Genomic DNA, 56908 nt, shown 5'->3' with positions numbered 1-56908 from the left:
AAATTTCTCCATTAACTGCTGTAGCTGGATCGCCATGGCGGATAGGGATTGAGAAGCAGACGTTATTTCTTCCATAGACGCGAGCTGCTCCTCTGCTGAAGCAGCGACGTTTTGCGCATGGCCGGAGGTGTTTTGCGATGTATCTGACACGTCTGTGACAGTGGTCGTTACTTCTTGAATGCCGCTTGCCATATTGGTTGAAATACCAACAAAGGATTTCATTTGATTTTCTACTTGGTACATTGCACCAAGGATATGGCTAAAACCTTCCTCCGTATTCTTCACAAGGTGAAGACCCGCTTTTACATCTTCTTTTACCTGATCCACCGCGCTTGATGACTGTGTCATGTCGCCTTGAATTTCCTGGATCAGCGTGGAGATTTGTGTGGCCGAAGACTGCGATTGCTCGGCTAGTTTACGTACTTCGTCCGCCACAACCGCAAATCCTTTTCCGTGTTCACCGGCTCTAGCCGCCTCAATGGCTGCATTAAGTGCCAGCAGGTTCGTTTGGTCTGCGATCGCTGTAATAACCTTTGTGATTTCACCGATTCGCTTTGATTTTTCGCCTAATAGCTGAATCGTTTCTTCACTAATCGACACGGAGTGTTCAATTTCACTCATTTGCAGTGCAGTTTTTTTCATGTATTCTTCGCCTTTGTGTGCTTGTGCTAAAGACGTTGCTCCTACATGTAAAATTATCGATGCTGATTCCTCCATCGTTTCAATATGTGTAGAAAGCTTTCGTAACGATTCATTGCTTTCATGAATGCCAGAGGCTTGCTGTTCGGTATTGAGTGAAACTTCTTGGATCGCGGACGTAATTTGTTCAGTAACGTGACTACTTTGCTCTGCGCCAGCTGCAAGCTGCTCGGATGCTGCAGCAACATATTCAGACGCCTTACGGACTTCTTCAATCATAAATTGAGATTTTGTCCGCATTTCGTTGTAGCTTGTGACAAGATCATGAATTTCATCGCTTCCTCGGTCGTGAACAACTGCCGTAAAGTCACCTTTTCCAGCACGATCAAGCGCATGAGAGATGGCTTTTAATCTACGGCGTAATCCTCTCGTAAAGAAAAGAACAATCAAAAGGACAAGAATAATCACCCCAACTAACACGAGTAAAAAGACGCTCATGAAAGAAGATAAAATCTCATCAATAATGCTTTGTGGTGCACCCACATAAAAAATCCCGATCGTCTCGCCGTTTTCATCTGTCAGTGGCATGTAAGCCGTTTGATACGTATGACCTGCAACGTCAGCTTGTCCGTAATAGGGCTTTTGCTGTTTTAATACGGTGTCAATGACTTCAGGAGAAGCCTTAGTGCCAACTGCACGTTTCCCGTCGATCCTTACATTCGTTGCGATTCGCGTATCGTTTGAGAAGATGGTGACGGTATCATTTGTATTTTTACCGATACGATCAACGAGTTCAAACAGACCATTCATTTCTTGATCGCCTTTGTATAGTTTTCCATTTGAACTAGACCAATCACCAGGGTACTTTGTATCAACATAATCATAGGCCATATGCAAATCGCCTTTTGCTTTATCAGTGGCAAACTTCTCCACGCCGGATTCAATTTCTCTTCCTACTACAAGACTGATAATGACGGAAAGGATCAGCAGGATACTAATCGTCATCACATTAATCTTTGTAGCAATTCCTATGTTCACTCTTCGTGTTGACTCTGATTTGTCATCAGAGGTCGTACGTGCATACCTCAATGTTATTTCGCTCCTTTTTTCACATGATTGCAACTAGACTATTTTACTATGACAAAAAGCATAAAGTATACATTTTTTTCTTAAGAAGGATTAATTATGTAATAAAAAACCACACAAAAAATGAGCAGTAAATGAGCTGCCCATGGATGTGTGTTATGAATGGATTTCTTTAATGCCTGATAAGCGAATAGGCCAAACCTTTTCTCGATCATCCTTTAACGATAAGACTTGATCGCGTAAATTTAGTTGATGAACACGACCTTTTAACGTATGAACAGTGCCGTTTAAATCGTATAAAACCGTCACAAGCCCCTTACGAGATAGCTCTTTTAAAAACATGGATTGAAACACTCCTTGTATATGACGTCTTTCATTTTATAGGATAAAAGACGGATGTTAAGGAAAGATGGAGTGAATGTTAAAGAAACGTAAAAAAGTGTAAAGGATGATGAGTTAATGGATCGCTTAAAAGAAGGATTAGCTTTTCGTTAATTTTATGGTATAATTTACCTTCTTTTAAAAGGGGGATGATACGATGAACATCGGAACGACGGAAGCGGCAGCAAGGTGGGATCGCTTTGCGGATGAATATGCACGAAATCACGGAGAAATGGGCGATTTACATAAGGAAGCTTTGCTAAATCCAGTGCTTTTTTCACTAATAGGGGATGTGTCAAGGAAAAAGCTGTTGGATGCAGGGTGTGGAGAAGGGTATTTGAGTCGTTTACTCGCTCGACAGGGTGCTCTTGTTACCGGAGTCGACTATTCACCTCGTATGCTTGAACATGCTAAAAGCCGGACACCGAACGAGCTAGTGATTGGGTATCATCATGGCAACTTAGAAGAACTGGATTTCTTAGAGAATGACCAATTTCAACTCGTTGTTTCAAACATGGTCATTCAAGATTTAGCCAACTATGAGAAGGCATTTCAAGAAGTTTATCGTGTGTTAGAAAAGGACGGGTATTTTATCTTCTCCATTCTTCATCCGTGTTTTGTTACACCAAATAGCGGGTGGGTAAAGACAGAAGAGGGAGCAAAACTCTATTGGAAAACGGATCGTTATTTCTATGAGGGGGCGTATGAACAACGCATTGGAGAAGAGGAAAAAATGATCCTCTTTCATCGAACGCTTACTAGTTACATCAATGCACTTGTGCAAACAGGCTTCCTCATTGAAGAAGTGGTGGAGCCGAAACCATCGGAAGAAGTCTTAATGAAATACCCTTCGTTCGGTGAAGATTTACGCTGTGCGGATTTCCTTGTATTTAAGGTGAAAAAATAAATGGATGGGCTGTCTGAAACGAATGATTCTTTCGCTTTAGGCAGTCTTTTTGTGTGAGTGACGTGAAAAATACAATTGATGCTCATTGTGCATCAATGTTATGAAAAATCCTGATTAGAAGTTATTGATAAAGGAGCGTATGATAGAAGTAAGCATTCATTGAATTTGTGACACAAAGGAGTATCATAACCGTATGACGTATATTAAACGGGGAACCCCAGCTTTTACAAAAATGAACGTATCACTATTCGCGGGCGGCTTTAGCACATTTGCGATCTTATGGGGAACGCAACCGTTACTTGCTGAAATTTCCGAGGAGTTTCATATTTCTCCTGCTACTTCTAGTTTAAGTTTATCCTCCACAACGATTGCCCTTGCCATCAGCATGCTAGTGGCAGGATCACTATCTGAGGTGTTCGGCCGTAAAAAAGTAATGACCATTTCGCTTATTGTCTCATCTATTTTAGCGGTTCTTATCGCGTTTACACCTAGTTTCCACTTATTATTGGGAGGTCGTATTCTTCAAGGCGTTTCGCTTGCAGGACTTCCGGCTGTTGCGATGGCGTACCTAGGGGAAGAGGTGGACCCTAAAAGTCTCGGGATGGCAATGGGACTCTACATCAGCGGAAACTCCGTTGGAGGAATGGCCGGGCGAATTATTAGCGGTATCTTAACAGATTTCTTTAACTGGCACGTTGCGCTAATGGGCGTAGGAATCATTAGCCTGCTTTCAAGCTTTGTGTTTTGGCGCCTTCTCCCATCATCTCAAAACTTCAATGCTCAAGCCTTTAAACCGAAAAAGCTCACAGGCGCATTGGTTAGTCATTTAAAAGAGCCTGCGCTTTTGTATTTATTTGCGATTGGCTTTTTACTAATGGGAAGCTTTGTGGCGCTGTATAATTACATTGGTTTTCAACTGCTAAAACCACCTTATTCATTAAGTCAAACGGTGGTCGGATTTATTTTTATCGTCTATATGGTCGGTACATTTAGCTCAACGTGGATGGGGATGATGGCGGACAAATACGGAAAACGCATTGTTCTTCAGCTATCGCTCGGGCTGATGCTTGCGGGTGTATGTATTACTCTAAACACGCATCTATCGCTTAAAATTATTGGCATTGCCATTTTCACTTTTGGATTCTTTGCCGGTCATTCTATTGCAAGCGGCTGGGTGGGGAAAACGGCTACCCATGACAAAGCACAAGCATCCTCACTGTATTTGTTTTTTTACTACACCGGCTCTAGCATTGGCGGGACCGTCAGCGGCTTATTTTACCATGATTTCGGATGGAGCGGGGTCGTATCAATGATTATCGTTCTGAGCGCTGGATCGATTCTTGGTTCCCTTCAATTAGGAAAAGTAATTAAAAAACGTGAAAGAGCGGCTTATCAGCATTAAAAATGACGTGGATCTTATGAATGGATCCACGTCATTTTTTCTATTACATATCGGCTACGACGATTTTTCCGATCATGTCGCCAGCTTCTACTTTTTGATGCGCCTTCCGTAGATTAGCTGCATTAATGGGTGATAGCGTTTCTGTAACAGTTGACACAACGGAACCTGTTTCAACGAGCTGACTGACGTTTGTTAAAATATGATGTTGCTCAATCATATCACTTGTTTGGAACATCGCCCGGGTGAACATAAACTCCCACACGAACGTTGCGCTCTTTTGCTGAAGATCCGAAAGGGGAAGCGGATCTTTCGTTTCGGCAATCCCGCAAATTTTTCCTTGTGGTGCAATGACTTCAACCATTCCATCCCAGTGCTTGTCTGTTGCGTTTAAGCAAAAGATGTAATCAACCGTTTCAAATCCAATTTCTTTAAGCTGCGGAGCAAGCGGCTCGTAGTGATTAATAATGTGATCGGCACCGTGACGCTTTGCCCAATCACTTGTTTCAGTACGTGAAGCTGTTCCGATCACGTTTAGACCTGCTTTTTTCGCAAGCTGTGTGGCAATGGAGCCTACACCGCCCGCTGCGCTAATAATTAACATACTTTTGTCCTTGTTTTCAGGTGATTCAATCGGAATTTCTAAACGATCAAACAACGCTTCCCAAGCGGTTAATGTTGTAAGTGGAAGCGCCGCTGCTTCTGCAAATGACAAGTTTCCAGGCTTTTTCCCTACAATTCGCTCATCTACTAAATGAAACTCACTGTTTCCGCCTTGTCTTGTGATGCTTCCTGCGTAATATACTTCGTCACCAGGCTGAAATAGGGTTACATCAGGCCCAACGGCTTCCACAATTCCCGCTACGTCATAGCCTAAAATTTTCGGTTCATTCTCCACTTCATCTTTTGGTGCACGTACTTTCGTATCGACAGGGTTTACAGACACCGCTTGAACGCGTACAAGCAGATCATGACCTGTGGCGTGTGGTGTTTCCACCTCAACGTCTACTAAACTTTCTGGATGATCAATCGGTAAATAACGATAAAGTCCAACTGCTTTCATATTCTGACACTCCTTTAGCTGTTTTGTTATATCTTTAGGGTAACTTCTTCTACTCGTTGTATACCCGCCTTTTTAAATCAAAAACGAAGCGGTGCTTTTACTGTACCAGGGGATTTTTACACTCACAAGTAGGCACATTTTTGTGGGGCAGGCACAGGAAGGGTACTAAGGGTGAGGGATGTTGCGCATAGAAAAGGCTCAGAATGATGGATCATTCTGAGCCTTTTGCCGTTTTGAGTTACTCGTACTTAAACACGGGTTCATCATATTCTTTATTAAAATCAACCTCTAAATCATGGCCGTCAAAATACCATAGGTCTCCTTCTTCTACATAAAAAATAATGCCGTCTTCATCGATTTGTGAGCCGATTTGAATTGGTTTTTGTTTTTCTACGCCTAAAGAAAAGCCTTTTTGAACAGTGCTGCATCCTCCGTAGCGTACGAAGAAACGAACGTAATCACCTTTCTCTACGATCATATCATCTTTGAACCATGCAAGGGCTTCGGGTGTTAAGGTTATTTTCATTGTTAGCTCTCCTTTCCGCTTAGCATTCACCTCATTATATAAGAAGTTCACATATTGTGCCATCATTATGGAAAAACTACCGTTATTAGGAATACAACCACTTTCCGTGCACATGATAAAAAGAAACGGGTTTAATAATGAGGTATAATAGGATATGAATAGAAGTAGAAGGGAGGACGCAATATGCGTACATCGACTGCATTAAAATGGGTCTCGGGTGGACTTGAAGCATTCTTCGGCATTCCCTTTGTAGGAGGGGCGATTATCCTATCGACTGGCTGGGCGCCGCTCTTTCCGATGGCTATCTTACATATCATTACGCTAGTCTTTTGTGTGAGAGATCGTGATGGAAAAGTCGGGAGTATCTTAGGAATCATCACATCTTGTCTCGGGTGGATTCCGCTGCTTGGCATGTGCCTACATATCATTACAGCCGTTGTCTTGTTAGTTAGCGCTTATTTTGAAAGTAGAAGAAGCGCTCATAGATAGACAGACTTCCTGAGGAGGTCTGTCTTTTTAGTGACTACTTCTTGCAAACACAAACAGTAGTATGGCACCATTAGAAGTGACAGAGAGATAAAGGAGAGACCGCTATGAAAAACGGGGTAATTAGTCTAGGGGAAGCGTTAATTGATTTTATTCCAATGGATGCATCAAATACAACCTATCAAAAAAGTCCAGGAGGGGCACCAGCTAACGTAGCTGTCGGTGCTGCACGGTTAGGTGTGCCTGTTCATTTTCTTGGAAAAGTTGGCAACGACGTATTAGGAACCTTTTTAAAAGAAACGCTAACGGACTACGGCGTGCACACAGATGCGATGACGTTAACAGATGAGGCACGTACGGGGGCTGTTTTTGTAACCCTCGCCGATAACGGGGAACGAAGCTTTGACTTTTATATTCAGCCGAGCGCTGATACCTTTTTAAGTGAACAGGAACTGTCTGATGAACTGTTTCAAACGAATAAAATTCTCCACCTTGGCTCCATTTCCTTGATTCGCGAGCCGGCGAAATCAGCCACCATCGCTGCGGTAAAAAAAGCGAAAGAAAGCGGCATGATGATTTCGTATGATCCCAATCTTCGCTTAAATCTATGGGATAGCGAAAAACAAGCTCGTGAAGCGATTATATCAATGCTTCCTGAAGCGGATGTGCTAAAAATTTCGGAAGAAGAGCTCACGTTTTTGACGGGCGAAACCGATGTAGAAGCAGGCGTAAAAAAGCTAGCATCTTATCATATTCCACTGATCTTTATTACGCTTGGAGGTGAAGGAAGTTACGCCTTCGTCGGAAAAGAAACGATTCGCATTCCTGCGATGAAAGTACAAGCTGTTGACACTACAGGTGCGGGAGACGCGTTTGTGTCTGGTATTTTATATCATCTTAACGAATACAAAAAAGAGCTGTCTCATCTAACCATTCATGAAGCGGCTGAAATGGGACGTTTTGCAAGTGTATCTGGCGGCTTAGCTGCATCCGTAAAAGGAGCAATGACGGCACTTCCAACGCTTCAACAAGTGAAAAAACAACTGAGCTGACAATACCCCCCTCAGGAATTCCTGAGGGGGGTATTTTATTTATAAAAATAATAAGCAGTGGAAACCCTATGGATAAAAAGTAGCAAAAGGAGACGGTATGAACGATATTCTCATTAGTATTGGACGGACGTGTATCGCCTACGTGTTAATCATGATTATTATTACCATGATGGGAAAACAGATTAGTGCTCAGGCGACTTACCATAGCTTTGCGGTTTCCATCATGCTTGGCTCAATTGCCGCTAATATTGCCTTTGACCTCAAGCTGAACGTCTGGGCGATGATTGGCTCCTTCATTACCCTTAGTCTTATCGCTTATTTGCTGTTTTTCCTTGCGTCAAAGAGAAGAATCTTCAGAAGGTGGATTACTGGAAGACCTACTGTGGTTATTGAGCACGGAAGGATTTTAGAGCAAAATATGAAAAAGCTTCGGTACACGCTCGATATGCTGAGTCAGGCGCTTCGTCAGAAAGATATTTTTGATCTGCAGGAAGTTGATTATGCTCTTATTGAAAACGATGGTAAACTATCTGTGTTAAAAAAGAACACCTATCAAACCGTTAAGCGCCATGATCTCTCATTCCTTTCCCCAACATCACAGCAATTCCCCGTGGAATTAGTCATGAACGGAGAAATTATTAGTAAAAATACAGGGGAAACACCTTATACGGAGGCATGGCTTTACCAGGAGCTTCGAAAACGAGGATATGAGCTATCAGACGTTCACTATGCGGTCGTAAGTACAAGCGGGATGCTTTACATTGATACATACAACGATCACCTCTCGTCTCCACTTGACGTTGAATAGCTTTTCTTTCACCCAATTCCTATTGTATAATGGAGTACACTAAATATTTCTCAAAAAACCATTATATTGAAAGTGGGACAGTGATGAAAAAGTTTTTAATTACCATTGTTATTTTAGCAGCGATTGGATACGGCGGCTATCGCGTCGCGCTTAACTATGTATCGAATAAAGTGGTTGCAATTGCACAAAAAGAATGGCTCACAGATGAGCAAATTTCTAAAGCAAAGCAGTATGCCAATATTGATCAGCTCGCAAAAGAAGTTAGTCAAGTTGATAAAAGTAAATTGCCTTTTCATACAAAAGAAGATGCTGTAAAGACGGTCATGAAAAAGTTCTCGACTTCTGAATTAGCTGATGCCGCGAAAAAAGTAAAAGGAGGCGCTACACCGCAGGAAAAGCAAGAATTGATGCAGCTTGCAGAGCAACGGCTATCGCCTGATGAACTAGCGGCTTTAAAAGTGGTGGCACTTCAGGAGCTACAAAAACAGTCTAAATAATACATCAACCACATCGTACGAGCGATGTGGTTATTTTTTTGTCTACGTAAGAATCAGGCGTATTGTAGGAGCTTTTATTGGTGAGTAGCGCCTCGTTTTTTATAAGCTGAGCGAATTAATTGGATGACTTTCCAATTAAGGGTATACTTAACAAAAAATCAATGAGGTGATGAGGATGCAATATAAACAGCTAGGTCGTACAGGATTACAAGTATCAAATCTTTGCTTAGGAACAATGGCATTCGGACGTTGGATTGATGAAAAAGCGTCTGCGGATATTTTAGATACAGCCATTGATCAAGGCATTAACTTTATCGATACCGCCAACTATTATGGAAAAGGTCAGGACACGGAGGTTCCATACGGGACGGGTGAATCAGAGGAGATTATCGGTCGTGCACTGAAGGGGCGCCGTGATGACGTGGTACTGGCGACGAAGGTTGGTATCCGCATGGGCCACAAGAAAAATCAGTCCGGTCTCTCTCGTACGCACATTATGCGTGAGGCAGAGCAGTCCTTAAAACGGCTACAAACGGATTACATTGATTTATATCAGGTACATATTTTTGATCCGAACACTCCATTAGATGAGACGCTTCGAGCGTTAGATGATCTCGTTCGTCAAGGGAAGGTTCGTTATATCGGATGCTCAAACTATGCCGCATGGCAAATTGCAAAATCCCATGGCATTAGTGAACGGCTGAACCTAGAAAAATTCATTTCGGTTCAACCGCAATACAATCTTCTTTCACGTGAAATCGAGCAAGAGCTTCTGCCATTTTGTGAATCAGAAGGGGTTGGAGTGTTAACGTATAGCCCAATGGCCAGAGGCATGCTGTCAGGAAAGTACAAGCACATGGGCGATGTACCAGCAGATAGTCGTGCAGCTAGAGGAGAAAAGCTTATTCAAAACTATTTCACAGAGCGGAATTTTGAGCTTGTGAAGCAATATCAAAAAATAGCGGATCAGCAGGAAGTCAGTCTTTCTCAATTTGCGCTAAGCTGGGTACTGAATCAGCCAGCGGTCACATCAGCCATTATTGGTGCAAGCAAAGCTTATCATGTGACGGATGCAGCGGAGATTAGTGATTGGATTTGGACAGATGAATTAAAACAAGAAGTAGAGAATATTCAGCTGTAGTAATAAGCGAGCTAAATTCAAATACTAGGTTATGTTTCAGAATGCAACATGGCGGACTATAAAAAAGGATGCGAAATCTCAACGATTTTCGCATCCTTTTTCTTATGACCGTATGCTTAGCACATTTAAAGCAAAAATTTTTAGTTTATCCAGCAGTTTTTTGTTGAAAATCGTCCACTAATAGTGAAAATTTACACTATTAGTGGACTTTTTGAATAAGGAGAGAGACGATGCGAAAGTTTATAATAAATCTGTTAATTATTTGTTTATACTGTTTTCCATTCGGTTATGTGTCGATGTACCAAGATTGGGCGAACGCGTCTATGATCGGCTATTTGACTATGATTGTAGGTACGTCAATACTGGCCGTTTCAAGCCGAGTATTTAACAATATCATTCCGTTTATGGTTGGTAATCTAGCGTCAGCCATGATTTCGTTGTACTTTCTCTACAGAATGGATATAACGTTAGGAGATGGTTGGGACCACGGTTATTTCAAACCATTTGCTCCCCATCAAGTACTGCTATTGATTAGTTGTTTGAATTTGCTTCCTCAGCTTCTTGTTATGTGGCTAACGAACCGTAAAAAGGAGCCGGTTAGATGACTTCATGCGCCTCGTTCAGATAAAAGTGAATGAATAGCCATTCATATGATATAGTAGTAGCTAAGAGTAAGCAAATAAAGGGGGATCTATTATGTTTGTGAAACAACACTCATCAAGAGGAGAACAGTCCGATGTTCAGTATTGCGAAGGGCGAAATGAAGCGTTTGGCGTTCGTCTTAACTGTTTTGCTTTTTTTCAAGACGGAGTCTTAATTGATACGGGCTCACACTCCTTAAGGCAAGTGTTTCGTCCGTTCATTGATGATGTCCAGCCAGACATGACAATGATTACACACTATCACGAAGACCATACGGGAAATGCGCTGTATTGTGCAGAACAGAATATTCCGGTATATATGAATCCGCTTTACAAAAACGACTGCATGAAAAAAGCAAACTATCCATTTTATCGCCGTTTCTTTTGGGGAAAACGTCCCCCGTTTTCTTCACAAGATATGCCTGAAACCTTCTCATCTAGAAACGCTCACTGGAGGGTTCTCTCAACGCCTGGTCATGCGGCCGATCACGTTTCGTTTTTAAACGAATCCACAGGACAGCTCTTTTCAGGTGATTTGTACGTGTCACCAAAAACGAAGGTAGCGCTTCGAGAAGAAAGTATTCCGACCATTATTCGTTCAATTGAGCACGTGCTAGAACATGATTTTAGCGAAATGTTTTGCTGTCATGCGGGCTATATAAAAGACGGAAAAAAGAAGTTACACTATAAACTTGATTATTTAAGAGGCGTTCAAGAAAAAGTCATTCAATTAAACAAAGAGGGCTATAAAATAGAGGAAATCAAACAGTCTCTTTTTCCTAAAAAATACCCGATCATTACCTTTTCACGTGGGGAATGGGACTCGAAATACATCGTGTCATCCATTTTAAAGGAACGATAAGAAAAAAAAACTCTTTCGTAGCAGAAAGGGTCTTTTTTTATGACGATTGTAAAAATATTGACATAATTAGTACCTAGTACTAATATCTAAATATATTAACAGATCATAAAAAGGGGCGGATAAAAATGAAATCAACCGCAAGATTAACAGCAATGGGCACATACGTACCGGAACGACGGTTGACAAATGCCGATTTAGAAAAGCTGGTCGATACAAACGATGAATGGATTACACAGCGAACAGGAATGAAAGAGCGCAGAATAGCAGGAGAAATGGAATTCTCGTCAATGCTTGCCTGTAGAGCGATAGAAGACCTGCTTGCGCGATACGAAACGAATATACATGAGGTGGACTGTATTCTGGTGGCGACGACAACCGCTGACTACGCGTTTCCGAGCGTTGCTTGCCAAATTCAGCAGTATTTTAATATACCGCAAGCAAGTGCAATGGATCTGAACGCTACGTGCGCGGGCTTTACATATGCGCTTCACATGGCTAATGGATTTGTAACGTCAGGGTTGCATCGAAAGGTATTAGTAATCGCAGCTGAAACGTTATCAAAAGTAACCGATTATAGCGATCGTTCTACATGTGTACTGTTTGGCGACGGAGCGGCTGCTATGTTAGTAGAATATGATTCTTCACGGCCAAGTTTTTTAAGCTCGCATACGGGAACGTACGGACAGGGAGGTAAGCATATTTACCGAACAAACTTATCGACCACCATGCAGGGAGAAAACCTGATTTCCCACGGAAAAATGGTGCAAAATGGCCGTGAAGTATACAAGTGGGCTGTGAGAAATGTTCCTCAAGGAATGAACGAATTGCTTAAGAGGGCAAGCATGAAGCAAGAGGAGATCAGCTGGTTCGTCCCTCATAGCGCAAATCTTCGAATGATTGAATCGATTTGTGAAAAGTCAGGATTTCCGCTAGAGCGAACGCTCACAAGTGTTGAGAACCATGGTAATACCTCAGCGGTTTCCATTCCGCTCGCGCTCGATATCGCGTTAAAAGAAGGAAAACTTCAAAACGGGGATACGGTGTTGCTGTACGGATTTGGTGGGGGATTGACCTATGCAGGACACCTACTAACATGGCATTTAAAGGAGACAAAGTAGTTATGTATACATTTGCAGCAAAGACCGTGCAAGGATTTTTACGTATCGTAGGGGGGAAGCTTACGGTTCATCAGAAAGAAGCGGTTCCAACAGACACACCTTTTATCGTTGTATGTACGCATAAAAGCTGGTATGATGTCGTCTGTTTAGGCATTGCGCTTCATCCTGTACCGATTCATTTTATGGCCAAAAAAGAGCTGTTCCGACTGTCAGTGATTAATAAACTGCTAACGAGTCTTCATGTGTTTCCGGTAGATCGTGAAAATCCAGGGCCAAGTGCCGTTAAGATTCCACTTCAGCTTTTAAAAAAGCAAAAAGTCGTGGGCATCTTTCCGTCCGGAACACGATCTGCTGAAGATGATTCTCTGAAACAAGGAGCCGTTCGGATCGCTTCGCGAGCAGGCGTGCCGATTGTTCCCGCTGTTTATGTCGGCCCACATCGTTTTCGTGACGTGCTGAAGCGAAAGCGCCGAACCGTCATCTTCGGAGAACCGATTCCGGTATCAAAAGATAAAAGCGTTGAGGAGTGGAACGAAATTCTCTCCCAAACGTTCCGTACGCTTGAAAAGTAAAAAAGAGGTGGAAAGAAACGAAGCGCATTCGTCTCTTTCTCACCTCTTTTTGGGTTATCCTTTTACATCAATATGGTGACCTGATGTAGGGTGCGGAGCAGGAGCAGCCTGCATGAGAAGTTGATTCATGGCCTGTGCGTTGACTTGTGCAATATTCATCGTCTTTTTCATTAAGGCAATGCTAACATTTTGCTGTAATGAAGCTTGATTCATATTCACGGATAAAGCAGCAATATCCATATTCATTCCTCCTTCATTTACTAGTGTAACCTCTCTGATCATGCTGTGCCACGACTAAATGGCAAAAAAAAGAGATTGGAAGATATCCAATCTCTTAGGTTCGTTTTCGTTTATTAAAAAACGTCACTTTCGGCTCGGTTCCTTTCATGATCCGCTGAATGTTAGCACGGTGTTTGATAATGACAAATAAGGCGAGAAATACAGCGACAATAATGAGCACGAGATCTCCTAAAAACAACGTGTAAACAAACAAAAATACACCGGTAATCATGGACGATAAGGAAACGTATTTTGATATGTATAAGGCGATGAAAAAGCATAAAACCAAAAATAAAAACATCACTGGGTTATAAAATAATAGTACTCCACCAGACGTCGCAACGGCTTTTCCACCTTTAAATTTTGCAAAAATCGGATAAACATGACCAATGACCGCAAATAATCCAACAAATAACGGGTGAATATTTGCATCAAACAAGAAAGGAAGAGCGGTTGCAAGCGTACCCTTTAAAATGTCACCAATCGTAACCATGAGCCCTGCTTTGGCTCCTAATGTACGAAAGGTATTCGTTCCTCCTAAATTTCCGCTTCCGTGTTCGCGGATGTCAACGCCATATCCTAATTTCCCTACCACAAGGGCGAAAGGAACAGAACCGATTAAATAAGCAAGAATCGGTAAAATAAATTCCATAGTTCGTAAGCTCCTTTATATTCAATCCTTCTCATTTTACCATGCTACCGAGAAAAACGTAGCGTGGTTTATGTAAATAATTCGTGGTGATGCACGAATTTTCCTTTTTCTCCGGATAAACCGGCTCTAATCGTATCAAGAAAGTTGGAAAACCACAAGTTTTTTCGAAACGCCTTACAATCAGTGTATACTGACTTCGTTTCCCTTAAAACCTCGCGATCCAGAATTTTATTTACAAAAGAGAGAGGAAAATTATCATTTGTCGTGGAAACTAACTGTGATTGACCTACTTTGTTCCATGTTTTTTTAGCAAAAAAGAGGGGAATTTAGCAAAAGAAGACCTTTTCTATATAGGCTTCTGCTTGCTTCCTTTGATTTTTTGCGCTATACATAGAGAAGCAGGCATTCGTAAAGCGAGAGACGAAACGTGAAGGGAGTCATGAACATGACCATGTCTATTCCAAGTCGTGAGGAGCTAGGTGCGATACTCAAAAAAAGCAAACGGATTGCGGTTGTCGGGCTATCAGACAATCCATCGCGAACATCCTATATGGTTTCAGAAGCCATGCAAAAAGCGGGCTATGAGATTATCCCTGTTAACCCAACGATTGAAGCAGCGCTCGGTGTGAAAGCCGTCGCTTCGCTAAAAGAAGTTGAAGGTCACATTGACATTGTGAATGTATTTCGTCGTTCAGAACACTTACTGGACGTGGCGAACGAATTTTTAACAATTGATGCGGATATTTTTTGGTCACAGCTAGGATGTGTAAGCGAAGAAGCTTATAATTTGCTTACGGACAAAGGGTATACGGTCGTTATGGATCGTTGCATTAAAGTCGAACACGCCCTCACAAAGTAACACAAGTGATTAGAAAAGAATGGCTTTTGATGAGTCTATCATCACGCTCACGCTTGAAAATCCTTGATATTTCAAGGATTTTCTTCGTTTTTTCGTAAATAATGGTTTTAGAATTCATTATTTATCGCTACAATAATGCTTAGACTATCTTTTGAACAAAATATACAAAAAAAGAACAAAAAGCCTATCATATAGGCTTTTGAGGGACATAACTCATTTGACTTTTCCAATGGTTATGCTAAAATCGAAACATATGTTCTTATGTTCTAGAAATGAAAGGGGTATGTATGGTTGGCTAAGAAACAACAGTTTGACTACAATGAAGACGCGATTCAGGTCTTAGAAGGCTTGGATGCTGTTCGTAAACGTCCTGGTATGTATATCGGGAGTACGGATAGTCGCGGTTTGCACCATCTCGTATACGAAATCGTCGACAACTCAGTCGATGAAGCACTTGGAGGATTTGGTGACGAAATTATCGTAACAATACATAAAGATCTTTCCCTTTCCGTACAAGATAAAGGACGCGGAATGCCGACGGGAATGCATAAACTAGGAAAACCAACACCAGAAATTATTTTTACCGTTCTTCATGCCGGAGGAAAGTTTGGGCAAGGCGGCTACAAAACAAGTGGAGGACTTCACGGCGTTGGGGCATCGGTTGTAAATGCTCTGTCAGAGTGGCTAGAGGTAACGATTTACCGCGATGGGTTTATTCATCGCCAGCGCTTTGAAAACGGCGGAAAAGCGGTCACAACTCTTGAAAAGATCGGGAAAACACGAAAAACGGGCACCACGACCCACTTCAAACCAGACCCAACCATTTTTAGCACGGTTGCATTTAACTACGATACGTTAAGTGAACGTCTACGTGAGTCCGCGTTCCTGCTCAAAGGGTTAAAAATTGAGCTTATTGATGAACGCTATGATCAACGAGACGTTTTTCACTATGAAAATGGAATTCAAGCATTTGTTGAATATTTAAATGAAGAAAAAGACGTTCTTCATCCTGTTCTGTTCTTTGAAGGAGTGCAAAACGATATTGAAGTGGAGTTCTCATTTCAGTTTAATGATGGATTCTCTGAAAATATCTTATCGTTCGTCAACAACGTCCGCACAAAAGACGGCGGAACGCACGAAGCAGGAGCGAAGGCTGCTGTCACACGCGTCTTTAACGAATACGCACGAAAAGTGAACCTTTTGAGAGAGAAAGACAAAAACTTAGAAGGGAACGATATTCGAGAAGGCTTTGCGGCTATTGTTTCGGTTCGTATTCCTGAAGCATTGCTACAGTTTGAGGGACAAACAAAAGGAAAGCTTGGAACGAGTGAAGCTCGTTCATCTGTTGATGCGGTTATCTCTGAGAAACTGGCTTACTTTTTAGAGGAAAACCCTGATATTAGTACAGCGCTTGTTAAAAAAGCCATTAAGGCCGCCCAAGCACGTGAAGCAGCACGAAAAGCGCGTGAAGAAGCTCGATCTGGGAAAAAGAAAAATCGCAAAGAAACCGTGCTCAGCGGAAAGCTAACACCAGCGCAGTCACGAAATCCACAGCGAAATGAACTATACCTAGTTGAGGGTGACTCAGCGGGTGGTTCAGCAAAACAAGGTCGTGATCGTCGTTTCCAAGCGGTTCTGCCACTTCGCGGAAAGGTTATTAATACCGAAAAGGCGAAGCTTCAGGATATCTTTAAAAACGAAGAAATCAACACGATCATTCATGCGATCGGCGCAGGTGTCGGCTCTGATTTTGACTTAGATGATATTAACTATGACAAGGTAGTCATCATGACCGATGCCGATACGGACGGAGCGCACATTCAAGTGCTACTGCTTACGTTCTTCTATCGCTATATGAAACCACTTATTGAAGCGGGTCGTATATTTATTGCCCTACCACCTCTCTATAAAGTAAGCAGAGGAACAGGCAAAAAAGAAGTGATTGAATACGCATGGAACGATGATGAGCTAGACGGGGCAATCAAAAAAGTCGGAAAAGGCTATATGATTCAGCGCTACAAAGGACTTGGTGAGATGAATGCCGATCAGCTTTGGGAAACGACAATGAATCCAGATACTCGTACCCTCATTCGCGTTCGTATTGACGATGCAGCACGCGCAGAGCGCCGCGTAACAACATTAATGGGTGACAAAGTAGAGCCACGTCGTAAATGGATTGAAAACAACGTCGCCTTTGGTTTAGAGGACGATCCGAATATTTTAGACAACGAAAACGTAACGGTCGCAGAGGAGGAATAATACATGAGCCAACCAACAGAACGATTTTTAGATTTACCGCTTGAAGATGTACTTGGCGACCGCTTTGGACGATATAGTAAGTACATCATTCAAGAACGTGCCCTACCTGATGCACGTGATGGGCTAAAACCCGTACAGCGTCGTATTTTATACGCGATGCATGCGGAAGGAAATACGTCGGAAAAAGGATTCCGAAAATCAGCGAAAACCGTCGGGAACGTAATCGGGAACTATCATCCACATGGTGATAGTTCCGTTTATGACGCGATGGTTCGTATGAGTCAAGACTGGAAAGTACGAAACTATCTAGTAGAGATGCACGGAAATAACGGAAGCATTGACGGTGATCCACCTGCAGCGATGCGTTATACAGAAGCACGCTTGTCGTCGATTGCATCAGAACTGCTTCGTGATATCGATAAGCGCACGGTTGAATTTATCCCAAACTTTGATGATACAAGCAGTGAACCAACGGTCCTACCTGCTATGTTCCCGAACCTTCTTGTGAATGGGTCAACAGGGATTTCAGCAGGGTATGCAACAGAGCTTCCGCCTCACCAATTAGGGGAAGTAATTGATGCAGCGATCATGCGTATCGATAACCCGACAAGCACAGTCGATGAGCTTATGACAGTACTAAAAGGTCCTGATTTCCCAACAGGTGGGATCATTCAAGGTGTTGACGGTATTAAAAAGGCTTACGAAACAGGTAAAGGGAAAATCGTCATTCGCGGAAAGGCAAGCATTGAAGATCTTCGCGGTGGCAAACAGCAAATCGTGATTACGGAAATTCCATTTGAAGTAAACAAGGCAAACCTTGTGAAAAAAATGGATGAACTCCGTATTGACCGCAAAGTTGACGGTATTGCTGAAGTGCGCGATGAAACGGACCGTACAGGACTACGCATTGTCGTAGAACTAAAAAAAGAAACGGATGCAAACGGCGTCTTAAACTACTTGTACAAAAATACCGATCTACAAGTACCTTACAACTTCAATATGGTGGCCATTTACCATAAACGCCCGAAATTAATGAGCCTGTTAAATATTTTAGACGCCTACATTGAGCATCAGCGTGAGGTTGTCACTAATCGCTCAAAATACGAGCTGAAAAAAGCACAAGAGCGCGCTCATATCGTAGAAGGGCTTATGAAAGCTTTATCAATTTTAGATGAAGTGATCGCAACGATTCGCTCTTCAAAAGATAAGCGCGACGCGAAGCAAAACTTAATGAACGAGTATGGCTTTACAGAAGCACAGTCAGAAGCGATTGTATCCTTACAGCTTTACCGTTTAACCAATACGGATATTACAGCGCTTCGTGAAGAAGATGAAGCTCTACATGCGCGTATCGCAGAGCTTGAATCCATTTTACATAGCGAAAAGAAACTGTTTAACGTCATTAAAACCGATCTTCGAAAAGTGAAGAAAACGTACAATGATGAGCGCCGTACGGTCATTGAAGAAAAGATTGAAGAAATTAAAATTAATCTTGAAGTGATGATTCCGTCTGAAGACGTGATGGTGACGGTAACGAAAGATGGCTACGTAAAACGCACGAGCCTTCGATCATACGCTGCTTCAAACGGACAAGATTTTGGAATGAAGGATACGGACCGCTTCCTTCTAAAGCAAGGATTGAACACAACCGATACGATGCTACTCTTCACAAACAAAGGAAATTACTTATATATGCCAATTCATGAACTCCCAGATATTCGCTGGAAGGACATGGGGCAGCACGTGACGAACATTATTCCGATTGATAAAAAAGAAGAAGTCGTTAAAGCAATCCCGATTCATGATTTTGAAGAACCGAAGTTTTTATTGTTTGTGACGAAGAATGGTATGGTGAAGAAAACAGAATTAGCTCATTACAAAGCACAGCGCCGCTCGAGAGCGCTCGTTGGGGTTAATGTAAAAGGCGATGATGAAGTGGTTGACGTTCATTTAACCGATGGTCAGCAAGATGTGTTCCTTGCTACTCATGACGGGTACGGACTATGGTTCCCGGAAGAAGAAGTAAGTATTGTTGGGCCTCGTGCCTCAGGTGTAAAAGGAATTAACTTAAAAGATGATGATTACGTCGTAGCAGGTAAAGTCTTTGAAGAAGGCATGCAGCCGAAGCTCGTGATGGCTACACAACGAGGAGCGGTGAAAAAGCTTTCCATCACAGACTTTGAACGTTCCTCACGCGCAAGACGAGGTCTTGTCATGGTAAAAGAACTAAAAGCAAATCCTCATAAAGTCGTCGGATTTGAATTTATTACCGGTAACGAATGGTATTACCTTGTAACAGATAAGCATCACATTGAACAGATTGATCCGTCTTCAATGCGGGTAAACGACCGCTACGGAATCGGCTCGTATGTTGTTGATCAAAGCGATGCCGGAAGCGTTTCGGCCGTTTGGATTGAGCCGAAGGAAGACAGTAAATAGTACGTGAAAAAGCAGCGATCACTTGATGTGGTCGCTGTTTTTTGTATATGTATCAACAATCTTCTGAAAAGCGTAGTAAGTAACCGTCTGGGTCTTGAAGGATGAACTCCCTTTTAGTGTAGCCACTGTACGTATTGACCATCATATCCCGAAAAAGAGGAACATTATGCTTCTGTATACGTGAGAAAAGAGCTTCTATGTTGGTGACGGAAATTTGAAAATTAATCCCACGACCATAAGGGTGAACCAGTTCGCCTGTTTCCCAGTGGCCATTGCATTCTTCAATCATCATTTGTGCGCCGTCCAACGAGATAAACGCAAAACGATCCCCCTCACGTTCGTATTCAAGCTGAAATCCGATTACTCCTAAGTAGAATTCTTTGGATGCATGAATGTTTGAAACGGATAGCTCAGGTATTAGCGTATTGAATTTCATGATGGTGGTTCCTTTCCAATTCATCGGTCTCTTTCATTATCATTTTATAAAAGTTCCAGATGGGAATTCTCTAGTGCCCTGTAATGTGCGATTTTCTCTTCCATTTTTTTGAGATTTATTTGTAGTTCGCGCATGTTCATTAACGTATCCTGATAGTGTTTCTCTAGTAATTCTCTTCTTAAGGAAATCGTAGTATCTCCTTGGTACCTCAAATCAGAGAACTCCTTCATCTTGATCATCGACATTCCAGTTGCACGTAACCGAAGGAGAAATTGTACCCATGCGAGATCAAATTCTGAATACTGTCGATACCCATTTTGATCTCGCTGTACGTGCTGAATTAAGCCGATCTTTTCATAGTAACGTAGTGTATGGCTAGACATTTCTGTTATAGCTGCAAGTTGTTGAATGCTGAATAAATTTTCCATAGGAAAAGTATACCATGTTTTTGACGAAAACCCTTGCCTTAGAGCGCGCGCTAAAGCGTAGTATTTTATTCATAGCACATCACTACAACGTTAGGAGAGATAAAAATGATGAATCAACGATATGAAAATGGATGGAACAAGCTAATGGAAGTAGATGGGGAGGGCGGAAAACGAGTCATTGAATCACTGAAAGACCTTGCGCCTGACATTGGAAAGTACGTGATTGAATTTGCTTTTGGAGATATTTATACAAGAACAGGAATTAGCCTTCAGCAAAAGCAGTTAGTGACAATTGCTTCGCTTACGACACAAGGAGGATGTGAACCACAGCTTATCGTTCATATTCATGCAGCACTTAATGTTGGCTTGACACCTAATGAAATTGTTGAAGCTATTACTCACTGCATTCCCTATACAGGATTTCCAAGGGTATTAAATGCTGTGTTGGTTGCTAAACAAGTTTTTGAGGAGAGAGGTTTATCTGTGGATACAAAGGAATAGTTTTCGTAAACACCTGAAGAATTAAAGAAGCTTGATTTGACGTCACTAACGAGAATAAGATAGTTTAATACAACAGGAGTGATAAAAATGAACATACGAAAAGCAACTAGTGAAGACATAAAAGCTGTTTCCGCTATTTACATTGATACGTGGAAAACGACTTACAAAGGACTAGTACCAGATGAGTATTTACATAGCCTTTCTTATGAAGAGGCGGAGACAAAATGGGGTCAATTCATGGCTGAATTCGAGCACAAGTCCGCTATTTTTGTAGCCGTTAATGAGATCGATGAAATCGTTGGCTTTGCTGCAACACAAATGATGAGCCAAAATGATCAAACAGGCGAGTTATATGCCCTTTACCTTTTACCGAAAGCGCAAGGATTAGGAGCAGGTCGACGACTAGTGTCGGCGGTAGCTAAATATCTTCGCAACGAACAAATGTCGTCTATGCTCGTCTGGGTCATGAAAAAGAATGAAGCTGGTCGCGGCTTCTACAAACGTCTTGGAGCAACTCATTATGCTCATCGAGAAAGTGAATTTGGAGGATTGGCCGTAGAAGATGAAGCCTATATTTGGGACGATCTCTCAGGATTATGATTTAAAAATAAGGGGCACTATTTGAACCGTCTTTCTCAAAATAGAATGATTAAAAAACAAAAAAGCAAACGATCTCCTCTTTATGAGACGATCGTTTGCTTTTTCTTTCTCTAAAATACATTGGAATTTTATGGAATATTTTTACAAAAAGCGATATACTAACAGAAGAAAAGGAGGGAAAAGAATAGTGAAAAAGATCATTCCACCACTGTTCGTCTATTTAGCTGTTTGTTTGCTTACGATCTTCTTACCTGCGTCTGATGGTTATAACACGATTGGTTGGAAGTTATTTGTTGGTCAGCTTTATGCGATTCCTGCGTTATTAATGGCGGTTTTAATTATGTTTTTTGTGTTCAAAAGACCATCACATAATTAAGCGGAAATAGAAATGGGTAGCTGCTTTTTCTGCTGTCCATTTTTTGTGTGAATCATTGGTGTTATGGGGTATGAGCAAAATAAAGATAGATTGGATATTTTTTCACAGTATAGAAATGCCTATACTAAATCGGCTCATAGCATAAAGTTTACGATATGAGCCGATTTATAATCGTATTTATGTTAGAAGTTAAACTAAATACTCACTAATAATTACTTCGATTGCTTCAGGCGTAATGCCCTCATATTCTGCAAAAACAGCGTCAGCGTCTTCTTTTTTCTCGATAATTTCTCCACGGGATTCAGCATGCAACCGGAATAAATCATGAAGAGTCACTTTATTAAAGGACATGAATGCTTTACCAACTGCCTCAAGCGCGCTATGGCTACCCTCAATATTATTAGCAGTGGAAAGTCCTCGCGTTAGAGATAAATCTGTCCAAACCACCATGCGTGTTTCTAAATCGATAATAAGTGGAACTGCGATCGTCGCATCAGCAGTAATATCCCACTTGTTTTGCACGGTAGATGGCTCAAAGATCTCACCCGTATTGCCATCATTTCGACCCATCCATCCAGCAAAACATTCAGGAAGGTCTTTGTAAGGCTGCTCTGAAAACGAATAGACGTTCATCATGACATAGCGACAGCCTTCTTTAAGTGCCTGTGGAATGTTAACATCAATAAATTCACTTGCGCCCCTAGGAGCCGTGACAATATCTCCGCTGTGCACGGCAAAGCTGTAATCGGATCGGAGATTAGTATAGGAAATGTGTTCCTTATACGCCCAGTTCTCATCTAAGAAATAAGCAGAAAGATCCACATCTACCTGTCCGGTTTCTTTTCCATTTACTTTCCCTTCCTTCCACCACACAAAAAAACGGACAATATCATCGTCAGAAAGAGGTAATTGGCTACCTCGACTTAGTGTGCGAAGTGCTTTTGAAGCGGAACGTTGTGAAAACGGTACAGGATATCGTGTTAAATTGTCGTCGATGAAGACCTTGCCGACCGGTGGAAGTTCTGAAAAACGCTGTCTGAGCGCAGATTCACAAATACTGACCATCATTTGACAAACTAATTCACTCAGTGGATCTAGTGTGTTGTGCTTTCCGAACAGTTTGGCCACGTTTCCTTTTGGAAAAAATACGCGTAAATCTTGTGCGTTGTTGCGATGACGGAAGTGGGCTAATACTTGTAATAAAACAGGTGTAGACACTTCGGACACGACTTTTTCAAATTCTGCTGCAATTCCAATCTGAGAGTGATTGTTTTGATCAGCTAGACGAAGAAGGTGGTCAAGACGACGTGCAAATTCACCTGGTCGAGACGTTAATAAAGCAATTGCTTCTGAAATGTTTTTTTCTTCTAGAAGCTGCTCAATGCGCCCATTAAATGTCTTAATAATCGTATTATTTCTCATAGCATTAAATGCCGTATTTGCTTTAGGGTATCGTCTTTGATGAGCAGAAGGATGTAGTCGTTCTCCTAAACGAATCCAACGATTTTTGTAGCGTACCATATCTTCGAGCTGAAGCGATGGACAAAGCTCCATAGCTGCTAGTAAAAAGCGTCGTTCACGATTTTTAAATGAGCGAAAACGTGTTACCTCCGCAAGACTTACATCTCCATCAGATAAGGCGACTGCTAATCGAAGGATGTCTGTTGCCGTTTTTAAATATGCTGTTGCTGTGACATTGGTTATTTTGTCTAAACGAAGAAGTGTTCCTATAATAAAGGCCATATTTTCTTTTTGAGGAAGTTCTTTCGGAAGCACTTGTTCAGTGTCATCATAAGTGGAAAGGAACCACGTTAAATCCTCTTTATCTGTTGGAGAAATGGACGTTTTGGCTGCCATTAACCCCGTCATCAGTTCAACAAATTCCATTTCTGTTCCCAGTTGAATAAGTTGGAGTTCTTTTGAGTGAACGAGGGGAGAACGTTCACCAATTGCTTTAACCGGTTGTTCAAGCGTAAAATAGTGCAAAATGGCGTTCACATATAGAGTGGCTTCATCCATTTCCATCACTTCGGAAGGAAAGTTTGGATACATAGGTTTATGCCTAATGTGAGCACCAACCATTTGTTTTAAGGATGAAAGAATCTCCTTATAAAATTTGAAGAAAGAAAGCTCGGACATTGTCTGTACACGAGTAATCAGTTCTTTAGAAAATCCAAAACCGAGTCCTTCTAGATTTTTTAAAGCTGTTGCTACATATGTATTTGAAAGCGTTTGATTCCCTTCAGGTGCAATTACCTTCAATTGTCGGTTCAAAAAAATCGTATTTTGCATCTAATCGTCAGCTTCTTCTTTTTAATTTGATAAGAAGAGCATGACGTCCCTCCCTTATTAAATAATAGTAACTCTATCATGAAGCATAAGCGTCGTTGAAAAATCCATCTTATTCTTCTGTTTACAGACCTAACACAAGAATGAGATGGATAAAAAGATTGTATTAAACATGCTAAAAACCTTTTTTAATTCATTATCACTCTTCAAAAGAAGTGGAACGAAAAAGAAAAAGGTTACGAGAGAAATCGTTTTATAGGCTATAGAAAAGGAACTCTAGAAAACGTTAGTAATGGTTAAAAAGGAAAAGTTACAATAGCTATGACTAAAAAGTAGGAAACTGGCTGCTCTAAGTCAGTAGATCAAATGAAAAGAAGGAAGAACAGCCATAGCCTACCGTGTTTCAGTGGCAGGAGATTAAACCCTCTACAATGGAATAGCCAGGAAGTGATTCGAAAAACACTTCCTGGTTGAAATAAAAAATAGAAGGAAGAAGTTTTATAGCCTGCCAAATGCAAAAGAAAGCAAATTCCCTATCATAATTTCTATTAAGGAGGATTACTCCTCCTTTAAATGCTAAAAAGAAGGAAGGAAATATATAGCCTTTGCAAAATATGGTTAAATTTGAAAATTAAAACTTAAACAGCGTTTATTACTATAACACAATGAAACAAAAGGTCAAGACCTTTTTTAATTTTATAAATAGGATAAAATTGGTAATGGTTATAGTGACTGTTGAGTGTGTACAACCATTAAGTAATTGCTTCAAAAGCTAATTGTTCTTAACACTAAATTAGGGAGTGAATACATTGAGATCAAACATAGAACATTTTTCAAAGAGCGTTGAACAATACCTGTCCTACACAGAACAGCCGTGGGGAAAACTATTTTACACGAGTACTCTTGCTCAAATAGAGCCTTTTTTAGCTAGTGATGATTACGTAGTGGATGTTGGATGCGGATTTGGGATAACGATTAGATCCCTCGCTGACAAAGGGTGGCGCGTTTTAGGTCTAGAACCGAATAACGATTTGCTTTCTGCTGCAAAACAGAAGGCATTTGAGAGTAATGGGATCATAGAATTTAAACAAGCAGCTATAGAAGATCTTCATCCGCTGGCGTTTAGCGCAGATTTTCTGCTTTGTCACAACGTCCTTGAATATTTAGACGATCCTGAGAAGGGGATTTGGACACTTGCACAGAACATAACAAGACAAGGGTATCTTTCTCTCATTACGCATAATCCGTTAGCGAACGTCATGAAAAAAGCGATTGTTGAAAAATCTCCGTCTGCAGCTTTGTCATTTGTGGATCGAAAAACAGACTATAGTTCTGTGATTGGAGCGGACATTTCCCTCTTTTCACAAGACGATCTTAACAAATGGCTGACGAAAGCTGGTTTTCAAGTAATAGAGCGCTATGGCATACATAATCTATATAGCTACATTGACAATGAGCACAAATTCGATGACGAGTGGAATCAAAAAATGACGGAGCTTGAGATGAAGGTTTGCAGCGTATCGCCTTATCGTGACATTGCTGTGTTTTCACATACGATTGCACGACTGCTATAAGGAATGAATTACATACCCTGACTAAAATTCCTATTATCATATTTCGCCAAAAAGGAGCGACTCACCTATGTCAAAGCTCTACATGCATCAAATCGCTGTTTTTACCTTAACGCTCATTGTAAAAGTTCTGTTTGAAGCACTTAACAAATCCGTTTTTCACCTAGCACCACAGCCAACGCTTATTTTGTCTTACGGAATTTATGCGCTCTCTTTTTTATGCCTTGTTTATTTGTATAAAAAATACAGCCATTTTTCGTTTCAAAAGAAAGTTACGTCATCTATTTATTCGTTCGTTTTATCCGTTTTCGTCATTTCACTGGCGTTATCATTTCTTCGTGCGGTAGCCTAAACCAGTAGGTTACTAATATCGGATTATTTTAATTATTTTGTTGCAGATCAGAAAGGAGGCTCTAACATGTCTACACTTTTAGAAGATCCACGTGAATTCTCACAGCAGAAAAAAGCGGAGCTGCTAGGCGTGCTTCAGGAGCGATTTGAGAAAAATAGCTCTCGACATCCAGAAATACATTGGGTAAATGTAAAAGAAAAGCTAGAAGCACACACTCATAAACTATGGTCGTTATATCTTATGGAGTCAACAGGCGGTGAGCCTGACGTCATAGGCTATGAAAAAGGCTGCTTTCAATTTTATGACTGTGCACCAGAAAGCCCACAAGGTCGTAGAAGCGTATGCTATGATCGCGACGCGCTAGAATCTAGAAAGAAGAATAAGCCAGAAAACAATGCGATTGATATGGCGACTTCAATGGGAATTCAGATTTTAACAGAAGCTCAGTATCGAAGCTTACAAACGCTTGTCGAAGTGGATAAAAAAACGTCCAGCTGGATTCAAACACCAGACAATATTCGGGAGAAGGGTGGAGCGCTTTTTTGCGACTACCGCTTCGGCCATGTGTTCACGTACCATAACGGCGCGGATTCTTACTATAGCTCCAGAGGATTTCGTGGTGTACTGAACGTTTGATAAAAAGGGGAGGTAACTAACATGTCTGTATGGGTAGGAATTTGGATCGCCATGTTTGTCGCAATCTTTGGAGGGACGTATTCTGGGTATAGGCTAAACAAAAAGAGACGCGAAGAAGAAAATAAGAGAGATGGATCCGTTTAACAAACGGCCAAAGAGATAAAAACTTACATATGAAGGAACGCAAGGGAGGATAAGAGGTTATCATGGCAAAGTATGAAAAAACCATAATGGGTGAATTTGACGAGGTTGTAGAACGACTAGATCAAGATATTAGTAACAGTGGGATTAGCATGAAATTAGTTGATGAAACCAACTATACGCTTGGAGATGCGAAAGTGGCCGTTCGCGTGTATGATAAATATTTTATGCGAAATGGAAACCGAGCAAGTCTCAGTTTAACCGTAGTGGGACACGAGCAAACGGTTTTTGTTTCCGCAATTGGTGCTGGTGGAGGTCAAGGGATTTTCCTGAACTTTAGTTTAGGTGCTGAAGACGATATGGTACGAATTGTACGAAATAGTTTAGAAGGAAGTTAATGAATACATAGTATCACTATTAGAAAAGAACCGACACAGCAAATGATCTACGGTGCCGGTTCTTTTTTTCTGAATTTTATGCTAAAATCAGTTTATATTTTACTTAATTTTACATTTTTAAAAAATAAAGGAGTTATCGTTTATGGTGGTTTGGTTTAAACATCTACCAGAGGTGAAACGCGATTTATCGCAGTGGACACCGTTTATTCAGCAAGCTTGGTACCGCACACACTATATGAAATTTGTTTACGGGCTACAACTTATGCTTTTTGCCATTCCTTTTCTGTTTGAAACAAGCTTTTCCCATTTTGAGATACAGTATTTAATCCTACTATGGATCGCTGTGTTCATTATTCATGAAAGCATACATATTTTAGTCGTCAAAAAAGATGGTGATATAAGCCTAACCTTTAGCGGCATCTTTTTTTGGCTAACGACAAATGCCGTTCTTTCCAAAAGGAAATACTGGGTTTTTATGAGCCTTCCGTTTATTGTATTAACCGTTATTCCAGGAGTCGCTTCATTCTATGTATCTGGTGATATAAAAGCCGTATTCTTATTTATTTGTTGGATTAACGCGGTGATTTCAGGGTCGGATATCTATAATTCAATCTTAATTTTAATGAAGCCGAAAAAAGCGGTTTTTTGTAATGGGTATTATCAAATCAATAGGTAGAAGGTGAATTTTCAATCGCTATTATTCAAAAAGCATTTTTAAGTGCTTAAAGAGTAGAGGTAGTGGTAGATGTGGCAGATCCAGATCTCTTTTTAGAAATTGAATACAAGAGTAAAAAAACACAGTCCTTCTCATGATGGATGCATAAAAAAAATCATAGCGCTACCATCATGAATGACGAAGATACACAAACGGTTTATCATGTTTCGAAAAAACAGGCTGACCCATTTATGTTATTGATTGAGGAAAGACTGTGAAAGAGAATCACGAGTTTTGATATGTTTTTTATACAACACAAGGAGAGGTTTGATAACCTCTCCTTGTTCTATGCCTTATTCTTCTCCCGCAGCATGGCCTGTTCTTCAAGTAATTTCATAAATCTCTTTTGTGACTTCTCACTCTTTATTAAGAGACGAACGCGCACAGAGCTTTGAAGATACTTTCGAACCTTGCGATTAATAAAAAATGACTGGTGATGTCGTTCATCTTTGTATACGTTTTTAAACCAAGAAAGCTCCTTTAGCTTCTCGATGTGCCGGTCAATTTTTTTCGTGTTTAGCCCTTCGTCAAAGGGAAGTGAGCCAGTTAGAATGCTAAGTAGGATAAGTAAGCCATAAACGAGCACAGACAACAGGACTTTAAGTACTTTTCTCATTTTCTACTCCTATCTTTTTATCCTTAGTAGCTAAAACAGTAGTTGTCTTGTCATGAAGCCGAATACAATAGTTGCCGCAAGAAACGCAACGATGGTAAGAACGATCTTGGTTCGAAACCGAATGTGGTGAGGATGGGATGCTTTCTCTTCTCGATCTGTGTATATAAACCGAGCCAAGACGGCCGTTACAGCCACCATTATCAAGTTAATTAAAATGGACTTCGGATGAAAAGAATATCGAACGGTTTCATCAAAGTAATAGTGAAGCGCAACTAAGATGCCTGATAGCAGCATCTGAGAAATAAAAAAGCGAATATAGCGCATGAAAGAAATGCTCCTCTGGTTGAATTTATATATATTGTAGGATGATAAAGATAAATGATAGCTCAGTTTTCCACTAACTAGAATACCAAACATTATTATACAGGAAGTGATCACGAGTGTAATAGAATCTTTTTTATGTTTGAACTGTTTTGAAGAAGAGGGGGGCACAGTAGATTTTAGGAGCAGGCATACTTAAACGTTTACTTTAAACGAGAATGTTTAATTTAGAAAGGAAGTTACACCTTATAAACTCCACCACAACTCGTTTAGAAGTGGTGGAGTTTGTAAGGAATTATTGTTTTCCCCAAACGTCTTCAGCAATGGCAATGACGTGCTTAATCTTTTTCCACTGCTCGTCTTCCGTTAATTCATTTCCTTCTTCCGTGCTAGCAAACCCGCACTGAGGGCTTAACGATAAGTTTTCTAATGGGATATACTGACTAGCCTCTCGAATACGTTTCTTAATTGAATCAGCTTCTTCTAATGTTGGAAACTTAGACGTAATTAAACCTAATACGACCGTCTGATCATTGCGTTTAAAGCTTTTTAAAGGCTTAAAATTACCTGAGCGATTATCGTCATACTCAAGGAAAAGACCGTCTACATGGAGCTGAGCGAAGATCGCATCGGATATTTGGTCATATCCACCGCTCGTGATGTAAGTAGAGCGGAAGTTTCCGCGACAAATATGCATTGTAATGAGTAGATCACTCGGTTTATTTGCGATAGCGTCGTTTAGACAGTTAACTCTAGACTGAATGATATTCTCTACGTTATCGTTTAGCTTTTCTTCAACAGCTTTTATCCGCTCGTCAGATACAAAGTCAATCCAGGATGTATCATCTAGTTGAAGATATCGGCAGCCTGCGTCATAAAAAGCTTGAATCGCTTTTTGATAAGCCGCAACCGTATCATCATAAAACTGTTTGCGATTTCCGTTATAATACTCATCTTCTTGAATTCTCGTAAACAGCATATTGGGGCTAGGAATCGAGAATTTAGCAACCTGACTACCATCGCCGTAACGTTCAACGGCTTCTTTTAGAAATGTGAAGTGCTGAATCATTTCATGCTCATTAAAATCAATTTTCCCTACGACTTTAATAGCATTGTTTTTCGTTTTAGCGCCTTTAAATTGACTAATGTACTCTGTTTCAAACAGTTCCACGCCTTCTAATCCTGCTAGAAAGTCTAAATGCCACCACGAACGACGAAATTCTCCGTCTGTAATGGATTGAAGGCCAACATCAATTTGCTTTTGAACGAGTTGGGTGATTTCCTGATCCTCGACGGCCTTTAGCGCTTCTTTATTAATTGTGCCATTTGCATAAGCTTTTCGTGCTTCTTTTAAGGGAACCGTTCTTAAAAAGCTACCAACGTGATCGGCTTTAAATGGGGATTTAATCGCTATTTGTGTCATAAATAAATTTCCTTCTTTCTCTTATAAAGTAAAAACCCTCTTCTCAATAAATAAGAAGAGGGCATTAAATATCGTTTCTCTTCTTATCTTCAAGCAAATTGCTACTGGAATTGGCACAGTACTATGATAGTCCGCTGCCGAGGCTTCGTAGGGCCAGTCCCTCCACCTCTCGAGATAAGAATATTAAGTTTTAATAAATAAATTGAATTAGGAACTAGGTTACACTTGTTTGAGCGGTTTGTCAACCGAAGTCTGAAAAATGGAATTATTCATTCACTCTAATTGCCACTTTTTTATGAGAAAAGGAGGAGATCGTGTAATGAAAATCTAAACAAGAAGAAGACATACATAAGATCAACAGGGTTCAAACTAAAACAGTTAAGCCAAACGTGAACATACTAAAGAAAAAGGAGCGTATTTTAAATCAGAGAGAACGATAAAAGTGGTATGACGCATTTAAAAAGGATCCTCTTAGTGACGACTAGAGTACCCTTTTTCCTTTAACTCAATAAATGACCCCAAAAAGCAGAAAGGTTATTTGACCTACATCAAGAAATTCTAGTTAAAATGGAAAAAAATGAGATATAATATTTCCATAAGATTATCAAATAAAACGATCTCAATCACTTTAGCAGCAGGTGCTGATCTTTTTGTGCAAATTCCTTTATGCAGTATGAACCGTATATAACGTACTTATTTAAGGTTTTCATTAATTGAGAAATAATTATTTGTTTTAGGAGGGGGAAAAACGATGACAAGAAGTTTGCTAGAAAAAACATTAAACGACCTAAAAGAAAGGCTAAAACCAAACAATACATTGACGGTGATGATTCCGGGAAGTGATAATGATGAATTCACCTGCGAGTTTAATTCTCCTTTAATATCAAGTCAATTATTACAAGAATTTGAACAGAAAACCAAATTGATTTTACCAAACGATTTTAAGAATTTTTTGCTGATTCATGACGGATCACTTCTATTTACTGACCCCAATTATGGGGGTGGCATACATATTATGAGCCTTGAGAAAATACTTGATTTGTATACCATCTATACAAGAAGTGAACTCCTTCCAAAAGGATGGTATGTGATAGGAAATGATGACGGAGACCATCTGTTTGTTAATTCAAATCAGTTGAATGAAGACGGGGAAGGCGATCACTATTTATACTGGTCTTCTCTCATTGATGTAGATACTGACCCGACAAATTTGAATTGTAATTTTGAAACGTGGCTTGAACGAATGAGTAATAATCTGGGCAGAAAATATTGGATATAGAAGTGGATTAGCGAAGTTATCGAAAGAAATTTTCGTATGACTATTTATTAGGGGGGATTACTGACTAATAATTCTTTCACAGAACGATTTGAATGGAGGTACACATCAGAACCGAAAGTAGCGGTGTGCTCGTTCGTTCCCACGTCAAAATAAAAGCGTTTTACATCGGATAGGTCACTTTCTTCTAAAAGCGTTTCAATCTCTTGCTGACATAACCAATAAGCATTCGAAAGAGCAGCGACCCGAGTGAAAATACTTGGGTACCGACACATCGCATAAGTCGAAATGACACCACCTGATGAACTTCCGGCCATTGCGGTATCGCTTTGAATGGTACGTAAACGCGTATGGTTCGTTCACGTTTTAATTTACTCATATACTGAACAAATGTTTTAATCATGTAGTCTTACTCCGTTTCTCATGTAATAGTCACTTCAGTTTTGTTAACGCATAAATAGGAGTGTGGGGTGATCAATTAAAACTCCTTTATACTTAACATACAATGCGATGTTAATAGGCCCTCTGCGTCTGCTCAATGTTCATTTTCTTTGGCTCTAACATGAAGCCCTTATTTTCCCATGCCATGATTTGATTCGAAGGGTTGCCACCTCAATAGATGTTTCTACATAACCTATGATTTGGTGAAAGGTAAATACCTGTAGTTCTTCAGTAAGTGAAGAAAGCGAATCGGTCATATCATTTACTACAAAGGGAATAAATTCTTTCACTCGTTCAAAAGGTACTTCGTCCAAATTTGGAATGACCTTATTCAGTTCAAAAAGAGATTGCAAATGATCACTCAGCTCATAATGATGGAGAAGTTTACTATTTAATAATTGAAAATCTCGATGATACATGGAATGAATTTGGTGCTCTGCTTGCATACGGTTTCTTAGCCATGGAAGATAAAAACCTCGTAGCCAAATGTCATCCGCAATCAAATGAGTATAGTAGCCTAATAGATAATCTTGATGCTGAGGCAGATAGAAATCATATTTTTTTAGAAATCCTTCATAATCAACACTTCTTGAAAAATCGCCTTCATTCCCAATAAAAAAGTGAGAGGCGGCTTTTAGTTCGGACTCAAAAACCGCATCAGGAGCAATACTTCCTACCAAAAAAGAATAGTTATCTTCAATATGTAAATTTGCCATGACCTTGTAGCCGATAATGGCGTGCATAATTCGTGATCCCATAAAGATCCTCCTTCGTTATGTAATCGCTATCAATTAATTTCTCTATTATCATAGCAGATTGACTCAAGCTGCGACAGATACCACCATAAACAACCCTCAGAAGCATACTTTGGGAATTAGTATGCTAGAAAAGCGCTATTCATCCGTGATGTCGAAGATACGTAAATTCTTGAAAACGAAAAAGTTTCTCCTCCATCAAAAGGGAAGAGGAGAAACTAAGGATCATCAGAAGATCTTTTTTAACACGTTTTTTTGATGTTGCAACACTTATTAAACGAATAAGGACCTGCTTCCAATTCAAAGTGTGGAAGTTATCCCTGTCATTTAAATTCGGATCTCTCACCAAATTCATCAAATACGTGCTTGAAGTCAAATGCAAAAGGAGTTGGTCCATTTTGAATATAGAAATCATACCTCTTAAAAGCTTCTCTCCATGAAACATCTGTCACCTTATCGGTCCACCACACTACATAATTAGGCTGTCTTTCTTCAAGAGATCCAAACCACTTGTTTCTACTTCTAAGAGCTTTCATGTGTTGATCTGAATAGGTAAAACCATATAGGGATTGAATGCTTTTCCACACTGTTAGGGTGAGAATAGGTTCTCCTTCTTCTTTAATAAATTTCTCAGGCAAACGTACTCGATTAGGCGAAAATTCTTTTAAAAGGTGGCCAGTTTTAATAGCCTGTTTAATTACCTCATGCCCCACTTCAAAAAACTCACGAGAGGCGGGATGTTCATTTGAATGCTTTAGTCTACCAACCGTATATATTGCAACAAATGCCAAATTAATCCCCCCATTTATTACATTTACCTTCGTACTATTCTAGAATGATTGGATTAATTCCTAGTTCAACTTCATTATTTTTGATGATGATGGGTGAAACAGATAGATAGTTGCAGATATATTCATCATGTGACTAACACTTAACGTACTAGCTGTTTTATCTACAAGTGTAAAATTTTTATAACGTCATAAACAGCTCAACTACAAATGTAAATCTAGATATTTATCTAGTACTTCCTCAACAGTTTATGAATGTCTAATGATACATTCGAATAATATGACAGTGAATTTAAATTGTAAAAGTATGGGGAGGGAAAGCCACAATGATTAACGAGCAAGTTCAAACATTAATCAATAATTTAATTCAAATTGAACACGTGTCATCAACCTTGTACCTAGCCATGTCAAACTACATGAATAAATTGAATTATAGAGGGATGGGTAACTGGCTACGACTTCAATCAGCAGAGGAAAGGGCGCATATGTTAAAACTGATTGATTATTTAGTTGATCGCGGAGGCACCGTTGAATTAAGTGCTTTACCAGCACAACCAAGTGAGTATGGACCACCATTAGAAACCTTTCAACGAGTATTGGAACATGAAAAATTTGTAACGAATTCTTATCGTCAAGCGTACGAGTATGTTAACAAGGTAAATGATCAGCAAACACTCATTATTATACAAGAATTTTTGAGAGAACAAGTTGATGAAGAAGCTCAGGCACAAACAATTGTTGATCGCCTGCGGCTCGCCCAAAACAATGCTGCGGCTATTTTTATTCTAGATCAGGAACTAGGTCAAAGAAAGCCAGCTGGAGCTGCGGGAGGGGCAGGAGCTTAGATAGGTTTTTAAAATTAAAAGCACAAACAACCCACTGTCATACATCAGTGGGTTGTTTGTGCTTTATTTTTATAGGCAGTAGATTATTCTGACAGGCCTGTGTGATGGGGTAATCAAACAAAAGCTAGCTTGCGTATCTCCATCCTTTTTCCTGCAGTTCTCTGTATTTTTTTCTGTTTATCCTCTATATGTAAAAATCCCCGGAATCCGACTGGAGATTTCTAAGATTATTTAGTGAATTTCTTTGGAAACTGCTTCACCACTCCCATAGAGATTGTATCTGCCATTAAGATAATATGTGAGACTCCCTCATCAATCGCACGAATTCTTGCTTCCCAATCTTTTTGTAGGCTTGCAGATAAATCATTTGTTACCAATTTCAGATGCATATATAACAATTTTTTCAGATCTTCATTTTTTAAATATGGATTAGCTTGGCTAAGAAAAACAGCTATATCGTCGGCATTTCTATACCATTCTTTGTTTAGATTATTCACCGAATCTTTCTTGCCAGCTTTAGCTGCGTCTACAATCTTGCCAGCAATAACAATATGTTCCTTAAGTAAATCAGTAAGTTTAATACCGGCTTTCTCCCCGTATACTGGCTTCACAGCATTCCCAATATCCTCTTGATTTTTGAGCAACCTTGCTAATACCTGCTTTTGGTCTTCAGATCCTGCTGTTGTGGCACTGGTAATGTAATTACTTGTCCACAGTACGTGCTCGATCCAAAGTTTTCTGAATTCATTTTCAAACGTTACCTCAGATTGACTTATGCGATGCTCTTGAGCTTCAGCGACAGTACTCATCGGTTCGGGTAATATGTTGAGCGGAAATAACAAAATGAATCCTACCATTACTATTTTCTTCATAAAAATGCTCCTTTCGAATGAAACCGTTATTCATCTTATTATTTGTATAGGATATTTTTACATTCCTTAAAATTTCATTTTTTAATATTCGTTCTTTATAGAGTACCGCCACATGTCCAAACAGTTCAGCCTTATCCTTTCATACAAATGGTAAGTAAAATACATTTTTTAAGAATTTTGACTTGCTTGTTTAAATTTCTTTACCTATTTCTCTTTTATAAAGTTTGTCATATGGAACTTGAGCTTTTCCTTTCACTCCCTTGAAATAATCACCTCTAGATGCTTTTTCTTTCGAATCTAGGTTGTTGATAATAATTTACTTACCATAAATAAACAATTATTATTAAGAAAACGTTTAGAAGAAAATTTCCAATTATAATCATGGAATTCTATAAGGGATGTGGGATACATGCTAAAAAAAGATGCCGATCAGAAACAAATAGAAGGGGAGAAGAACAAGAGTAGTCTGTTTTGGAGTATGTTCCTAACAGGTGGTTGGTCTTCTTTTGAAAAGGAATGGAAACATTCAAAAAGCGCATGGCGCACATTTCTTCTGTTTGTAGTACCAATTGTATGTTCAGGGATCATCATACTTCTCGCAATTGCAGCGAGTAAGGCATTTAATTAATAATCCTATACGAACTCCAAACTGTTTAAAGGAAGGAAAGAGTTTAGACACATTTGTTCATTACATCAATAACAAATTTGAATACGGATTACTAATTAATAAAGTGGAAGGCGCTTATTTGAGTCATTTCCCATTTTTAACATCATAAAGGATGATCTCTTTTGCTTTATGATCTTGACGTTCTCTAGCACTTCAACTAAGCGTATTTGATAATGAAGAAACTCTCAAAAAAGCCTAATTTCTCATTAACAGAAATGAGAAATTAGGCTTTGATTATTGCTCCGCATCGTTTTGTTTATTACTTTAAAGCAGTGTATTAGGTGTAGCCCTTAAAGAATATGCTTACTCATCAATTCTTGTTTTTACGTACATCGTATGCGAGATGAGCTTTTGATGAATTGTACTCAGTCTTGGAGACGCGCTTGTTTAGCATGACGAGCGGCTTTCACTGTCTCAGGAGTGGTTCGATTCTCTATAGCTTTTTGTTTTGTTTCTTCGTCTCCGCCTATGACATGATCTTCATCGCTCATCAGTGCTTCATAGCCCTGTTTAGCAACAAGAACTTTATCATTTTTCTCTGAAGAGCCAATTTCACTAGAATCCATTCCCGCATTCGAATGAAAATTCGTATCTGTTGCCCCAGGTAGTAGAGCTGTGACCGTAACTCCTGTTCCTCGTAGCTCCTCACGCAGAGACTCTGCAAATGAAAAACCAAATGCTTTTGATGGACCGTACACAGTCTCATAAGGAGTTGGTTGCGTTGCAGATATGGATGAAACGATAAGTATTTTACCTCTACCATTTGGAAGCATGTGTTTTACTACTCGTTTTGCCATGTGGACTGTACCAGAGATGTTAATAGAGATAAGCCTTAGTTCATCCTCAAGGTCCGTTTCAGCAAAGGCTCCTCCAAGACCTATACCAACGTTAAGAACGGCAGCTTCAATTGGTCGATTCAATTCACTTACAAAGTTCCAAAAATCTTCGACTCCATCGTACTTTGCCGCGTCGGCTTTATGAGGATAAGCCTCTACTCCTAAATCGCGAATAATCGTAGCTGCTTCAAAAATTCGATCGCTCGATCCAGATATCGCTATATCGTAACCATTGTGTGCAAATTGTTTTGCAAGTTCAAGACCAAGTCCAGATGATGCTCCAGTAATTATTGCAAGTTGACGTTTTTCTGACATAAAATATTCTCCTCTCGTTTTTGAACGCTACCCGTACTAACCGTAAGAGTAGGGTGAATTTATGAAAAGTCCAGGCAGATTTAATAGTTATCACAAGTTTTTTGATTTTGCAGGTTGCCAAAACCTTAGGTTGAAAAATGATAAGTCTGACCGAAGCTTCTAATCTACTTCTTTCTCTGATAGATTGAATGATAAACCTTGAAGTGAACTTCAAAGTCTTAAAAATAATCTTTAATACCTAGTTATATTCCATTAATATCCTGTTTGGTGGTTTGGCATTTGCATTAAAGTACACTCTAACGTTTATACTGTTAACATAATACAAGAATAAACTCATAAGTGAGGTCTGATTTATGACAGAGTATAATATTAACGAGGTATCAAAGATGATGGACATCCCATCTCATACCATAAGATTTTATGAAAAAGAAGGGTTAATACCTTTTGTAAAAAGAGGAGAAAATGGATATAAATGATGTGTTTAAAGTTCAAGCTGAAATAAATACGTCTTGGGATAAAAACTCTATCTCTGTGTCTAATTTTCAACTTTTACGGGATGAAGGAGAACGAGAGGGAGAAGAGTACTGAGGAAATTTTAAAGGAGAAATATTATATGATAAAAAAGAAAGGGTTTGGGTGTATGATCTTTCACCGCTTCCTCTCTCTACCATCTGGTCTTTAAATTTACCTATTAATCACTTATTGAAATGTTTTGATCTTATTTTAACTACTATCAATCACCACCCAATTTCCTTTTTTTATCTTAACCTATAAAAATTTGTATGTTATAGTTACCCTACTAAAGAGAAAAGAGGTATACAGATGAAAAATAAATATGTTGTTCTTATAGGGATGATGATGTTGTTGTTACTGGGTGCCTGTTCGCAATCAAACGAACAAGCGCTAGAAAAAGCACCTGACTATATTAAGAAAACTTGGCCTTATTACGTACTAATGGACAAAACAGCAAAAGCGATTGAAAATGGAGAAAATGTTCCAGATGCATTTGATAAATATAATTACACAAAAAAACGCGACGGTATATCTACATATATTGATAAGGCATTAGGTAGTTCAAAAGAAGAAAAAAAGGTAATAGATAATATTCATTTAATGTATTCAAACCTAGATCTTATCAATTTTGAAGATATGACTTCAGAGGCTACAGGTAAAAAAAATGATGTAAAAGGATTTTCATCTAATATGGATCGGTATCGCAATAGGTTAGCAAAAATTTATTCTAATTATGACCTCGAACTTGAAAAAAGCAAGTGAAAAATTGCATACCAATCTTCATTCTCAAAAAGGTTTAACACAAACATACGTTTGTGTTAAACTAAGTAATGGAGTTAGCGATTGTTTTAAAGAAAAATTGCGAATTATAATGATTGTGCGTACTGGTACTATGCGCGTCTGCCAAACACTATCTTCATCATAGTGTGTTAATATTCGCTACCAATTCTAGAACATCCTATCAAAAGCGGCCGTTCATTTACATGAGTTGCCGCTTTTTAAGTAGTGATTAAATAGCTTTGCCTGTTTCTATTCTATTAGAAATGATTCTATTGCTTCTCCGGTTTCCAAATGTTTTTCATCAAAGTATACTTTATTTACAATCTCATCCAACCGAAGGCTTTTGATTCATTAAGCGTATGTATCAATTTAACTTCTTATTAAAGAAGGGAAAATCAAAATGGATTTGTTTTACTCGCATATTGAGCAATTGCAAATGGATCTGTTATCTATGAAACCTAACGATATAGACGAAAAATACCACTTAGTTTGTGCAAAGTTATCCGGCGAATTCATCGCAAAAGTAATTAAAAATTTAGATCTTTCATTTTATACTTCTGATCTAAGAATTAACTTAGAAAGAGATTTGGCTGATTTAAATCAAGATGTAAAAGCGATCTATTTTGAGTACGACATGGATAATTCATGGGAAGGGGCATTTTATTTTTGTTTAGATTATGAACCTCTAGAGAAAGAAAATGACGATTGGGCATCAAATTGGGAGCATTATCTTGAAGGCCCTTCGTGTAAGCCTTTTAGTGATATCTACATAAATATTGGTGGTTTTGAAGAGGAAGATGAGGTGGGAATTACGTTGTACTTAATAACTAGAACAATTATGGCCTTCATTTCAGCAATTGAAAAACTGAGCGTTAGCATCCCTCTATGTATAGCCTTCCACGATCAGGATCAAGTGATGAGGATTGCTGCTAATAAATGAATTTACCATGTGAGAATAGGGACAAAACTTTCAATGAGGACTTTAAGAAAACGAGTGTGGATTTACATCATGCAGCAAACTTAAAGGGGGAGTAAGGGAGCCTACAAGCTTTTTGTCTGCGAGGCTTGCACATTAGTTCACCGCATAGCGGTGTACGTTTATTTCACATTACATTTCTCTCGTTCCTAATGCGTTAAGCAGTGCTGAAAAAATATCAATGTGTTCACTTAACTGACCACTAATTTTCACTAAAAAAACAGCAATAACCAATAAACTTATTGTAGTTATAACTTTTAATAACAGATCAATTTTTTCCAATTTTAAACACCCCTTTTGATTATACATCATACAGTAAGCAGCTAACTATTTAAATAGCTTTTTTGTGTGGGTTTTGTGAGAGGTATAGCAACGATGAAAAAACAAAGAGATTAAGGTTGTTCAAGCGATTTCTCACTAAAGTTAAATAGGATGAAAACCACTTTTTATAAGTTGGCGAAGAAATGGAAGTTTAGTAACTAGGGGAATAATGATGAAATATGAGATTGGAATTATAGATCATGATGTTTATGAAAATAAGCTTATTTGAAACACAGTGTGAGATTGACATATAGGAAGGATTTTAAAACATGATGTGGTCAAAGTTACGAAAAAAAATAAAAGAGTTTATCACACCTGAATTAAAAAATAGAATTGATATTCACTGTACATCTTATCGGAATGCTCACGACGAGGCTGATGAAGTGTGGATAACATTAGATGGAAAGAAAATATTTGGCGGAGGATTTTATCATCGGCTAGCGGCTCCGTTTCCGAGTAAATCTGATAAAGAGGTTGCAAACAGCTACGAGTTCTATAAAGAATCTTTTAAACTACAACTAAAATCCAATAAGGCTGAAGAACTTTTAAAACTAGGTATACACGACACCTATTACATTACTAGCAACCTATGGAATTATATCCACACACCTTATGATGAAGCATTTGCGTCTAACAATCCTATCTATAAAGCCTTTTCGTTAATTGACCGACGTTTAGGAAAAAGACGATTTGATAAAATTCAGCTTGATGAAAATGAACATCCTTTAGTGATCCTTTTTTACAATGTAAGAAAACCATATTTTCAAAAGTCCTAACACAAAAATAGCAACTGACCTTAATTCAGTTGCTACTTTTTATGCTTTTTCATGGTCTAAATCGGTTTAAAATGGACGGCTTCTATCTGGCATCTACTAGCTACGCTGGTTAAAGATGCAGCATCAATTTGAGATACAATTAGTAAGTTGGGATGTAAAGTGTTAATCGCTTTTCTCCGTCATCAATTAAGTTTGGTAGGTGAAATGATGTTAAATAAAGCATCGGCGTTTGAAACGTTTAAATACTTCCTTGAATGTTATTTTAATATGAGTGCCGACTACAGTGAATTAGAAAAAGTTATTGCCGAATTTAACTCATTTGAAGATATCAAAAATCGCAAAAAATTACGCGCAGAGTTGGCAACAATTCCTAAATTAACAGAGTGGGAAGCTATCCAAACGTTCATTTTAAAAAATGGAATGAGACGTATGGATGAAGAAAGAACAAAATGGTTTATTGAGGTGATAATAGATCATTTAAAATGACTGTTGAACGAACAATAGGGTAGAGGAATGATAAATCGCTTGGAACCTCACTAAAAACACCAAAAATTTCTTATAAGATCAAAGGAATTTTTAATTTTAGCCGTATAAAGGCTTGTCTTGAGGAAAAGCTGCTGTGCATGAGAGTAGAAAAAATTCTTCCTCTATTTTTAAAAAAGGTTAGAATTGAGCACCCGTCTTTAATGCAATTAATGAAGCATATAAAAATAAAATACATATAAAGGAATTCACCACCAAAAATTTCGATATAACCATATCTAAAATCACCTTAATAGTGTAGTATTTCCATTGGTAGTTATACCAATGAGGAGGTTTGGAAGTGAAGATATGGTTTAAATATATAGCTTTAATTATTTGGATACTTCTTTTTGATTATTTACACTATAATTTAGGGATAGGATGAAATATATATTACATCTTGATTGGTATGGTGGGTGTATTCCTAATATATTTTCTCTTTGAAAGAAAGAGCACAAATAAAATCGTATCATCTTAAAGTGCTTTTAATTCTCTCAGTAGTTATTTGTTTTGGTGAGGTTATTTTCAGTCTTATAAGAGGTTTTAATTAGAGTATTTTATTTTTGGAATGGGACTAGATAGCAAGTAAGGGATTTGATTAATCATATTAAAACTCAAAAGTAGAGGGGGATTTAACGTGTCTGGTGAAAAACCAAAGTGGTTCACAGTTGCTCTTTTATATGAATCAGTCATTGAAGGAGAACCAATCAATTTAGACAAAGAGTATGACTCCTCCAATAATGTTTATGAAGAAAGCCATCTATTAGTAAAAGCAGTTTCATCTGAAAAAGCTATAGCTCTTGGTGAAAAAATTGGGTATGAAAACGAGCACCACTACAAAAATCAGTATGATCAAACAGTGTATTGGAAGCTCGTAAAAGTCCTTGATTGCTTCGAATTGCTCGATGAGGAATTCAAAACAGGAACCGAGTTATATTCCCGTTTCGTTTTAACTCCAAAGGAAAATAGTACCAAAGATGTATTGAAAAGATTTTTTCAAGAGTAATGAAAAAACGCTGTCTAGGGTATTTAACAGCGTTTTGAGATTTAAGTATTGTGTTTTTTGATGGGAGAAGCCCTCTAAATATACGTCTTCTTTATTTGCCCACAAGCCCAACATCTTTTAAAGGCCAGACGGATAATTTTGCTTTTCCTATTATCTTACTTTGAGAGATCGGTCCAATACTTCGGCTATCTTCGCTAACGGGACGGTTATCACCTAATACGAATAAATCTCCCTTTGGAACTTTTATTTGAGGGTAATCCTCGGTGAATTTACGTGCTTTCCCATATTTATTCGCAAATGCCTTTTTGCCTTCTCTTAAATAGGCTTCCTTACACGCCTTGCCGTCTATAAACAAAGTATCATCCTTTATTTCAACCGTTTCGCCTGGGAATCCGATCACCCTTTTTACATAATCTCTGCCATCTGGTGCATGAAAAACGATAATGTCAAATCTCTTGGGTTCACCTATTTTTGAAAGAATTAATCTTTCATTGGTATGTAAAGTAGGGTCCATCGATTTCCCATTGACTATAGTTGGAGCAAATACATAACTTCGAAGAATAAAAGCAACGATTACAGCAATCCCTATGCTTTTCACCCATTGCCATATCTCAGATTTTTTCTCTTTTTTCACCGCCACTAACTCCTTTAAAATCGATTTTTATATTCTTCATCATACCACAAAATGGTATATTTTGTATTTTGGAATTCTCTAGCACAGTAATTTCTTTCGCTGCAAAGAGCGTTTTACGTGACCTTATTCTTTTACCACAAGGAATTCTTCTAAATAGACCACCTGATAAATACATAAAGAAGCCCCCCGTTTGTCATAAACGAGGGGGTAATTAATGAGGAGCAAGAAAAGCGTTGTCCGCTTTCTAATGATTCATCAGGCAACCTGTTTCTTTTCTTTTCGATCGTTCGGTAAAAAGACAGCAATAAGAGCGCCGACAAGGGGAAGAATGGAGAGAATCGTGAACACAGTTGTCACACCAAAGATATCCGAGATTTTCCCCATAAAAACAGAACCAATTCCTCCTGCTCCTACACCAAACCCAATCGCAAGCCCGGAAGCTAAACCAATGTTTTTGGGAAGCATGCGCTGCATGAAAACAACGCTAACGGAGAAGGAGGAAAGGACGCTAAATCCAAATACGAGTAAAACAAGAACTGACCAAACTCCATCTACGTAAGGAAAGACGAGGGCAAACGGCGTAGCAATTAGCATAGAGCCAACTAGTAAACGCTTCATGCCAAGTCGATCTGCAAAAACGCCTCCAAAGAATGTTCCGAGAGCGCCAGCCCCGACAAAAACGAAACTTAGAATTTCAGCCTGTTGGATTGACAGGTCGTGCAGATAAAATGGCAAAAAGACCACAACGCCAATCTGACACCACGAACGTAGGATGATGACACTGGAAAGCAGAGTGGCTCCTACGTAGTTGTTGTTTCCTTTTAGTTGTTTTTTACTATCGAGTTTAGCAGACTCTAGTTTGTGATTTAACCACGGTAAAATCTGTCCAGTTAATCCAAGTGATAAGATGGCGACGGGAATGAGCCATAGCAGTCCGTGAATTCCTGAGTGAATGATATACAGTGAAACAACCAATGGTCCTAAAGCTTGTCCTGAATTCCCACCTACTTGAAAAATAGCTTGAGCGAGACTCTTGTTCGTACCAGACGCAAGGTGGGTTGCCCGTGATGCCTCTGGATGGAACGCACCAGAGCCAAGGCCAGAAATCGCAATAAATAGAAGCAGCCAAAGAAAAGATGGTGCTATGGCGGTCAAAGCAAGCCCCATAATGGAGCAGAACAACCCGAGTGATAGCAGCCAAGCTCTGGGTTTTCGGTCTGCAAATACACCAAACAGCGGTTGAGAAATAGATGACGTTAAATAAGAGATCAAAACCACTAAAGTCGATTGGGTATAATTGAGATGGAACGCATTTTTGTAGAACACAACCAATGCCGGTACCATTCCTGTGGTAACGAGGTCATTTAAAAGGTGTGAACCACTAAAAGTAAAGATTCCTCGTTGGTAAATCGGTTCTTTGCCTTGAATAATTGATTCAGACATGTTTTTTCCTCCTTTATCTTAAAAAATCATTTGATGGGTTCATGCTTTACTGAGTTTTTTAAATAAAGGTCTCTTCCGTATAAAGGAGTTATTCGTTTATGTAGGAATAACAAGAAGGATCGCCTTATTCAACATAGTAGATAAAAGAGTTAGGAAATACTTAGGTTATAAAGCCACATTTATATATTTTTCGAAATACAGAAATAGTAATCCCTTCAATTTCATACACAAAAGCACAGATTCCAATCAAATTTTCTCTACGTTTACATTACTGCTATACTATTCTTAACACAAATATATCTTTTTTGTGTATTCATAAATTAAAGTTATGAGTGGGTGAATAAATGAATTTACATACGCTGCGCATTTTTACAAATGTCGCCAAACTCGGAAGCATAACCGAAACAGCGAGACTGCTGCATATTAGTCAGCCTGCTGTCACAGCTCAGATTCGAAAGCTAGAAAGGGAGATAGGAATCAAGGTAATTACTAGCAAAGGGAGAGGGATTCAGCTCACAGCAGAAGGTAAATTCCTTTATGAGCAAGGGTTACGTTTATTTCATTTAGAAGAGCAGATTGATGAAAAATTGAAGACATTTCTGGAGAAGAAGGAGAAAGTGCAAATTGCTTCTAGCTATATCGTTATGAACTATATTTTGCCTTCCATCATTTCCGGTTATAAATTGGAGAATCCAGACGTCGATCTTTATATATCGTTAGGAAATGTGGTGTCTGTTGAGCGTCGCATCTTAAATTACGAAAGCGATTTTGGCTTTGTTGTGCAAAATAACATTGGCCATGAAGATTTATACTTTGAGAAACTAATGGACGTTCCCTTTTGGTTTGTTGTGCATCCATCACACCCTCTAGCTAATAAAGAGGTATCCATTTTTGATGTGAGTGAGCACGACTTCATTTATAGAGAGCCAGGTAGTTCAACGCTTGATTTATTAGAGTCGATTTTCTATGCTCATAATTGTCCATTGCCAAAAATCGGTTTGCAAATGCAAGGTTTACCTGAATCAGTGAAAGTTGTGGAGGCTGGTTTTGGTGTATTGCTCGCACCAGCCTGCAGCGTAGATGAATTATTGGCGCAAGGAAGGCTTTCCCGAGTCTTCGTGGAGCACGTAGAAGTCAATCAAAGTTTATTTATGTGTACGAGGAAGATAGATGGGAGCGATCATCCATTTGTCCACTATTTAAAAAAGAATCTAAAAAAGTCAGAGATATAGCGCTCTGGCTTTTTTAGATTGATGAAGGCATTTTGTTAAAAACTGGTCGATCGTTATTCCCCAAGATAATAATAGTTTGTATCATCCTGACATTATATTTCGTAAAATTTAAAATTATCAGAAAAATATGTTGAAATTTCTGGAATAATAACTTATATTGGAAAAAGAGAGGAAAGAGGTGAAGAGAATATGGCATTCGTTAAAAATGGTAGCGTAAAAAAACCATTAACATTAAAAGGTGGCCAAAACCAATTTGGAGTAGGCGCTGGTACAAGCAAACCGACAGCAGTTGCGGGACCACCAGGAGGTTCAAGTTGCATCAGTGGTGGTGGAGCAGCTAACGTAGAAGAGAAATAAATTGAATTGCTAGGTAAAAGACAAGTTACTATACTTTGTGACTTGTCTTTTACTCTATTTATGGAAGGAGAGCAGATAGTGAGAGTAGTTCAAGCAGATGATTATATAATTAATAGTTTTATTCTTCATGAATTATCATTTGATGAGGTAGTAGTTCAAACCGACCAAAGCATTGTACGCATTCACAATGAACAGCTACAAAAAGTGATCTATGACTGGGATACTAAAGCAGGTTCGACTTTTAATTCAGATGCGTTACGCAGTACTTTTGGTGATTCCTATGACGATTTACTTGAGTTCCTAGAAATCAACCATATTATTACGAAGCAAGTTAAGCCTAATTTTAGTTTAAAGAGCATTCAATTTATTACCAATAATTCAGTGGTTTTTGATATGTTTCATCATGTTTTCGATGACTACCGTACTGAGTTGAAATGCACTTATACATATGTTGAAAGTTTAGATGAGAATACGATCAAAGTGGAAGAAGATCAATTGTTAGTTTTATTTCTAAATCCCTACAATAAATCATTTATGGTAAAGCTTCGGGATCAGGTAAAAAACTATGATAATGTGCATACTCTTTGCACATATACATATAACGGAATTTTTTACATGGACGCGCTTTACAATGCGCGCTTAAAAACTCCATGTCACGTATGCCATATTTCTTCAATTGAAACAAGTATTCGAAATAAAAATTTAAGCAATGTTACGTATCAACACATTATTGATAGTATCTATCTAGAGGATGCAATGTTTGATGTACATATGCCGTTAACAAAGTTAAATGCTTTAACGGTTGTTAACCTTATTGGAAATAGAATTGAGAAGCTCATTATGAATCACACCAGTAAAGAAGTCGCTATCGAGCACTTCTTGCAATGTATTTCTTATAAATTTCATAACCAAGAACTATGTGTTGACTTTCCAATTCATTGGGAGTTGTGTGACTGCTATGAATAAATTTTACGAAGATTCGTTCTATGATCAAAAGATGAAAAAAGACTATTTTGAGGACGTTATTTTAGATAAAACGCTATTGAATGATGTTCTTAAATTTCATCAGTCAACAACATTTTATGGATATAATTACTACACGGCCAATGAAAATGACGAATTACTTCTTACCTGGATGAACTCTACTGAGTATACGGATGTGTTGCCAAACTTTGTAATAGAAGAAGTTGCGTTTGATGAGATCCCCCTCAAGCGTAAGGCTAGTATGAGAGACTTTGATAAAGAATATTGTATGTCAAAAAGTAAGTTCGGCCATCTATTAAACGAAGCATTTGGACGTGATGATACAAGTTTTTCTAAACGGTATCCTTCTGCTGGTGCGCTATATCCTGTTTTTCCTATTATATATATTTTTTCTCCTGATGCCGCTGAGGGCTTATCAATGGGATGTTATGTTTTTGATTCTCATAAGATCCGGTTGTTAAAAATAAAAGATTTTTGTAGTAAAGATACTGCTGCTATATGCTCTGCTATTTCTAATGACGATTTTCCATCTTATTTGGCGATAGGGTATGCAATTGATTTAAAAAGAGCTGTTACCAAGTATAGAAGACGCGGGTATCGACATGCTTTAATTGAAGTTGGGTTAATGGCACAAAGCTTTAGAGAAGCGTGTCGAGATGTTGATGATGAACTTGGAGAACTGTGCTGGTCAGGCTTTAGCGATCATCAATTAGCTCATGCATCGGGATTAAATCCACGATTATCGCCCATTGGTTTATTACAGTGGTTTGGAAGGACACACGACAAACATGATATTTAAAACAATGGATAAGGGAACTATTAGTATACCTAACTCTATTTTTCTCACAAATCCCCTTTACCTTTCGCATGTACGACTAGGAAAATTAATGATCGGAAATAAGCTTAGTCCAGATGGCACCAATTCCCTAGAGTATGAAAAAACGTTATCTATGAAAAAAGCATTCTCTGAAGCCATTGAACGGCGAAATTTATTGTTAGGTGGCAGAAATAAAGATCAAAATGACGATGTGCTTGTATGGGATATTTTAAATAACAAAGAAGCTAAATTGCCCTTTCACGTAACCACATATTCAACTAAGCTTCCTTATGTTATCGATACGACTGGAGGGGCAGCACATTTTGACAGTAGGATAGCGGTTAAAAAAGGGATGCTAGAGCTTTTAGAGAAAAATGCGATGTTCTTATTTTGGTATGGTAGGCAGGGGAAAAAAGGCGTATTTGAAGACTTTTTTTCTGAAATGCCTATTTATCAGCACTTAGTTCATGCTAAATACGATATTCAATTTTTTATTAATGATTTCTTTTCGCCGCTTAAAGTGGTATTTACCATCTTAACACGTAATGGTAAATATGTTTCGGGAGGTCTTGGCTCACATTTTAGTTATCGGACAGCGCTTGAGAACTCCTTCAAAGAAGCTTATTTACTAGGATGGCAGAATGAAGAACATAAACTGTTATCCCAGCACAACCCTTATGTTATGGAGTCAAAAAAGCAAATTCATGTAGACATAACACAGGAGCAATTGAACTATATTAAACAGTTTGCTACTTTGCCAGAGTATATAAATGATGAGAGTAATGATGAAGAAATGGATGAAATAAAAGATCTGGCTACGTTCTTGCCGAAATGGATTAAAGGCATGTATGTCATCCCATACAAAAACAAGCTGTATCCGAAATTAAAATATGTAAAGGTTTTTTCTTATGATTTATACAATCATGTTCCTTACAATAAATATATTAATGTCAATCAAAGTATTAACAAGTACACGTTAAAGTTATCACAAGAAGAACTTGATCAACTACCGGGTTGTATCTTTGTCTAAGAAATTAATAAATAGGGTGATTATAGTAGTGAAGATGAACTTTAACCATCAGCAACAATTTCACATAGTCCGTGGACTCTTTCAAAGCGAACCTAAAACAGTTAATGTTGTTCCTACATATTTAAAGGCGGGAGTTGGAACATCCGTCAATCATTCGACTCAGCAAGCGCTCAAAGCTGCGTACGGAGAGCATATTGAACGATCAACTTTTTTGCGTGACTCTAGTTACATTGATAAGGAAAAGATCCCTGCCTTTAATTTGTTAACGGGGGAGCCATCACTTATTAGTACGGAAAAAATTCTTCTTTATAGAGGGGAGAAAATGAAAAATCGACATACGTATGCTGACAGCTGCGGAGCAGGATTTCATTATCACTCTTTTAACAGCATTCAGAATGCCTTTTTGGAGTTTTTTGAAAGGCAATCACTTATCTTTAATTGGTTAACAGAATCTGGTGGAACTTTTGTTGACGTTAAAAAAATAGATGATTTATCTGTCAAAGAAGTGATCGCGAATGTCTATCAATACGTGGATGAAATATCCTGTTTTAATATCTCTTTACACAAAAATGTATACGTTATTTTAACTCTGGGGTTTGGAAAATACCATTTTGGCATCGGATCAAAAGCTTCATGGAACCTCTTTGATGCAATTAAAGGATCTCTGGATGAAATGCTTCATAATTTCACACCTTACTATACGAAACATCATCTTGAAGATTATCATCCTCAGAAACTTAATATGGATGTAAACGAGGGGGAAATAGAAAATGATCCACTATTTTATAGCCTTCATTTTCATCTAACTCAAACATCAGAGTCTCTCCGTGAACACTACCAGTACCTGTTCTTGAAATCTGATCGAATGCATGAGGATGAATTCTCCCGCATAGAAATCGTCGTCGATCAGCAGATTTTTATGGAAAAACTTAAAGAAGTTGCTGGAGATTTAAAATGGGAGTTATTATGCTGTTTTCTTAAAAATACTATACTTGATAAAGCAAAAGTTGTGAAAGTGTTCTCAAATCAGGGATACCCTCATATGAACACGACTTTGTTTAATCCTCTTGACTATGAAATTTCAAAACTTTCACGCACAGGGCAATTTCCTAACGCTTATCAATTGATTCCTTTCCCATAATTTTTTTAGTTTTAGTGAGTGGATACTGACATTTAATAAAATCGTACGGCTTAGGTGATGCATAGTGACAACGATAAAAACATTAATCAAAGAAAAACTGAGTACAAAAGTAGTTATACTCATTATTTGCTGCTTCTTTCTTTATATTATCAATTGGTTGTGCGTATCAGCCACACCGTTTTTAATCGGGAAATTTATTGATGATGTGATTCAAACAAAGATCGGTATCAATATTTTTTATATTTATATCTTAATTGGGCTTTTGGTTTTAGATATTGTATCAAACTACATCAGTAACATTTTAATTACAAGGCTTACTTCCAAGTTTACCTTTCATATTAGTTTTAGCGCTCTGCAGCATCTCAAGAAGGTCAAATTAGAGCACTTCTCACAAAAAAATGCGGCCGAGATTAGCCAGCAAATTAGTATGGATTCTGATCATGTATCAGAATTCTTAATAAGTAGCGTATTTCAGTCTGTAGGTAGTTTATTATCGCTAGTTTTATGCGTATTTTTCACTTTTCAAGTAAATACAAATTTGGCTATTATTATACTTTGTTTTGTACCGATTTATTTAGCTTTTTACATCGTAACAAGGAAAAAGATTTTTGAGCTCAGCTTTGAATACAGTGAGAGCCAGATTAAGTTTTTCTCAGATATGAATCACCAATTAAGTAACATTAAAATTATTAAAATAAATGCTTGGTATAATACGCTAAATCCAAAGTTCAAAAAGAGCTTTCAACAATTGTACGAAACAACTATGAAGTATTCTAAGTTTGCTTACTTATACAATAGCGTAGACAAAATTACAAACAGCATATTATCCATCATCATTATTATTTACGGAGGATATTTGTTGCTGCATAATCAACTGTCCATTGGTGGATTTGCCATTATTAATTCGTATGTAGGCATGATTAATGGAAGCGTTAGCTATTTTTTTAATTTCTTTAAAAGCTATAAAGATGTTTCTGTCTCAAAGGAGAGGCTTGAAAATATCTTTTTACTTGAAAAGGAATTAAATCATCAGCGCCTATTAAAAAGCATTGATACTATTGCAATTGAAAATGTATCTTATCAGTACCCTGATGCGCCGTTTCCTATTGTAAACGGCGTTCACCATACTTTTTCCAAAGGGAATATTTATTTACTTCAGGGGGGGAACGGCTCTGGTAAAAGTACGTTTTTAAATGTAATGTTAGGGCTTCACAGCGACTATAATGGTGAGGTTAAATACAACGGTGTGGAAATGAAGGAATTAGATTTATACCATATGAGAGAGCACTTAGTAAGTATGGTTGAACAGGAGCCTATGTTAATTAGTGATACAATCTTGAATAATTTAACGTTAGGTACTCAACATGACATAAGTGATGACGTTGTCCATGACTATTGCAAAGAATTTGGTTTAGATTATTACATTCAGTCTCTACCTGAGCAATTGCATCATCACATAAACCATTCATCCACGAATTTATCAGGGGGACAAAAGCAAAAGCTTGCTCTTATTCGCTGCTTCTTAAAAGAGGCTGACTTACTCATTTTAGACGAGCCTACATCTGCTCTAGATATACAGGCGATTATAAATCTTAAAGAGTATCTCCTAAGTATAAAACAGAAAAAAATTATCATTATTGTATCTCATGATGAAAGGTTAAATTCAATCGCAGATGAAACGGTTGAATTTAGCCATGCTGCACTGCAGAGCGTTTAGCATGTAAGGAAAAGCAAAAATTAGGCCAATTTTTGATACTCAAATAAATAAGCTAATCCAAAAGCGCTGATCCTAAGCGCTTTTTTCTTTGTTCTATGTATGAATACGTAAATAAATGATGCAAGTACCATTTGAAATTCAAGTTTAGGATCAAGTATTGAACCTTCATTTTCTAGAATTGACTTTCTTGTAGAGGGTTATTCTAATAAAAACAAGCCGTGGACCTAAACGAGGTTTATTTGAGAAAGGCGGAGAATGAATGGGATCCATTTGGATTGAGTATGGATGGGCATTATTAATTTTAATTGGCCTAGAAGGTTTATTGTCAGCAGACAATGCTCTTGTACTGGCAGTCATTGCGAAACACTTGCCGGATGATCAGAAAAAAAGAGCCATTAACTATGGAATTATTATAGCCTTTATTTTTCGATTTGGTGCTCTTTTTGCGATTTCATTTATCGCAAACGTTTGGTTGGTTCAAGCTGTGGGCGCAGCATACTTATTGTACCTAGGATTAAAACATATTCTTAAAGACAAGTTTGGGAAGAAGGACGGAAACCATCAGGAAGAGTCGGAAAAATCCGCTGGAAAAGGTTTTTGGCCTACGGTAGGGAAAATTGCGCTAGCTGACCTTGCTTTTGCGATCGATTCTATATTAGCGGCAGTAGCGATAGCTCTTGGACTTCCTGATTCGAAGTTTCGAGAAATAGGCGGTATGGATGGTGCACAGTTTTTAGTTGTTGTACTCGGTGGAATTGCAGGGCTTGTCTTAATTAAGTTTGCAGCAACTTGGTTTGTAAAGCTACTTGAGAAGAGACCAGCATTAGAAACCACTGCCTATGCCATTGTTGCTTGGGTAGGCGTAAAGCTAGCTGTCATCACGCTTGCTCACAAGGATATCGGCGTTTTAGATCCACATTTTCCACACAGTGCCGTATGGACGCTCATTTTCTATGGCGTGTTAGTCGCGATTGCCTTGATTGGATGGTTCTCACCTAGAAACAAACGATCTAGCACGCCTGCAGCGTAAAAAGGGAATCTACTCGGTTCATCTTCAGCTATCATCATTTCTGCATTTGTTGTCGACAAGTAACCCCCTAACGAAAATAAATTAGAATTTATCTCGATGCTAGAAGGAAAACCGAGAGATTTAAACTATGTTCCTGACTTAAGAATAAATGATCTTATTCTTAAAAGTGTTTTACTACGAACAGTCTAAAGAAAGATTGCGCATCTTATTTCATTTACGGATATAGAAAATCGTTACCGACAATTCTCATAAAAACAGAGGATATTTGTTTATAAATATCCTCTGTTTTGCATTTCACTCCAAAATGAAGTGAAGGTTAAAAACCTATTTTCTTATGTAACGAATTATATCAGCTAAAATCATACTGTAAACAAAATATATTATGCGCAATTATTGGTTTATTATGGTAAAAATGATAAAATAAAGAAAGAATGTGATCATAAAAAAGCCTAGGTGGTTATAAAATTGGAAGACGACCGAAGTATGTTTCAGATTGAACTGATTGAAAAAATAGAAGTAACGAGAGCGAACATGATTAGTTTAGGGTTAGAAGAGGGATTTACAAGCGAAAATACCCTACAAATGAGTCAGTTTTTAGATGAATTATTAAATCAGCTGCATCAAATTCGTATCCGTCATTAGGACAACCTTTTTATCTTCTCTAAAACTTATTCTTGCCCAGACGGATTATGGGCATTTTTTATTTTGTTCAGTTGCTTATAATAAAGAAGAACTAAAAGGATCAATAGGGGTTAAAGTTATAAGAAATGGTAGTGCAAGAAACAGCGCCTCTAGCGGGCGCTGTTTTTATAGTATCATCTATATAGCTATGTTTATTCTTTACCCCTGTTTATTCTGCATTTGTTACTTCGTTGCAATAACGGCATGAATAATTTCATTCCAATAATGAGAGAAGCTTTTTCCAGGCTTTTGTTTTTTCTTCATTGACACAACTTTCTTTTTGCTTTCTTTTTTTGTAGTCATGTTCGTTTCCTCGCATTCTATTATTGTTGTGGTTCTATTTACCATATTTTATAATGATTGTATGAATCGATACAGATGAACATTTTGATTGAATCAATCGAAATATCCGATTAGAGGAGAGTGAGCACCATCGAGATCAAGCAACTCATTACGTTTAAAACAGCTGCAGAGACGTTGAATTTCACGTATACAGCGAAGCTATTAAATTTTGCTCAATCAAGCGTGACCGCACAAATCAAAGCGCTTGAAGCAGAGCTTGAAACACCGTTATTTGAACGTCTTGGAAAACGGTTGGCCTTAACTGAACAGGGACGCGAGTTCAAACGATATGCGGATCAAATGATTCAATTAACGAAAGAAGCAAAGAATGCGGTCAGCGGAATAGAGGAGCCTTCAGGGACGCTTGTGATTGGCGCATCTGAAAGCTTGTGTACCTATCGACTTCCTTCCATATTAAAAGCATTCAAGGACCAATTCCCAAAGGTTAAAATGATTTTCAAACCCATTGATTCTAGAGAGCAAACAAGACTTCAACTATTAGACGGAACGCTTGACATTGCGTTTACGATTGAACCGATTCAATATCAAGATGTTACGTTACATACTCAGTGTCTTCTAAAAGAACCGTTAAAGATTGTGGCTTCACCGAGTCATCTACTAGCGAATGTGACTGAGATTCAGTTAAAAGATCTTGAGAACGAAACGCTTTTATATACAGAAGCAGGCTGCTCTTACCGAGTCATACTAGAAGATTTGTTTCAAGAATTTGGGATTTTTACGCCAAATACGTTTGAATTTGCAAGTATCGAAGCGATTAAGCAATGCGTGCGATTAGACTTAGGTGTAGCAATATTACCGGAGATGGCGATAAAAGAAGAACTTCGAACAGGAACCTTAACAGAACTTGTTTGCAACAACATTCATACACCTCTTCATACGCAAATGATCTGGCACAAAGACAAATTCATGTCGATTCAACTACAGTCTTTTATTGATCTCGTAAATCGTACGTTTGATGGGGATCGTTTGCTTACATCAGTCTAGAATTTTGGTATGTCAGGCTGCGATAAATAATTGCGAGATAAGCAGAGATAGTTGAACGAAAAAGGAGACGAACAAATGAATAATCAAAAATTTAATGAGTTTATAACCATTGCGAAAAAATTAAATGACCTTAAGATTATCCCGTTGTTAATGGGATCTGTTGGCTTAGAAGTACTGACAAATAGGAGCTGGGATGCAAAAGATGTGGATATTCATGTACCTGGTGATCCGAGAGGTTGGGAAGTACCACCTGAGCAATCAATACATAGCTGGAGTGACATTGTGAGTATGATGGAAGTAATGGGCTATCGTCTCGTTGATTTACATGAGCATGAGTTTTCAAAAGACGATATGTCCGTTGAATTTGGAATTATGGATACCTTACCAGCTTTTGCAGGTATAGCATTAGAAGATTTAGAGATTCATACAAAAGAAGATGTTTCGTATTATTTGCTTAATCATGCCCAATACTTACGTGTATATGAGGCTTCATCCAAAGACAGCTACCGGGCAGATAAAAACAACCATAAAGACCTTGCGAAAATTGATTTTTTAACAGAGGCTGTACGGTAACTAACAAGCCCAGTGTATAGTAATTCTAGGCCTGTATCAAAACACCTTTTTCCTTTTATTGTAAAAACAATAAAGGAACGGCTTCTACCTATACAAGGAAGATAAACTTTCAGATTCTAAAGGACACAACATGAAGAAATAAAATTTTAGTCGCCAATATGGACGTATACAGACTGTCATCCACCATTGAAGAAGATGACTTTGATTGGGAAGAACATGGAAACAGTCTTTTGGATGAAAAACCGTTTCTTTGCTGGGAAAATTAGTGCACGCAAAAGTAGTAGTGGAAGGGATTCATGTCTCTAACGTGGGAGACATAACCATTCTATTTTCAAACGCATGGATGCTAGATGTATTTCTTGACTCTTCAAATGAAGATGAATGCTGGAGGATTTTTAAAAGCGGAGATCATGACTCTCATATGGTGATAACAGGTGAGGGAATAGAGGAGGATTGAGCGCGAAGTCATATCAATTCTTTATAGAAAAACAATGATCGTACGGTAAAAGTGAAATACGAACAACAAAAGAAAAACCAGTAACACAATGAACAGTTACCGGTTTTTCTTTTGTCTAAAGGTAAATTCTAGCGTTAACGCTTAACGGTGAGTTCTCTTTCTTTTTGATAGCTTGCCCACGCATTCATTAAGCCCTCGTGAAATTGTTTTGGATGTTGCATGCGCTGAAATTCGATCTGATAAGCAGGGGTTCTCGTACCATCTTTTTGCCGTTTGAAAATCTCTTCATGGTATTGATAATGAGGAAAGATGATGGTGGATCTTTCTAAATACATTCCTTGAAAGAATTTGATTTTTTCGATTTCGTACCAGTACACTTTCGTACCATCTAAATCAATCACAACACCTTCGTCATCCCAATAAAACCCTTCGCTTTGTCTTCGCGCCTTTTCGTAATAGACCGCATATCCCAGGATAAAAATGGATACAAACATGGACACAGCCCACCAAATTGAAACGCTTTCTGATAGAACCCAAATGATATTAATTCCTAGCCAAACGAACCCGAAAGCAGCCGAGGAAATAACAGGTGTTATGGACGGTTTATATGTTTTCATTTATAGGCCTCGCTTTTTCAAGGATAAATAGATAATGATGTGTTCATCTTACCACAGAATTTTGGAATTATAGACCAGCTCATTTTTATTTATAAATATTTTTTGTAACATTTATCCCTATTCATCGTCTAAGTTTATATTGTAGGTGAAAGGAGCGTTTGGTTTGAAAAAATTGATGGTGATTAGCGCACTATTAGTCGTCTTAACAGCGTGTGAAAGCGGAGAGGCTGCGGTTACTTCAACAGATTGTCGTTCAGTAAAAGAAGAGACTGTGAGTCAAAACAAGAAAACGAATTTAGTTAATGAATCTGCTTCAAAATATCCTTCTAATGAGCAAATTGGATATGTAAAAGGGCTATCACCCCAAAAATTAGGATTGTCTAAAACGGCATCAGATAACAAAGTGAGTATTTATGTGGATTTGACGCACGTTGACTCTCGGGTAAAAGCAAAGCTTAGGGAAGGACAAAAAATAAAGATTACGTACTCACGTGTTCGTTTTTCTAGTCCTGCCATTGCTGTTCCTATTACATTGCAAACAATACATAAATAATAGCCCTTTCATTTGAGGGCTATTACGTTGATCTGAGTGAATAAAAGGCTACTCGTTTTAATGATCGTTAATACTTAAAGGAATATAGTCATATGTATAGTGATACAAGCTTATTTACATAATAGAAGGAGGAGATT

General features: G+C 38.5%; 67 protein-coding genes and 1 riboswitch (1 of these 68 only partly in view). Of the genes, 45 read left to right on the top strand and 22 right to left on the bottom strand.

Annotation, left to right across the window (positions count from 1 at the left end):
- Both AMD01_RS05790 and AMD01_RS05785 read right to left on the bottom strand, forming a co-directional pair.
- Positions 1-1728, bottom strand: partial view of a methyl-accepting chemotaxis protein gene (locus AMD01_RS05790; protein ID WP_245638897.1) — the 5' portion only. 9 nt of this gene lie to the left of the window's left edge; 1728 of the gene's 1737 nt are visible here — the first part of the coding sequence; it begins with the start codon at positions 1726-1728; its stop codon lies beyond the left edge, outside the window.
- A 153-nt stretch (positions 1729-1881) separates the two neighbouring features.
- A complete protein-coding gene (locus AMD01_RS05785; RefSeq protein ID WP_053400460.1) occupies positions 1882-2067 on the bottom strand; it encodes a hypothetical protein in 186 nt (61 codons plus the stop codon).
- Between the two features lie 196 nt (positions 2068-2263).
- Here AMD01_RS05785 and AMD01_RS05780 point away from each other — a divergent pair, with 196 nt between their 5' ends.
- Complete coding sequence (locus AMD01_RS05780) at positions 2264-3013, top strand: class I SAM-dependent methyltransferase (RefSeq protein ID WP_053400459.1); 750 nt, start codon at positions 2264-2266, stop codon at positions 3011-3013.
- A gap of 193 nt (positions 3014-3206) precedes the next feature.
- Positions 3207-4415, top strand: coding sequence for an MFS transporter (locus tag AMD01_RS05775; RefSeq protein WP_053400458.1), 1209 nt, complete (start codon positions 3207-3209; stop codon positions 4413-4415).
- A gap of 43 nt (positions 4416-4458) precedes the next feature.
- Here AMD01_RS05775 and AMD01_RS05770 read toward each other — a convergent pair whose 3' ends face one another.
- Together AMD01_RS05770 and AMD01_RS05765 are read right to left on the bottom strand one after the other, a co-directional pair.
- A complete protein-coding gene (locus AMD01_RS05770; protein ID WP_053400457.1) occupies positions 4459-5475 on the bottom strand; it encodes a zinc-binding alcohol dehydrogenase family protein in 1017 nt (338 codons plus the stop codon).
- A 238-nt stretch (positions 5476-5713) separates the two neighbouring features.
- A complete protein-coding gene (locus AMD01_RS05765) occupies positions 5714-6001 on the bottom strand; it encodes a HesB/YadR/YfhF family protein (RefSeq protein ID WP_053400456.1) in 288 nt (95 codons plus the stop codon).
- A gap of 183 nt (positions 6002-6184) precedes the next feature.
- On the opposite strand from AMD01_RS05765, the gene AMD01_RS05760 reads away from it, so the two are divergent.
- The 9 genes from AMD01_RS05760 to AMD01_RS05720 all read left to right on the top strand — a co-directional run bounded on the left by AMD01_RS05760 (position 6185) and on the right by AMD01_RS05720 (position 13178).
- On the top strand, positions 6185-6490 hold the full coding sequence (locus tag AMD01_RS05760; RefSeq protein WP_053400455.1) for a hypothetical protein: 306 nt from the start codon (positions 6185-6187) through the stop codon (positions 6488-6490).
- A 104-nt stretch (positions 6491-6594) separates the two neighbouring features.
- Entirely contained in the window at positions 6595-7539 is a 945-nt protein-coding gene (locus AMD01_RS05755) for an aminoimidazole riboside kinase (protein WP_053400454.1), read from the top strand.
- Between the two features lie 97 nt (positions 7540-7636).
- The gene (locus AMD01_RS05750) at positions 7637-8347 is read left to right on the top strand and encodes a DUF421 domain-containing protein (protein ID WP_053400453.1); all 711 of its coding nucleotides are present in this window, start codon (positions 7637-7639) and stop codon (positions 8345-8347) included.
- An 83-nt stretch (positions 8348-8430) separates the two neighbouring features.
- Positions 8431-8844 carry a hypothetical protein gene (locus AMD01_RS05745; protein ID WP_053400452.1) on the top strand — a complete coding sequence of 138 codons (414 nt, stop codon included), beginning with the start codon at positions 8431-8433 and terminating at the stop codon, positions 8842-8844.
- A 175-nt stretch (positions 8845-9019) separates the two neighbouring features.
- Positions 9020-9985 (top strand): aldo/keto reductase, encoded by a 966-nt coding sequence (locus tag AMD01_RS05740; RefSeq protein WP_053400451.1) that lies wholly within the window; start codon positions 9020-9022, stop codon positions 9983-9985.
- Positions 9986-10215: 230 nt separating this feature from the next.
- The gene (locus tag AMD01_RS05735) at positions 10216-10590 is read left to right on the top strand and encodes a hypothetical protein (protein WP_053400450.1); all 375 of its coding nucleotides are present in this window, start codon (positions 10216-10218) and stop codon (positions 10588-10590) included.
- Between the two features lie 91 nt (positions 10591-10681).
- Complete coding sequence (locus AMD01_RS05730) at positions 10682-11488, top strand: MBL fold metallo-hydrolase (RefSeq protein ID WP_053400449.1); 807 nt, start codon at positions 10682-10684, stop codon at positions 11486-11488.
- A 125-nt stretch (positions 11489-11613) separates the two neighbouring features.
- Positions 11614-12606: a ketoacyl-ACP synthase III gene (locus AMD01_RS05725; RefSeq protein ID WP_053400448.1), complete on the top strand. Its 993-nt coding sequence runs from the start codon at positions 11614-11616 to the stop codon at positions 12604-12606.
- 2 nt (positions 12607-12608) lie between these two features.
- Complete coding sequence (locus AMD01_RS05720) at positions 12609-13178, top strand: lysophospholipid acyltransferase family protein (RefSeq protein ID WP_053400447.1); 570 nt, start codon at positions 12609-12611, stop codon at positions 13176-13178.
- A gap of 54 nt (positions 13179-13232) precedes the next feature.
- Here AMD01_RS05720 and AMD01_RS05715 read toward each other — a convergent pair whose 3' ends face one another.
- Together AMD01_RS05715 and plsY are read right to left on the bottom strand one after the other, a co-directional pair.
- Positions 13233-13418 carry a YjfB family protein gene (locus AMD01_RS05715; protein WP_053400446.1) on the bottom strand — a complete coding sequence of 62 codons (186 nt, stop codon included), beginning with the start codon at positions 13416-13418 and terminating at the stop codon, positions 13233-13235.
- 94 nt (positions 13419-13512) lie between these two features.
- Positions 13513-14109 (bottom strand): glycerol-3-phosphate 1-O-acyltransferase PlsY, encoded by a 597-nt coding sequence (gene plsY / locus AMD01_RS05710; protein WP_053400445.1) that lies wholly within the window; start codon positions 14107-14109, stop codon positions 13513-13515.
- 445 nt (positions 14110-14554) lie between these two features.
- On the opposite strand from plsY, the gene AMD01_RS05705 reads away from it, so the two are divergent.
- The 3 genes from AMD01_RS05705 (at position 14555) to parC (ending at position 19666) form a co-directional block, all read left to right on the top strand.
- Positions 14555-14968, top strand: a complete 414-nt coding sequence (locus AMD01_RS05705; RefSeq protein ID WP_083446440.1) for a CoA-binding protein — start codon at positions 14555-14557, stop codon at positions 14966-14968.
- Positions 14969-15259: 291 nt separating this feature from the next.
- Positions 15260-17227, top strand: coding sequence for a DNA topoisomerase IV subunit B (parE, locus tag AMD01_RS05700; protein WP_053400444.1), 1968 nt, complete (start codon positions 15260-15262; stop codon positions 17225-17227).
- Between the two features lie 3 nt (positions 17228-17230).
- Entirely contained in the window at positions 17231-19666 is a 2436-nt protein-coding gene (gene parC / locus AMD01_RS05695) for a DNA topoisomerase IV subunit A (protein WP_053400443.1), read from the top strand.
- Positions 19667-19718: 52 nt separating this feature from the next.
- On the opposite strand, the gene AMD01_RS05690 is transcribed toward parC, so the two are convergent.
- Both AMD01_RS05690 and AMD01_RS05685 read right to left on the bottom strand, forming a co-directional pair.
- A complete protein-coding gene (locus AMD01_RS05690) occupies positions 19719-20102 on the bottom strand; it encodes a bleomycin resistance protein (protein WP_053400612.1) in 384 nt (127 codons plus the stop codon).
- Between the two features lie 44 nt (positions 20103-20146).
- Entirely contained in the window at positions 20147-20530 is a 384-nt protein-coding gene (locus AMD01_RS05685) for a MerR family transcriptional regulator (RefSeq protein WP_053400442.1), read from the bottom strand.
- A 105-nt stretch (positions 20531-20635) separates the two neighbouring features.
- Between AMD01_RS05685 and AMD01_RS05680 the strand changes: the two genes are divergently transcribed.
- The 3 genes from AMD01_RS05680 to AMD01_RS05670 all read left to right on the top strand — a co-directional run bounded on the left by AMD01_RS05680 (position 20636) and on the right by AMD01_RS05670 (position 22007).
- The gene (locus AMD01_RS05680) at positions 20636-21031 is read left to right on the top strand and encodes a carboxymuconolactone decarboxylase family protein (RefSeq protein ID WP_245638896.1); all 396 of its coding nucleotides are present in this window, start codon (positions 20636-20638) and stop codon (positions 21029-21031) included.
- A gap of 87 nt (positions 21032-21118) precedes the next feature.
- Positions 21119-21631, top strand: coding sequence for a GNAT family N-acetyltransferase (locus AMD01_RS05675; protein WP_053400441.1), 513 nt, complete (start codon positions 21119-21121; stop codon positions 21629-21631).
- A 187-nt stretch (positions 21632-21818) separates the two neighbouring features.
- Complete coding sequence (locus tag AMD01_RS05670) at positions 21819-22007, top strand: DUF4017 family protein (RefSeq protein ID WP_053400440.1); 189 nt, start codon at positions 21819-21821, stop codon at positions 22005-22007.
- Positions 22008-22196: 189 nt separating this feature from the next.
- Here the strand turns inward: AMD01_RS05670 and AMD01_RS05665 are convergent, their stop codons facing one another.
- Positions 22197-24299 (bottom strand): TerD family protein, encoded by a 2103-nt coding sequence (locus AMD01_RS05665; RefSeq protein WP_053400439.1) that lies wholly within the window; start codon positions 24297-24299, stop codon positions 22197-22199.
- Positions 24300-25105: 806 nt separating this feature from the next.
- On the opposite strand from AMD01_RS05665, the gene AMD01_RS05660 reads away from it, so the two are divergent.
- From AMD01_RS05660 to AMD01_RS05640, 6 genes are all read left to right on the top strand, one after another.
- Positions 25106-25870: a methyltransferase domain-containing protein gene (locus AMD01_RS05660; RefSeq protein WP_053400438.1), complete on the top strand. Its 765-nt coding sequence runs from the start codon at positions 25106-25108 to the stop codon at positions 25868-25870.
- Positions 25871-25937: 67 nt separating this feature from the next.
- Positions 25938-26219 (top strand): hypothetical protein, encoded by a 282-nt coding sequence (locus AMD01_RS05655; protein WP_053400437.1) that lies wholly within the window; start codon positions 25938-25940, stop codon positions 26217-26219.
- Positions 26220-26285: 66 nt separating this feature from the next.
- A complete protein-coding gene (locus AMD01_RS05650) occupies positions 26286-26855 on the top strand; it encodes a DUF4256 domain-containing protein (protein WP_053400436.1) in 570 nt (189 codons plus the stop codon).
- A 21-nt stretch (positions 26856-26876) separates the two neighbouring features.
- On the top strand, positions 26877-26999 hold the full coding sequence (locus tag AMD01_RS24895) for a hypothetical protein (protein ID WP_277933961.1): 123 nt from the start codon (positions 26877-26879) through the stop codon (positions 26997-26999).
- Between the two features lie 62 nt (positions 27000-27061).
- A complete protein-coding gene (locus AMD01_RS05645; RefSeq protein WP_053400435.1) occupies positions 27062-27394 on the top strand; it encodes a DUF6054 family protein in 333 nt (110 codons plus the stop codon).
- A 142-nt stretch (positions 27395-27536) separates the two neighbouring features.
- Positions 27537-28070, top strand: a complete 534-nt coding sequence (locus AMD01_RS05640; RefSeq protein ID WP_053400434.1) for a DUF3267 domain-containing protein — start codon at positions 27537-27539, stop codon at positions 28068-28070.
- Positions 28071-28395: 325 nt separating this feature from the next.
- Here AMD01_RS05640 and AMD01_RS05635 read toward each other — a convergent pair whose 3' ends face one another.
- The 3 genes from AMD01_RS05635 to AMD01_RS05625 all read right to left on the bottom strand — a co-directional run bounded on the left by AMD01_RS05635 (position 28396) and on the right by AMD01_RS05625 (position 30469).
- On the bottom strand, positions 28396-28725 hold the full coding sequence (locus AMD01_RS05635; RefSeq protein WP_053400433.1) for a hypothetical protein: 330 nt from the start codon (positions 28723-28725) through the stop codon (positions 28396-28398).
- Between the two features lie 30 nt (positions 28726-28755).
- Positions 28756-29049: a hypothetical protein gene (locus AMD01_RS05630; RefSeq protein ID WP_053400432.1), complete on the bottom strand. Its 294-nt coding sequence runs from the start codon at positions 29047-29049 to the stop codon at positions 28756-28758.
- Positions 29050-29341: 292 nt separating this feature from the next.
- On the bottom strand, positions 29342-30469 hold the full coding sequence (locus AMD01_RS05625; protein WP_053400431.1) for a 5-methyltetrahydropteroyltriglutamate--homocysteine S-methyltransferase: 1128 nt from the start codon (positions 30467-30469) through the stop codon (positions 29342-29344).
- Positions 30470-30549: 80 nt separating this feature from the next.
- A riboswitch (SAM riboswitch) is annotated at positions 30550-30650 on the bottom strand.
- Between the two features lie 570 nt (positions 30651-31220).
- Between AMD01_RS05625 and AMD01_RS05620 the strand changes: the two genes are divergently transcribed.
- The gene (locus AMD01_RS05620; RefSeq protein ID WP_053400430.1) at positions 31221-31748 is read left to right on the top strand and encodes an SMI1/KNR4 family protein; all 528 of its coding nucleotides are present in this window, start codon (positions 31221-31223) and stop codon (positions 31746-31748) included.
- Between the two features lie 47 nt (positions 31749-31795).
- Here the strand turns inward: AMD01_RS05620 and AMD01_RS23420 are convergent, their stop codons facing one another.
- The 3 genes from AMD01_RS23420 to AMD01_RS05610 all read right to left on the bottom strand — a co-directional run bounded on the left by AMD01_RS23420 (position 31796) and on the right by AMD01_RS05610 (position 33732).
- On the bottom strand, positions 31796-32080 hold the full coding sequence (locus AMD01_RS23420) for an alpha/beta hydrolase-fold protein (RefSeq protein ID WP_281176853.1): 285 nt from the start codon (positions 32078-32080) through the stop codon (positions 31796-31798).
- 222 nt (positions 32081-32302) lie between these two features.
- On the bottom strand, positions 32303-32944 hold the full coding sequence (locus AMD01_RS05615) for a hypothetical protein (RefSeq protein WP_053400429.1): 642 nt from the start codon (positions 32942-32944) through the stop codon (positions 32303-32305).
- A 320-nt stretch (positions 32945-33264) separates the two neighbouring features.
- On the bottom strand, positions 33265-33732 hold the full coding sequence (locus AMD01_RS05610) for a DUF3291 domain-containing protein (RefSeq protein ID WP_053400428.1): 468 nt from the start codon (positions 33730-33732) through the stop codon (positions 33265-33267).
- Positions 33733-34058: 326 nt separating this feature from the next.
- On the opposite strand from AMD01_RS05610, the gene AMD01_RS05605 reads away from it, so the two are divergent.
- Entirely contained in the window at positions 34059-34574 is a 516-nt protein-coding gene (locus AMD01_RS05605; RefSeq protein WP_053400610.1) for a ferritin, read from the top strand.
- A 227-nt stretch (positions 34575-34801) separates the two neighbouring features.
- On the opposite strand, the gene AMD01_RS05600 is transcribed toward AMD01_RS05605, so the two are convergent.
- The gene (locus AMD01_RS05600) at positions 34802-35446 is read right to left on the bottom strand and encodes a hypothetical protein (protein ID WP_053400427.1); all 645 of its coding nucleotides are present in this window, start codon (positions 35444-35446) and stop codon (positions 34802-34804) included.
- Between the two features lie 409 nt (positions 35447-35855).
- On the opposite strand from AMD01_RS05600, the gene AMD01_RS05595 reads away from it, so the two are divergent.
- Entirely contained in the window at positions 35856-36074 is a 219-nt protein-coding gene (locus tag AMD01_RS05595; RefSeq protein WP_053400426.1) for a hypothetical protein, read from the top strand.
- Between the two features lie 404 nt (positions 36075-36478).
- Here the strand turns inward: AMD01_RS05595 and AMD01_RS05590 are convergent, their stop codons facing one another.
- Positions 36479-37264 carry an SDR family NAD(P)-dependent oxidoreductase gene (locus AMD01_RS05590; RefSeq protein WP_211263385.1) on the bottom strand — a complete coding sequence of 262 codons (786 nt, stop codon included), beginning with the start codon at positions 37262-37264 and terminating at the stop codon, positions 36479-36481.
- Between the two features lie 353 nt (positions 37265-37617).
- On the opposite strand from AMD01_RS05590, the gene AMD01_RS23415 reads away from it, so the two are divergent.
- From AMD01_RS23415 to AMD01_RS05580, 4 genes are all read left to right on the top strand, one after another.
- Positions 37618-37740: a MerR family DNA-binding transcriptional regulator gene (locus AMD01_RS23415; protein WP_083446437.1), complete on the top strand. Its 123-nt coding sequence runs from the start codon at positions 37618-37620 to the stop codon at positions 37738-37740.
- Complete coding sequence (locus AMD01_RS24890; protein ID WP_281176842.1) at positions 37727-37852, top strand: hypothetical protein; 126 nt, start codon at positions 37727-37729, stop codon at positions 37850-37852. The genes AMD01_RS23415 and AMD01_RS24890 overlap by 14 nt, the downstream gene beginning before the upstream one ends.
- A gap of 234 nt (positions 37853-38086) precedes the next feature.
- Positions 38087-38539 (top strand): hypothetical protein, encoded by a 453-nt coding sequence (locus AMD01_RS05585; RefSeq protein ID WP_053400425.1) that lies wholly within the window; start codon positions 38087-38089, stop codon positions 38537-38539.
- A gap of 418 nt (positions 38540-38957) precedes the next feature.
- Positions 38958-39497 carry a hypothetical protein gene (locus AMD01_RS05580; protein ID WP_053400424.1) on the top strand — a complete coding sequence of 180 codons (540 nt, stop codon included), beginning with the start codon at positions 38958-38960 and terminating at the stop codon, positions 39495-39497.
- A 168-nt stretch (positions 39498-39665) separates the two neighbouring features.
- Here the strand turns inward: AMD01_RS05580 and AMD01_RS23930 are convergent, their stop codons facing one another.
- Positions 39666-39815, bottom strand: coding sequence for a hypothetical protein (locus tag AMD01_RS23930; protein WP_157052632.1), 150 nt, complete (start codon positions 39813-39815; stop codon positions 39666-39668).
- A 308-nt stretch (positions 39816-40123) separates the two neighbouring features.
- Between AMD01_RS23930 and AMD01_RS05575 the strand changes: the two genes are divergently transcribed.
- The 3 genes from AMD01_RS05575 to AMD01_RS05565 all read left to right on the top strand — a co-directional run bounded on the left by AMD01_RS05575 (position 40124) and on the right by AMD01_RS05565 (position 42158).
- Positions 40124-40630, top strand: a complete 507-nt coding sequence (locus tag AMD01_RS05575) for an SF0329 family protein (RefSeq protein WP_053400423.1) — start codon at positions 40124-40126, stop codon at positions 40628-40630.
- Between the two features lie 147 nt (positions 40631-40777).
- A complete protein-coding gene (locus tag AMD01_RS05570) occupies positions 40778-41116 on the top strand; it encodes a hypothetical protein (protein WP_245638895.1) in 339 nt (112 codons plus the stop codon).
- A gap of 673 nt (positions 41117-41789) precedes the next feature.
- On the top strand, positions 41790-42158 hold the full coding sequence (locus AMD01_RS05565; RefSeq protein ID WP_053400421.1) for a DUF4288 domain-containing protein: 369 nt from the start codon (positions 41790-41792) through the stop codon (positions 42156-42158).
- Between the two features lie 91 nt (positions 42159-42249).
- Here the strand turns inward: AMD01_RS05565 and lepB are convergent, their stop codons facing one another.
- From lepB to AMD01_RS05550, 3 genes are all read right to left on the bottom strand, one after another.
- Positions 42250-42792, bottom strand: coding sequence for a signal peptidase I (gene lepB / locus AMD01_RS05560; protein WP_342666967.1), 543 nt, complete (start codon positions 42790-42792; stop codon positions 42250-42252).
- Complete coding sequence (locus AMD01_RS05555) at positions 42770-42967, bottom strand: hypothetical protein (protein WP_053400419.1); 198 nt, start codon at positions 42965-42967, stop codon at positions 42770-42772. The genes lepB and AMD01_RS05555 overlap by 23 nt, the downstream gene beginning before the upstream one ends.
- 80 nt (positions 42968-43047) lie before the next feature.
- Complete coding sequence (locus AMD01_RS05550) at positions 43048-44235, bottom strand: MFS transporter (protein ID WP_053400418.1); 1188 nt, start codon at positions 44233-44235, stop codon at positions 43048-43050.
- A 344-nt stretch (positions 44236-44579) separates the two neighbouring features.
- Here AMD01_RS05550 and AMD01_RS05545 point away from each other — a divergent pair, with 344 nt between their 5' ends.
- The 11 genes from AMD01_RS05545 (at position 44580) to AMD01_RS05505 (ending at position 55144) form a co-directional block, all read left to right on the top strand.
- The gene (locus AMD01_RS05545; protein ID WP_053400417.1) at positions 44580-45467 is read left to right on the top strand and encodes a LysR family transcriptional regulator; all 888 of its coding nucleotides are present in this window, start codon (positions 44580-44582) and stop codon (positions 45465-45467) included.
- Positions 45468-45656: 189 nt separating this feature from the next.
- Positions 45657-45824, top strand: a complete 168-nt coding sequence (locus tag AMD01_RS23925) for a hypothetical protein (protein ID WP_157052630.1) — start codon at positions 45657-45659, stop codon at positions 45822-45824.
- Between the two features lie 78 nt (positions 45825-45902).
- The gene (locus tag AMD01_RS05540; protein ID WP_053400416.1) at positions 45903-46790 is read left to right on the top strand and encodes an McbB family protein; all 888 of its coding nucleotides are present in this window, start codon (positions 45903-45905) and stop codon (positions 46788-46790) included.
- Positions 46783-47607, top strand: coding sequence for a nitroreductase family protein (locus AMD01_RS05535; RefSeq protein ID WP_053400415.1), 825 nt, complete (start codon positions 46783-46785; stop codon positions 47605-47607). The genes AMD01_RS05540 and AMD01_RS05535 overlap by 8 nt, the downstream gene beginning before the upstream one ends.
- Positions 47597-48655, top strand: a complete 1059-nt coding sequence (locus AMD01_RS05530) for a YcaO-like family protein (protein ID WP_053400414.1) — start codon at positions 47597-47599, stop codon at positions 48653-48655. Before AMD01_RS05535 ends, AMD01_RS05530 begins: the two co-directional genes overlap by 11 nt.
- The gene (locus tag AMD01_RS05525; RefSeq protein WP_157052628.1) at positions 48648-49796 is read left to right on the top strand and encodes a YcaO-like family protein; all 1149 of its coding nucleotides are present in this window, start codon (positions 48648-48650) and stop codon (positions 49794-49796) included. The genes AMD01_RS05530 and AMD01_RS05525 overlap by 8 nt, the downstream gene beginning before the upstream one ends.
- Before the next feature lie 64 nt (positions 49797-49860).
- Positions 49861-51513: an ABC transporter transmembrane domain-containing protein gene (locus tag AMD01_RS05520; RefSeq protein ID WP_053400412.1), complete on the top strand. Its 1653-nt coding sequence runs from the start codon at positions 49861-49863 to the stop codon at positions 51511-51513.
- 259 nt (positions 51514-51772) lie between these two features.
- Positions 51773-52543, top strand: a complete 771-nt coding sequence (locus AMD01_RS05515) for a TerC family protein (protein WP_053400411.1) — start codon at positions 51773-51775, stop codon at positions 52541-52543.
- Positions 52544-53008: 465 nt separating this feature from the next.
- The gene (locus tag AMD01_RS23410; RefSeq protein ID WP_336881249.1) at positions 53009-53185 is read left to right on the top strand and encodes a Spo0E family sporulation regulatory protein-aspartic acid phosphatase; all 177 of its coding nucleotides are present in this window, start codon (positions 53009-53011) and stop codon (positions 53183-53185) included.
- 471 nt (positions 53186-53656) lie between these two features.
- Entirely contained in the window at positions 53657-54571 is a 915-nt protein-coding gene (locus AMD01_RS05510; protein WP_053400608.1) for a LysR family transcriptional regulator, read from the top strand.
- Positions 54572-54646: 75 nt separating this feature from the next.
- Positions 54647-55144, top strand: a complete 498-nt coding sequence (locus AMD01_RS05505) for a hypothetical protein (RefSeq protein ID WP_053400410.1) — start codon at positions 54647-54649, stop codon at positions 55142-55144.
- A gap of 591 nt (positions 55145-55735) precedes the next feature.
- Here AMD01_RS05505 and AMD01_RS05495 read toward each other — a convergent pair.
- Positions 55736-56218: a hypothetical protein gene (locus tag AMD01_RS05495; RefSeq protein ID WP_053400408.1), complete on the bottom strand. Its 483-nt coding sequence runs from the start codon at positions 56216-56218 to the stop codon at positions 55736-55738.
- A 163-nt stretch (positions 56219-56381) separates the two neighbouring features.
- On the opposite strand from AMD01_RS05495, the gene AMD01_RS05490 reads away from it, so the two are divergent.
- Positions 56382-56771, top strand: coding sequence for a hypothetical protein (locus AMD01_RS05490; RefSeq protein ID WP_053400407.1), 390 nt, complete (start codon positions 56382-56384; stop codon positions 56769-56771).
- Positions 56772-56908 lie beyond the last annotated feature (137 nt).

The organism is Priestia koreensis, from assembly GCF_001274935.1.
Lineage (GTDB): Bacteria > Bacillota > Bacilli > Bacillales > Bacillaceae_H > Bacillus_AG > Bacillus_AG koreensis.
The sequence above is the reverse complement of the archived record's forward strand: the minus strand, read 5'-3'. Positions and strand labels throughout refer to the sequence as shown.

Coding starts and splice junctions, on each gene's coding strand:
- AMD01_RS05785 (WP_053400460.1), bottom strand. CDS start 2,067: ATGTTTTTAAAAGAGCTATCTCGTAAGGGGCTTGTGACGGTTTTATAC.
- AMD01_RS05780 (WP_053400459.1), top strand. CDS start 2,264: ATGAACATCGGAACGACGGAAGCGGCAGCAAGGTGGGATCGCTTTGCG.
- AMD01_RS05775 (WP_053400458.1), top strand. CDS start 3,207: ATGACGTATATTAAACGGGGAACCCCAGCTTTTACAAAAATGAACGTA.
- AMD01_RS05770 (WP_053400457.1), bottom strand. CDS start 5,475: ATGAAAGCAGTTGGACTTTATCGTTATTTACCGATTGATCATCCAGAA.
- AMD01_RS05765 (WP_053400456.1), bottom strand. CDS start 6,001: ATGAAAATAACCTTAACACCCGAAGCCCTTGCATGGTTCAAAGATGAT.
- AMD01_RS05760 (WP_053400455.1), top strand. CDS start 6,185: ATGCGTACATCGACTGCATTAAAATGGGTCTCGGGTGGACTTGAAGCA.
- AMD01_RS05755 (WP_053400454.1), top strand. CDS start 6,595: ATGAAAAACGGGGTAATTAGTCTAGGGGAAGCGTTAATTGATTTTATT.
- AMD01_RS05750 (WP_053400453.1), top strand. CDS start 7,637: ATGAACGATATTCTCATTAGTATTGGACGGACGTGTATCGCCTACGTG.
- AMD01_RS05745 (WP_053400452.1), top strand. CDS start 8,431: ATGAAAAAGTTTTTAATTACCATTGTTATTTTAGCAGCGATTGGATAC.
- AMD01_RS05740 (WP_053400451.1), top strand. CDS start 9,020: ATGCAATATAAACAGCTAGGTCGTACAGGATTACAAGTATCAAATCTT.
- AMD01_RS05735 (WP_053400450.1), top strand. CDS start 10,216: ATGCGAAAGTTTATAATAAATCTGTTAATTATTTGTTTATACTGTTTT.
- AMD01_RS05730 (WP_053400449.1), top strand. CDS start 10,682: ATGTTTGTGAAACAACACTCATCAAGAGGAGAACAGTCCGATGTTCAG.
- AMD01_RS05725 (WP_053400448.1), top strand. CDS start 11,614: ATGAAATCAACCGCAAGATTAACAGCAATGGGCACATACGTACCGGAA.
- AMD01_RS05720 (WP_053400447.1), top strand. CDS start 12,609: ATGTATACATTTGCAGCAAAGACCGTGCAAGGATTTTTACGTATCGTA.
- AMD01_RS05715 (WP_053400446.1), bottom strand. CDS start 13,418: ATGGATATTGCTGCTTTATCCGTGAATATGAATCAAGCTTCATTACAG.
- plsY (WP_053400445.1), bottom strand. CDS start 14,109: ATGGAATTTATTTTACCGATTCTTGCTTATTTAATCGGTTCTGTTCCT.
- AMD01_RS05705 (WP_083446440.1), top strand. CDS start 14,555: ATGACCATGTCTATTCCAAGTCGTGAGGAGCTAGGTGCGATACTCAAA.
- parC (WP_053400443.1), top strand. CDS start 17,231: ATGAGCCAACCAACAGAACGATTTTTAGATTTACCGCTTGAAGATGTA.
- AMD01_RS05690 (WP_053400612.1), bottom strand. CDS start 20,102: ATGAAATTCAATACGCTAATACCTGAGCTATCCGTTTCAAACATTCAT.
- AMD01_RS05685 (WP_053400442.1), bottom strand. CDS start 20,530: ATGGAAAATTTATTCAGCATTCAACAACTTGCAGCTATAACAGAAATG.
- AMD01_RS05680 (WP_245638896.1), top strand. CDS start 20,636: ATGATGAATCAACGATATGAAAATGGATGGAACAAGCTAATGGAAGTA.
- AMD01_RS05675 (WP_053400441.1), top strand. CDS start 21,119: ATGAACATACGAAAAGCAACTAGTGAAGACATAAAAGCTGTTTCCGCT.
- AMD01_RS05665 (WP_053400439.1), bottom strand. CDS start 24,299: ATGCAAAATACGATTTTTTTGAACCGACAATTGAAGGTAATTGCACCT.
- AMD01_RS05655 (WP_053400437.1), top strand. CDS start 25,938: ATGTCAAAGCTCTACATGCATCAAATCGCTGTTTTTACCTTAACGCTC.
- AMD01_RS05650 (WP_053400436.1), top strand. CDS start 26,286: ATGTCTACACTTTTAGAAGATCCACGTGAATTCTCACAGCAGAAAAAA.
- AMD01_RS24895 (WP_277933961.1), top strand. CDS start 26,877: ATGTCTGTATGGGTAGGAATTTGGATCGCCATGTTTGTCGCAATCTTT.
- AMD01_RS05645 (WP_053400435.1), top strand. CDS start 27,062: ATGGCAAAGTATGAAAAAACCATAATGGGTGAATTTGACGAGGTTGTA.
- AMD01_RS05640 (WP_053400434.1), top strand. CDS start 27,537: ATGGTGGTTTGGTTTAAACATCTACCAGAGGTGAAACGCGATTTATCG.
- AMD01_RS05635 (WP_053400433.1), bottom strand. CDS start 28,725: ATGAGAAAAGTACTTAAAGTCCTGTTGTCTGTGCTCGTTTATGGCTTA.
- AMD01_RS05630 (WP_053400432.1), bottom strand. CDS start 29,049: ATGCGCTATATTCGCTTTTTTATTTCTCAGATGCTGCTATCAGGCATC.
- AMD01_RS05625 (WP_053400431.1), bottom strand. CDS start 30,469: ATGACACAAATAGCGATTAAATCCCCATTTAAAGCCGATCACGTTGGT.
- AMD01_RS05620 (WP_053400430.1), top strand. CDS start 31,221: ATGACAAGAAGTTTGCTAGAAAAAACATTAAACGACCTAAAAGAAAGG.
- AMD01_RS05615 (WP_053400429.1), bottom strand. CDS start 32,944: ATGGGATCACGAATTATGCACGCCATTATCGGCTACAAGGTCATGGCA.
- AMD01_RS05600 (WP_053400427.1), bottom strand. CDS start 35,446: ATGAAGAAAATAGTAATGGTAGGATTCATTTTGTTATTTCCGCTCAAC.
- AMD01_RS05595 (WP_053400426.1), top strand. CDS start 35,856: ATGCTAAAAAAAGATGCCGATCAGAAACAAATAGAAGGGGAGAAGAAC.
- AMD01_RS05590 (WP_211263385.1), bottom strand. CDS start 37,264: ATGTCAGAAAAACGTCAACTTGCAATAATTACTGGAGCATCATCTGGA.
- AMD01_RS23415 (WP_083446437.1), top strand. CDS start 37,618: ATGACAGAGTATAATATTAACGAGGTATCAAAGATGATGGACATCCCA.
- AMD01_RS24890 (WP_281176842.1), top strand. CDS start 37,727: ATGGATATAAATGATGTGTTTAAAGTTCAAGCTGAAATAAATACGTCT.
- AMD01_RS05585 (WP_053400425.1), top strand. CDS start 38,087: ATGAAAAATAAATATGTTGTTCTTATAGGGATGATGATGTTGTTGTTA.
- AMD01_RS05580 (WP_053400424.1), top strand. CDS start 38,958: ATGGATTTGTTTTACTCGCATATTGAGCAATTGCAAATGGATCTGTTA.
- AMD01_RS05575 (WP_053400423.1), top strand. CDS start 40,124: ATGATGTGGTCAAAGTTACGAAAAAAAATAAAAGAGTTTATCACACCT.
- AMD01_RS05555 (WP_053400419.1), bottom strand. CDS start 42,967: ATGTATTTATCAGGTGGTCTATTTAGAAGAATTCCTTGTGGTAAAAGA.
- AMD01_RS05550 (WP_053400418.1), bottom strand. CDS start 44,235: ATGTCTGAATCAATTATTCAAGGCAAAGAACCGATTTACCAACGAGGA.
- AMD01_RS05545 (WP_053400417.1), top strand. CDS start 44,580: ATGAATTTACATACGCTGCGCATTTTTACAAATGTCGCCAAACTCGGA.
- AMD01_RS23925 (WP_157052630.1), top strand. CDS start 45,657: ATGGCATTCGTTAAAAATGGTAGCGTAAAAAAACCATTAACATTAAAA.
- AMD01_RS05535 (WP_053400415.1), top strand. CDS start 46,783: ATGAATAAATTTTACGAAGATTCGTTCTATGATCAAAAGATGAAAAAA.
- AMD01_RS05530 (WP_053400414.1), top strand. CDS start 47,597: ATGATATTTAAAACAATGGATAAGGGAACTATTAGTATACCTAACTCT.
- AMD01_RS05515 (WP_053400411.1), top strand. CDS start 51,773: ATGGGATCCATTTGGATTGAGTATGGATGGGCATTATTAATTTTAATT.
- AMD01_RS05505 (WP_053400410.1), top strand. CDS start 54,647: ATGAATAATCAAAAATTTAATGAGTTTATAACCATTGCGAAAAAATTA.
- AMD01_RS05495 (WP_053400408.1), bottom strand. CDS start 56,218: ATGAAAACATATAAACCGTCCATAACACCTGTTATTTCCTCGGCTGCT.